The organism is Halococcus agarilyticus (assembly GCF_000334895.1).
In the GTDB taxonomy this organism is placed as follows: Archaea; Halobacteriota; Halobacteria; order Halobacteriales; family Halococcaceae; genus Halococcus; species Halococcus agarilyticus.
In genome coordinates this window covers 1-40786 of sequence record NZ_BAFM01000024.1, presented here as the reverse complement: position 1 = coordinate 40786, position 40786 = coordinate 1, and the positions used below count along the sequence as shown (strand labels likewise).

39 protein-coding genes and 1 pseudogene are annotated in these 40786 nt (G+C 67.3%); 20 read left to right on the top strand and 20 right to left on the bottom strand.

All coding sequences use genetic code 11. The features are described from left to right. Both TX76_RS17750 and TX76_RS15265 read right to left on the bottom strand, forming a co-directional pair. On the bottom strand, positions 1–511 hold a 511-nt coding region (locus TX76_RS17750), incomplete at its 3' end, for a hypothetical protein (RefSeq protein WP_154019104.1). Between the two features lie 322 nt (positions 512–833). After that, positions 834–1148 (bottom strand): annotated as a pseudogene (locus tag TX76_RS15265) (hypothetical protein); the annotation flags it as partial. A gap of 121 nt (positions 1149–1269) precedes the next feature. Here TX76_RS15265 and TX76_RS18190 point away from each other — a divergent pair. Continuing rightward, positions 1270–1446 carry a hypothetical protein gene (locus TX76_RS18190; protein WP_195156078.1) on the top strand — a complete coding sequence of 59 codons (177 nt, stop codon included), beginning with the start codon at positions 1270–1272 and terminating at the stop codon, positions 1444–1446. Between the two features lie 102 nt (positions 1447–1548). Beyond that, entirely contained in the window at positions 1549–2526 is a 978-nt protein-coding gene (locus TX76_RS15260; RefSeq protein WP_049903621.1) for an aldo/keto reductase, read from the top strand. A 33-nt stretch (positions 2527–2559) separates the two neighbouring features. Here the strand turns inward: TX76_RS15260 and TX76_RS15255 are convergent, their stop codons facing one another. Beyond that, a complete protein-coding gene (locus tag TX76_RS15255; RefSeq protein WP_049903619.1) occupies positions 2560–4836 on the bottom strand; it encodes an LUD domain-containing protein in 2277 nt (758 codons plus the stop codon). After that, positions 4833–5339, bottom strand: a complete 507-nt coding sequence (locus TX76_RS15250; RefSeq protein ID WP_049903617.1) for an LUD domain-containing protein — start codon at positions 5337–5339, stop codon at positions 4833–4835. The genes TX76_RS15255 and TX76_RS15250 overlap by 4 nt, the downstream gene beginning before the upstream one ends. Positions 5340–5481: 142 nt before the next feature. On the opposite strand from TX76_RS15250, the gene TX76_RS15245 reads away from it, so the two are divergent. The 7 genes from TX76_RS15245 (at position 5482) to TX76_RS15215 (ending at position 15875) form a co-directional block, all read left to right on the top strand. After that, entirely contained in the window at positions 5482–6510 is a 1029-nt protein-coding gene (locus tag TX76_RS15245; RefSeq protein ID WP_049903615.1) for an NADP-dependent oxidoreductase, read from the top strand. After that, positions 6507–6836, top strand: coding sequence for a cupin domain-containing protein (locus tag TX76_RS15240; protein ID WP_049903613.1), 330 nt, complete (start codon positions 6507–6509; stop codon positions 6834–6836). Before TX76_RS15245 ends, TX76_RS15240 begins: the two co-directional genes overlap by 4 nt. A gap of 210 nt (positions 6837–7046) precedes the next feature. Beyond that, positions 7047–8792: a urocanate hydratase gene (gene hutU / locus TX76_RS15235; protein WP_049903612.1), complete on the top strand. Its 1746-nt coding sequence runs from the start codon at positions 7047–7049 to the stop codon at positions 8790–8792. A gap of 36 nt (positions 8793–8828) precedes the next feature. Then, positions 8829–10064 (top strand): imidazolonepropionase, encoded by a 1236-nt coding sequence (hutI, locus tag TX76_RS15230; RefSeq protein WP_049903624.1) that lies wholly within the window; start codon positions 8829–8831, stop codon positions 10062–10064. Then, positions 10061–11635 (top strand): histidine ammonia-lyase, encoded by a 1575-nt coding sequence (gene hutH, locus TX76_RS15225; RefSeq protein WP_049903611.1) that lies wholly within the window; start codon positions 10061–10063, stop codon positions 11633–11635. The genes hutI and hutH overlap by 4 nt, the downstream gene beginning before the upstream one ends. Before the next feature lie 60 nt (positions 11636–11695). Continuing rightward, a complete protein-coding gene (locus tag TX76_RS15220) occupies positions 11696–12661 on the top strand; it encodes an AEC family transporter (protein ID WP_049903609.1) in 966 nt (321 codons plus the stop codon). Between the two features lie 133 nt (positions 12662–12794). Further along, positions 12795–15875 (top strand): FAD-binding and (Fe-S)-binding domain-containing protein, encoded by a 3081-nt coding sequence (locus TX76_RS15215; protein ID WP_049903607.1) that lies wholly within the window; start codon positions 12795–12797, stop codon positions 15873–15875. Positions 15876–15924: 49 nt separating this feature from the next. Here the strand turns inward: TX76_RS15215 and TX76_RS15210 are convergent, their stop codons facing one another. Next, complete coding sequence (locus TX76_RS15210) at positions 15925–16356, bottom strand: DUF5788 family protein (protein ID WP_049903606.1); 432 nt, start codon at positions 16354–16356, stop codon at positions 15925–15927. Between the two features lie 143 nt (positions 16357–16499). Between TX76_RS15210 and TX76_RS15205 the strand changes: the two genes are divergently transcribed. From TX76_RS15205 to TX76_RS15195, 3 genes are all read left to right on the top strand, one after another. Next, positions 16500–17441 (top strand): rhomboid family intramembrane serine protease, encoded by a 942-nt coding sequence (locus tag TX76_RS15205; RefSeq protein WP_049903605.1) that lies wholly within the window; start codon positions 16500–16502, stop codon positions 17439–17441. A 1-nt stretch (position 17442) separates the two neighbouring features. Further along, a complete protein-coding gene (locus tag TX76_RS15200) occupies positions 17443–18276 on the top strand; it encodes an endonuclease V (protein WP_049903603.1) in 834 nt (277 codons plus the stop codon). Between the two features lie 88 nt (positions 18277–18364). Further along, a complete protein-coding gene (locus TX76_RS15195; protein ID WP_049903602.1) occupies positions 18365–19189 on the top strand; it encodes an SDR family oxidoreductase in 825 nt (274 codons plus the stop codon). Between the two features lie 296 nt (positions 19190–19485). On the opposite strand, the gene TX76_RS15190 is transcribed toward TX76_RS15195, so the two are convergent. After that, positions 19486–20586: a pyridoxal phosphate-dependent aminotransferase gene (locus TX76_RS15190; protein WP_049903601.1), complete on the bottom strand. Its 1101-nt coding sequence runs from the start codon at positions 20584–20586 to the stop codon at positions 19486–19488. Positions 20587–20879: 293 nt separating this feature from the next. Here TX76_RS15190 and TX76_RS15185 point away from each other — a divergent pair, with 293 nt between their 5' ends. The 3 genes from TX76_RS15185 to TX76_RS15175 all read left to right on the top strand — a co-directional run bounded on the left by TX76_RS15185 (position 20880) and on the right by TX76_RS15175 (position 23225). After that, positions 20880–21422, top strand: coding sequence for a CinA family protein (locus tag TX76_RS15185; RefSeq protein ID WP_049903600.1), 543 nt, complete (start codon positions 20880–20882; stop codon positions 21420–21422). A gap of 74 nt (positions 21423–21496) precedes the next feature. Then, positions 21497–21985 carry a metal-dependent hydrolase gene (locus tag TX76_RS15180; RefSeq protein WP_049903599.1) on the top strand — a complete coding sequence of 163 codons (489 nt, stop codon included), beginning with the start codon at positions 21497–21499 and terminating at the stop codon, positions 21983–21985. A gap of 85 nt (positions 21986–22070) precedes the next feature. Beyond that, a complete protein-coding gene (locus TX76_RS15175; RefSeq protein WP_049903598.1) occupies positions 22071–23225 on the top strand; it encodes a PGF-CTERM sorting domain-containing protein in 1155 nt (384 codons plus the stop codon). Between the two features lie 124 nt (positions 23226–23349). Here TX76_RS15175 and TX76_RS15170 read toward each other — a convergent pair whose 3' ends face one another. After that, positions 23350–24105 (bottom strand): PHP-associated domain-containing protein, encoded by a 756-nt coding sequence (locus tag TX76_RS15170; protein WP_049903597.1) that lies wholly within the window; start codon positions 24103–24105, stop codon positions 23350–23352. Positions 24106–24274: 169 nt separating this feature from the next. Continuing rightward, positions 24275–24862 carry a type IV pilin N-terminal domain-containing protein gene (locus tag TX76_RS15165; protein WP_049903595.1) on the bottom strand — a complete coding sequence of 196 codons (588 nt, stop codon included), beginning with the start codon at positions 24860–24862 and terminating at the stop codon, positions 24275–24277. Positions 24863–25049: 187 nt separating this feature from the next. On the opposite strand from TX76_RS15165, the gene TX76_RS15160 reads away from it, so the two are divergent. Continuing rightward, positions 25050–25766 carry a hypothetical protein gene (locus TX76_RS15160; RefSeq protein ID WP_049903594.1) on the top strand — a complete coding sequence of 239 codons (717 nt, stop codon included), beginning with the start codon at positions 25050–25052 and terminating at the stop codon, positions 25764–25766. 127 nt (positions 25767–25893) lie between these two features. Here TX76_RS15160 and TX76_RS15155 read toward each other — a convergent pair whose 3' ends face one another. The 5 genes from TX76_RS15155 to TX76_RS15135 form a co-directional block, all read right to left on the bottom strand. Next, positions 25894–26331 carry a transcription elongation factor Spt5 gene (locus TX76_RS15155; protein ID WP_049903592.1) on the bottom strand — a complete coding sequence of 146 codons (438 nt, stop codon included), beginning with the start codon at positions 26329–26331 and terminating at the stop codon, positions 25894–25896. 1 nt (position 26332) lies between these two features. Beyond that, positions 26333–26506, bottom strand: coding sequence for a protein translocase SEC61 complex subunit gamma (locus TX76_RS15150; protein WP_049903590.1), 174 nt, complete (start codon positions 26504–26506; stop codon positions 26333–26335). Positions 26507–26608: 102 nt separating this feature from the next. Then, the gene (gene ftsZ / locus TX76_RS15145; RefSeq protein ID WP_049903588.1) at positions 26609–27739 is read right to left on the bottom strand and encodes a cell division protein FtsZ; all 1131 of its coding nucleotides are present in this window, start codon (positions 27737–27739) and stop codon (positions 26609–26611) included. Positions 27740–27767: 28 nt separating this feature from the next. After that, on the bottom strand, positions 27768–29156 hold the full coding sequence (locus TX76_RS15140; RefSeq protein WP_049903587.1) for a D-aminoacyl-tRNA deacylase: 1389 nt from the start codon (positions 29154–29156) through the stop codon (positions 27768–27770). Further along, complete coding sequence (locus TX76_RS15135) at positions 29156–30508, bottom strand: sodium:calcium antiporter (RefSeq protein WP_049903585.1); 1353 nt, start codon at positions 30506–30508, stop codon at positions 29156–29158. Before TX76_RS15135 ends, TX76_RS15140 begins: the two co-directional genes overlap by 1 nt. 318 nt (positions 30509–30826) lie before the next feature. On the opposite strand from TX76_RS15135, the gene TX76_RS15130 reads away from it, so the two are divergent. The 4 genes from TX76_RS15130 to TX76_RS15115 all read left to right on the top strand — a co-directional run bounded on the left by TX76_RS15130 (position 30827) and on the right by TX76_RS15115 (position 33754). Further along, a complete protein-coding gene (locus TX76_RS15130) occupies positions 30827–31624 on the top strand; it encodes a shikimate dehydrogenase (RefSeq protein WP_049903583.1) in 798 nt (265 codons plus the stop codon). Positions 31625–31648: 24 nt separating this feature from the next. Next, complete coding sequence (locus TX76_RS15125; RefSeq protein WP_049903582.1) at positions 31649–32365, top strand: helix-hairpin-helix domain-containing protein; 717 nt, start codon at positions 31649–31651, stop codon at positions 32363–32365. 67 nt (positions 32366–32432) lie between these two features. Further along, the gene (locus TX76_RS15120) at positions 32433–33308 is read left to right on the top strand and encodes an aminotransferase class IV (protein ID WP_049903581.1); all 876 of its coding nucleotides are present in this window, start codon (positions 32433–32435) and stop codon (positions 33306–33308) included. A gap of 29 nt (positions 33309–33337) precedes the next feature. Next, complete coding sequence (locus TX76_RS15115; RefSeq protein ID WP_049903579.1) at positions 33338–33754, top strand: Rieske (2Fe-2S) protein; 417 nt, start codon at positions 33338–33340, stop codon at positions 33752–33754. A 33-nt stretch (positions 33755–33787) separates the two neighbouring features. Here the strand turns inward: TX76_RS15115 and TX76_RS15110 are convergent, their stop codons facing one another. The 7 genes from TX76_RS15110 to TX76_RS15080 all read right to left on the bottom strand — a co-directional run bounded on the left by TX76_RS15110 (position 33788) and on the right by TX76_RS15080 (position 40699). Next, a complete protein-coding gene (locus tag TX76_RS15110) occupies positions 33788–34084 on the bottom strand; it encodes a transcriptional regulator (RefSeq protein WP_049903578.1) in 297 nt (98 codons plus the stop codon). Positions 34085–34426: 342 nt separating this feature from the next. After that, the gene (locus tag TX76_RS15105) at positions 34427–36229 is read right to left on the bottom strand and encodes a flippase-like domain-containing protein (RefSeq protein WP_049903577.1); all 1803 of its coding nucleotides are present in this window, start codon (positions 36227–36229) and stop codon (positions 34427–34429) included. A 121-nt stretch (positions 36230–36350) separates the two neighbouring features. Beyond that, a complete protein-coding gene (locus TX76_RS15100) occupies positions 36351–36620 on the bottom strand; it encodes a hypothetical protein (RefSeq protein ID WP_049903575.1) in 270 nt (89 codons plus the stop codon). Between the two features lie 427 nt (positions 36621–37047). Beyond that, positions 37048–37473, bottom strand: coding sequence for an arsenate-mycothiol transferase ArsC (locus TX76_RS15095; protein WP_049903573.1), 426 nt, complete (start codon positions 37471–37473; stop codon positions 37048–37050). Continuing rightward, a complete protein-coding gene (gene arsB, locus TX76_RS15090) occupies positions 37454–38503 on the bottom strand; it encodes an ACR3 family arsenite efflux transporter (protein WP_049903571.1) in 1050 nt (349 codons plus the stop codon). Before arsB ends, TX76_RS15095 begins: the two co-directional genes overlap by 20 nt. After that, a complete protein-coding gene (locus TX76_RS15085) occupies positions 38500–38895 on the bottom strand; it encodes a metalloregulator ArsR/SmtB family transcription factor (protein ID WP_049903570.1) in 396 nt (131 codons plus the stop codon). Before TX76_RS15085 ends, arsB begins: the two co-directional genes overlap by 4 nt. 70 nt (positions 38896–38965) lie before the next feature. Beyond that, a complete protein-coding gene (locus TX76_RS15080; protein WP_049903568.1) occupies positions 38966–40699 on the bottom strand; it encodes a radical SAM protein in 1734 nt (577 codons plus the stop codon). Positions 40700–40786 lie beyond the last annotated feature (87 nt).

Below are 40786 nucleotides of genomic sequence, written 5' to 3'. Positions count from 1 at the left end.
GTTTCGGTGTATCAGGCTCGGCAGCAGCAAATGCTTCCACAGATCCGTATTTTCCTCGGATGCCACCAATCCCCATCTCGTTTAATGGACTGAATCCCATGGGATAGTCAATATCGTAGCCAGCCAAATCGTGGACCATTGACGAATCGGCATTAATCTCGACAGGTTCCCCGAGGTAAATGATGCAAAGCCAAGGTTTGTCCTCTTCATAGTTTGACCAGGTTGCTTTACCCAGCTCTGCATTTTTCTCCGTTGCCAAGACCTCAGTAGCGTGAGTGTACGTTCCGTCGCGGTAAAATATGAGATAATCGCCAGAGTTGATTCCTTTCCATGAGCCCTCAACACTCTCTTTCGTCCCCCACAATCGGACGATATCACCACTAAGTGTTCGGTCCGTGTGCTCCGTGACCGCATTACTACTGACACCGTTCAGCACCGTCCGGCGAAAGTTCTCAAGCGCAGCGTTGTTTCCGTACGGAGCTAAGAATATGCTTGGACCGTCGTATGCCATCAACTTCGATGAATCACGCTCTCAGATAAATGTGAATGCTCTGGCCGAGGGTTCAAACCAGAAGCCACGACCATGGCCGCTTATGTTCATGCGACGGACGGAAATGGGTCGCTGTCCGTATTGCGGGTCCAGCCTTCAGTATGGCGTCAAGGAGGAACCAACAGCCTGGAAAGTGTTTTTCGAGTGTATCGATTCTGACTGTACTGGCGAATTCTCTGCTGGGCGGATACCCCGTTCCGAAGTCAACCATCTCGACGAAGTGTACGAGCACGCTGAACGACTTCACACACGCATCTGAGACGGAGATTTTTCATCAGAACATTCGGTGCTCGCTCGCCGACTCGAACAGCAGCCGATCGGTGTACCCGTTCCCGTCGGGCAGCGTCGTCTCCGAGAGCGTGTCGAACCCGATAATCGAGAGCACCTCGTCGATCCACGCGTCGAGGAGCTCGTCCTCCCCATACGACGCCACGAGCCCCTCTTCCCCGGTCCAGAGCTCCCGCAACTCCTCGAACGCCGCCCGCGCGTCCGCGTCGCAGTCCCACGCCTCCAGCCCGTCGACCCGTTCGTCGAGGTAGTACCCCGAGAACAGGTTCGCGTTGCGGTACGGTCCCGACGCGGCCATCGCCTGGCTCATTGCTGTTCCATACGGGTCGGGCGGACGGTATGAAAGTATGGACTCGATCGGACTCGTCGAACACCACAAGACCCGACCCGCCGGCCCCACAGTATATCCCTCCCCGAGGCGAACGTCCACCATGCCCGTTCCCGGTTACGACCCCGACGACCTGGATTCCGAACTCGAAGGCAAGCTCACCGACGGGGAGATCCGCGACCGGCTGAACGACGAGGAGTACGAGCGCTACGAGAACGGCGAGAGCCTCGTCGGGCTGCTCGACGACGACGAACTCGACGATCTCCTCGACGACGCGTAGCGCCCTCCCCGCCGCCACGGTGGAGCCGGATCGCCCGACGTGAGCCGTTCTGTGGACCGCCGCATCCCGAACGACTTTGTGCGCCACCCCCGACCACCGGTCATGGAGTACACCTCCCTCGGTTCCACCGGTACGAAGGTCTCACAGCTCTGTCTCGGCACGTGGCGCTTCGGCAAGCAGACCGGCGACGTGCTCGAAACCGATCGCGAGGAGGCCCACGAGCTCCTCGACGCCGCCGCCGACCGCGGGATCAACTTCATCGACACCGCGAACGGGTACGGTGGCGGCGACTCCGAGCGCTGGATCGGCGAGTGGCTCGACGACCGCGATCGCGAGGAGTACGTCCTCGCCTCGAAGGTGTACTGGAGCCAGGAGAGCCGCTTTTCGGAAAACCTCGGCCGGAAGAACATCCGTGCCGAGATCGAGGGCACCCTCGACCGACTCGGCACCGACTACCTCGATCTGTACTACATCCATCGCTTCGACGACGACACGCCGGTCGGGGAGACCCTCCGCACCCTGAACGAACTCGTCTACAAGGGGAAGGTCAACCACATCGGCGCGAGCACGATGGCCGCGTGGAAGCTCACGAAGGCGCTCTGGAAGTCCGACGTCGAGGACCTCGAACGCTTCGAGGTGACCCAGCCCCTCTACCACGCCGCCTACTACGAGGACGTCAGCGACTACCTCGACGTCTGCGCCGATCAGGAGCTCGCGGTCTGTCCGTACTCGCCGCTCGCGGGCGGCTTCCTCACCGGCAAGTACGAGCGTACCGACGAGGGCGGGGTCGAATCGCCCGACGGCTCCCGCGGGAGCTTCGACGAGTTCTTCGACGACTACTACGTCTCCGAGCGCGGCTGGGACGTGCTCGACGCCGTACGAGCGGTTGCCGACGAACTCGACGCGACGCCCGCCCAGGTCGCGCTCCGGTGGCTGATCGAGCGCGAGCAGTTCACCTGCGTCCCGATCGTGGGCGCGCGCACGGTCGACCAGCTCGACGAGAACCTCGGCGCGGTCGAGATCACGCTGTCGAGCGACCACCACGACCGCATCGACGCGGCGCGCGCCGGCGAGCAGTAACTAAGCTCGAACGATCACCGCACGACCGCTCGTCTACCTCTCCCGTGCCGGATCCAACAGCTGCACCGGATGCCGACTCGTCCGCTCCAGCAGCGCATCCAGCTGCTCGCAGCACGACGTCCCGCTCGCGACGACTGTGCGGTCACGCGCGTCGTCGGTCGTGAACTGGGCTTCGAGGTCACTTCCGACGTCCATGCTCAGTTCGTAGTACTCCTGTTTGTACCCGAACGAACCGGCCATCCCGCAACACTCGGTCTCGGAGGTGAGCACGTCGTAATCACACCCCTCCAGCACGGCCACGGTGTGGGCTTCGAGCCCCAGCGTCCGCTGCTGGCAGTGGCTGTGGTAGGCCACCCGCTCGCCGTCGCCTCGTCGCAGCGCCGCGCGCTCGGCCCCGTTTTCGAGCAGGCCGTAGACGTACTCGATGGCCTCGTAGCTGCTCTCTGCCAGCCGCTCGGCCGATTTCTCTGGCAGGAACTTCTCGTACTCGCCGGCGAACATCGCGAGGTCGGAGGGTTCGATCACCACCACGTCGCGGCCCGCGTCGATGTGTTCGGCGAGGTCGGCGTCGGCGTCGTGGGCGTGGCGCTCGGCGGTGGCGAACATCCCCTGGGAGAGCGGTGCGCGCCCGCTCGACGCAACGTCGGGAACCCGCACCGCGACGCCGAGCGCCTCCAGCACCCGCACCGCAGCCTTCCCACGCTCGGTGTGGACGTGGTTGGTGTAGACGTCGGGGTAGAGCACCGCCTCGCGGTCGGCGTCGGCCGCCGCAACGCGCGACCCACCCCGCGATTCGAACCACTCGACGAGGGTTTCGCGCTCGAATTGAGGAAGGTCGCGCCGGCGGTCGATCCCGAGGAACCGCTCCAGCAGCGCGCGGCTCGGCCCCGTGCCCGCGAGCCAGTTCGACACCGGTGCGGTGGCGCTCCCGAGTTTCGCGAAGGTCGGGAAGTTGCCGAAAAACCGTTTTCGGGGAGTGAGTCCGCCGGGCTCCTCGTCGGGCGTCAGCCCCTCGACGAGGAAGTCGAACTCGGGAGCGTCGCTCGCATCGCTGGCGTCACCCACCCCGCGATTGATCCGGTCGCGCACCACGGTGTTGATCCACGGGATGTCGATCTTCACGGGACAGGCGTTCACGCAGCGCGAGCAGCCGGTACAGAGGTCGTTGAACTCCGCGGCGCTGTCCTGTCCGTGGACGCCAGCCTCCCAGCCGGTGGCGATCCCGCCGGTGTAGGTCTCGCCGCCGAAGGCGTGGCCGCCGACGTGCTGGAAGTTGGCACACGAGTTCGCGCACGCGCCACACCGGATGCAGTAGAGCGTCTCCCGGAGCTGGTCGTCCTCGCGCATCGCCGACCGGCCGTTGTCCAGCAGCACGAGGTGGAACTCGCGGTCGTCGTTGCCGTCGCTACCACCTCCATCGCCTCCACCCCCGATCCCGGCCTCGCTCAACGGCGTGTCGGGATCGTCGAAGTCGAGCGCTGGCGTTTCGACCGGCGGCGAGAGCGTCGTGACGTACTGGGCGATCGACTGGCCGGTGGCCGCACGTGCGATCAGTTCCACGAACGGCTGGAGTTCCCGGATCGAGGGGACGAGCTTCTCGACGCCCGCGACCGCGACGTGGGTGTCGGGCGCGACCGCACACTTCCGGGCGTTGCCCTCGTTGGTCACGAGCACGATCGAGCCCGATTCCGCGAGCACGAAGTTCGCGCCGGTCATCCCGACGTCCGCATCCCGAATCCGTTCGCCGAGCCAGTCCCGGGCGAACGCGGTGAGTTCCTCGGCGGTTTCGAGGGGGTCGTCGGGATCGAACCGCTCGTTGAACAGCTCGGCGATCCCCTCGCGGGACTTGTGCATCGCCGGTCCGACGATGTGCGAGGGCGACTCGTCGGCGACCTGGAGCACCCACTCGCCGAGATCGGTCTCGTGGACGTCGACGCCCGCGGCTTCGAGCGAGTCGTTGACCTCGATCTCCTCGGTGGTCATCGACTTCGACTTCACGAGCGAGTCGGCGTCGCCGGCCACCTCCTCGATATACCGATTCGCGTCCGCGGCGTCGTCGGCGAGATAGACCTGCCCGCCGTTCGACTCGACGGCGTCGGTGACCTGATCGATCAGCTCGGGCAGTCGCTCGATCGCGTCCGCCTTGATCTCGCGGGCTTCGGTCCGGAGCTCCTCGTACGCCTCGAACTCCGCGGCCGCGTCGTAGCGCGCTTCGTTGATGTGCGTCGCGTCCGCGTGGACGTTCTCGCCCTCGGTGTCGAGGAGCTGGCGGATGTGTGCCGCCCTCTCCCGACGTGTCTCGGCACTCACGACTCGACCACCACCACGTGAACCGCGGTCGGACCGTGAACGCCCTCGACCATCGATCCCATGTCGGCGGTTGCACTCACGCCCGTCGCGAACACCACGCTGTCCCGGCCGGCGTCGAACGCCTCGTCGAGCCGCGCGAACGCCTCGTCCAACCCCCACACGATGTCTTCCTCGCGAACGACCGCGACGTGGCGCTCGGGAAAGAGACTCACCGGCTCGTCGCCCGCGGGGGATGACTCGATCGCGAGCGTACCGTAGGTCGCGACCGCCGTCCCGACCGGCGTCACGCCGGTCCGCGCCGCCCGGAGTTCGGCGAGCGTCGGATCGACCGTGACCGGCACGTCGTCGAGCGAGACGCCGTCGATCCGGAGCGGGACGCCGACCGCCGGTTCGTCGAGAATCGCCGCGAGCGCGTCGTCGAACCCCTCCGGGTCGGTGCGCGTCAGCCCGACCCCCAGCTCGTCGAGCGAGGACTCGAACGTCGCGACCGTCTCGGTTGCCATACATCACGATCGATCCAGCGAGGTATTCGTCTTTTGCCCCAAATGTCGGTGGTGCAGTCGGCACGTTTCAGGCCAGTGCCTATTCTGTCGATCGACTGCCGATACCCGAACACTCGTCCGATCACGGACCGACGAATCAGCCGTGACAGACACCAACCGCCAGTTCGTTCTGAGCAAGCGTCCCGACGGGAAACCCGATCGCGACACGTTCGAACTCGAAGAACGCGACGTTCCGGAGCCACGTCACGGCGAGGTGCTCGTCCGCACGCTGTACCTCTCGGTCGATCCGTACATGCGCGGACGGATGCGCGACCGCGAGTCCTACGCCGATCCGTGGGACGTCGGCGACCGGATGGCGGGCCACGTCGTCGGCGAGGTCGTCGAGTCCGCACACGACGACTGGGGCGCTGGAGAGTTCGTCTTCGGCGAAGGATTCTGGAGCGAGCATTCCCTTCTCGACGGCGACGACCTCACCTCGATCGACCCCGATCACGAGAACCTCACGCTCCCCACCTACCTCGGCGTGCTCGGGATGCCCGGCCGGACGGCGTACTTCGGCACGCTCGACGTGCTCGAACCCGATCCGGGCGACACGGTCGTCGTTTCGGGCGCGGCTGGTGCGGTCGGCTCGACCGTCGGCGGGATCGCCGGCCTCGGCGGTGCGCGCGTCGTCGGGTTCGCAGGCAGCGACGAGAAGGTGGACTACCTCGAAGACGATCTCGGGTTCGACGCCGGCATCAACTACAAGACGACCGACGACTACCGCGAGGCGCTCGGCGACGCCGCACCGAACGGCGTCGACGCCTACTTCGACAACGTCGGCGGCCCGATCTCGGACGCGGTGTTCACCCGGTTGAACGTCGACGCGCGGGTGGCGATCTGCGGCCAGATCGCGCTCTACAACGAGGAGGGGGTCCCGACAGGACCGCGAAAACTCCCGGGGCTCATCGCGCCGCGCGCCCGCGTCGAGGGCTTTCTCGTCGGTGATTACGCGACCAGATTCGAGCACGCGAACGACCGCCTCCACGAGTGGGTGACGAACGGCGACATCGCCCACCGCGAGTCGATCGTCGAGGGGTTCGAGAACGCTCCCGACGCCTTCCTCGGACTGTTCGAGGGCGACAACATCGGCAAGCAAGTCGTGAAAGTCGCGGAGCCGAGTGAATCGTGAACGTCGTCGAGACCGACGAGGCCGACGGCTTCTTCGACGTCGTCGCCGGCACCGAGCGCTCTCAGGCCGCGACGATGGTGCTCTCGCCGGGTCAGTCGACCGGCGGCCCCGAGAACCGCCATCCAGAGGCCGATCAGTGGTGCTACGTCGCCGACGGAACCGGCGTCGCCGTCGTCGACGGCGAGGAGTGCCGTCTCACATCTGGTACGCTCGTCTGCATCGAGGCCGGCGAAGCGCACGAGATCCGCAACGACGGCGATGAGAGGGACGGTGACGACGGAGGACCGCTCCGGACGGTCAGCGTCTACGCGCCACCGGTCTACTGACGGCTGGGTTCTCGTCGACGGTGGAAGCGGTTCGCGTGGTCGGGACACTACGGTGCGACCCCGAACACGTGCCATCGTCGCGGCGGCGGAGGCTTCGTCGCTCCGCTCCGATACGTCGGTCCGTTCGCAAGCCGGAACCGGCTGCTCTCATAAATCACCCTCCTCGTGGAGCCACAACTGACTCGTGAACCGTTCGCATAGGGAGAGAGGATGAGTGAACAGCAACCCGCCGGAACCGAGCCCGGTATCGGCGAGCCGTCCGACGAGTGGCGCGAGTATCGGGGCGCACCGACGGGCACCGAGATCGAGTGTGAGGGATGGCGTCAGGAGGCCGCCCTCCGGATGCTCAACAACAACCTCGATCCCGAAGTGGCCGAAAAGCCCGAGGATCTCGTGGTGTACGGCGGCACCGGCAGGGCCGCCCGATCGTGGGACGCCTACGACGCCATCCTCGACGAGCTCCGCGAACTGGAGGATACCGAGACCCTCCTCGTCCAGTCGGGCAAGCCCGTCGGCCGTTTCGAGACTCACGAGCGCGCTCCTCGGGTACTGATCGCGAACTCGAATCTCGTGGGGAAGTGGGACGACTGGGAGCAGTTCCACGAACTCGAAGCCGAGGGCAAAATCATGTACGGCCAGATGACCGCCGGCTCGTGGGCGTACATCGGCACCCAGGGAATCATCCAGGGAACCTACGAGACCCTCGCCGAACTGGGCCGGCAGGAATACGATAGCAACCTCGAAGGAAAAGTCGTCGCTACCGGCGGTTTGGGGGGTATGAGCGGCGCACAGCCGCTCGCGGTCACGATGAATCGAGGTGTGTGTATCGCCGCCGAAGTCGACGCGCGCCGGATCGAGCGCCGGCTCGATACGGACTACCTGATGGAGCGCGCCGACAGTCTCGACGAGGCGCTCGACAACGCTGAGGAAGCGGCCGAAGCGAACGAGCCGTACAGCGTCGCCGTCGAGATGAACGTCGCGGACATGCTCGAAACGATGCTGGAGCGCGGGTTCGTCCCCGACATCGTGACCGACCAGACCAGCGCCCACGACGAACTCGAAGGCTACTACCCGAGCGGCTACTCCGTCGCAGAGGCCGACGACCGCCGAGAATCGGATCCCGAGCGCTACCGCGAGGAGAGCCTCGATACGATGGAGCGCCACGTCGACGCCATCCTCGACCTCCAGGATCGCGGCGCAGTCGCCTTCGAGTACGGCAACAACCTCCGCGGCCAGGTCGAGGATCACCGCGGGCGCGAAGATGTCTTCGAGTTTCCGGGGTTCGTGCCGGCGTACATCCGGCCGATGTTCTGTCGCGGTCGCGGTCCCTTCCGATGGGCGGCGCTCTCCGGCGATCCCGCCGACATCCACCGCACCGACGAGGCGGTCACAGAATTGTTCCCCGACAACGAATCGCTCAACCGCTGGATCGAGCTCGCCCAGGAGCAGGTGTCCTTTCAGGGACTCCCCGCGCGGGTCTGCTGGCTCGGGTACGAAACCGACGAAGACGACCCCGACAGCCTGACCGAGCGGGCACGGTTCGCACTCCGGATCAACGAACTCGTCGCCGACGGCGAGATCGCCGCGCCGATCGTCGTCACCCGCGATCACCTCGACGCCGGCAGCGTCGCCAGCCCACACCGCGAGACCGAGGCCATGCGGGACGGCACCGACGCGGTCGCGGACTGGCCGATTCTGAACGCGCTGCTCAACTGTGCGGCGGGCGCGGACATCGTGAGCGTCCACGACGGCGGCGGCGTCGGCATCGGCAACGCGCTCCACGCCAACAACCACGTCGTGCTCGACGGCTCCGACCTCGCTGGGGAGAAAGCTCGCCGAGTCTTCACGACCGACCCCGGAATGGGCGTGATCCGCCACGCCGACGCGGGCTACGAGGACGCGCTCGACGAGGCCGATCGCTCGGACGTCTCGGTGCCGATGCGGGACCGGCGATGAGTTCGTGTCGCAGCGACTTCACGATGGGTGGAGACGATGACTGAGCTCACCACGGTGGTCCACGACGCGAGCGAGATCGTGGTCGGCCCCGACGAAAACGAGGCCATCGAGCGACACGAGAACGCCGCGCTCGCCGTCGTCGACGGTCGCGTGGCCGCGGTCGGGCCGACCGAGACGGTGACCGACGAGTACCCGCCAGGCAACGCGACGCACGCCATCGACGCCGACGGCCGGAGTGTGCTCCCCGGGTTCGTCGATTCGCACACCCACGGCCTGTTCGCGGGCGATCGCTCCGACGAGTTCGCGGCGAAGCTCCGCGGGAAGGAGTACCAGGAGATCCTGGCCGAGGGTGGCGGCATTCTTCGAACCGTGCGCGCCGTCCGGGAAGCGAGCGACGAGCAGCTCCGCTCGAACCTGCTCGGCCACCTCGACACGATGCTCGCTCACGGCACCACCACAGTGGAGATCAAATCCGGCTACGGTCTCGATACCGAAACCGAGCTCCGGATGCTCGACGTGATCCAGCGGGCCGACGAGATCCACCCCGTCGACGTAGTGGCGACGTTCATGGGTGCCCACGCGGTTCCCGAGGGGACCGACGCCGAGGCGTACACGGAGCGGGTGGTCGACGACCAGCTCCCCGCGGTCGCCGACCAGGGGATCGCCGAGTTCTGTGACGTGTTCTGCGAGGAGGGCGTGTTCTCGGTCGCACAGTCCAGACGGGTGCTCGAAGCCGGCATGGAGGCGGGTCTGACGCCGAAGGTCCACGCCGAGGAGTTCGTCCGGCTCGGTGGCGCGCAGCTCGCGGCCGATCTCGGTGCGGCGAGTGCCGACCATCTCCTCCACGCGAACGACGACGACCGCGTGGCGCTCGCCGAGGCTGGCGTCACGCCCGTCCTCCTTCCCGGGACGGCCTTCTCGCTCGGAGCGGAGTACGCCGACGCGCGGGCGTTTCTCGACGAGGGGGGATCGGTTGCGGTGGCGACCGATTTCAACCCGAACTGTCACTCCCAGAGCATGGGCTTCGCGATCGCGCTCGCCTGTGTCGGGATGGGGATGACGCCCGCCGAGGCGCTGCTGGCCGGCACCCACGGCGGCGCACGCGCGCTCGACCGCGCTGGCGAGAGTGGTTCGCTTCGCAAGGACGCTCCTGCGGACGTGGCGATCGTCGACGCACCATCGCACGTCCACGTGCCCTACAATTTCGGCGTGAACACCGTCAAAACGGTGCTCAAGAACGGCGAACCCGTCCACGGGGAGGGCGAGTCGTGAGCGAACCCGTAAGGCTCGACGGCGCATCGCTCACCCCCGAGGACGTGGCGCGGGTCGCCCGTGACGGCGCGAGGGTGACGATCACCGAGTCCGCGCGCGAGGCAGTGCGGGAGTCCCGAGAACGCGTTGAAGAGGTCATCGACAGCGACGAGGCAGTCTACGGGCTGAACACCGGGTTCGGTCAGCTCGTCACCGAACGCATCCCAGAGAGCGAGCGCGAGCGCCTCCAGACCAACCTCGTCCGGAGCCACGCCTCGGGCGTGGGTCGCGAACTCGATCGCGAGGCGGTCCGCGCGATGATGCTCACGCGAGTCAACGCCCTGGCGAAGGGGTACTCGGGGATCCGCGAGGTCGTCGTCGATCACCTCGTGACGATGCTCAATGGAGGGGTCCATCCGGTCGTCAGATCGAGGGGAAGTCTCGGCGCGAGCGGCGATCTCGCGCCGCTCGCCCACCTCGCGCTCGTTCTGTTGGGTGAAGGCGTCGCCGAAGTGGACGGTGAACGACTCGACGGCGAGGCGGCGCTCGAACTGGTGGCACTCGAACCGCTCTCGCTCGCCGCGAAGGAGGGGCTCGCGCTCATCAACGGGACACAACTGTCCGTCGGGCTGGCCGCGCTCTGTGTCGCCGACGCCGAGCGCGCGGTTCGTGGCGCGGACGTCGCCGGTGCGCTCACGACCGAGGTCTCGATGGGGACGACCGCCGCCTGTGATCCGGCGATCCAGGACGTCCGACCTCACGACGGCCAGGCGACGAGCGCACGGAACATCCGAGAACTCACCGCTGATTCGGAAATCGTCGAATCCCACCGCAACTGCGATCGGGTGCAGGACGCCTACTCACTCCGGTGTCTCCCGCAGGTCCACGGCGCGGTCCGCGACGCGATCGCCCACCTCCGCGGGACCGTCGAGACCGAGTTGAATAGCGCGACGGACAACCCGCTCGTGTTTCCGGGGCACGCGGTCGACGACCGCGCCAGCGGCACCGACGGGGTGGGCGTGCTCTCGGGCGGCAACTTTCATGGAGAGGTGCTCGCGCTCCAGCTGGATTACGTCACGAACGCGCTCACGGAACTCGCCGCGATCGCCGAGCGCCGGACCGACCGGCTGCTCAACCCGAACCACCAGGCCGATCACCTCCCGCCCTTCCTCACGCCCGAGAGCGGCGTGCGCTCGGGCTACATGATCGCGCAGTACAGCGCCGCCGCGCTCGTGAACGAGAGCCGATCGCTCGGCGCGCCCTCGACCGACAACACCCCTGTGAGCGGCGGTCAGGAGGATCACGTCAGCATGAGCGCCGAAAGCGCCTATCACGCCCGCACCGCCGTCGAGAACGCGCTCGCAACTGTGGGCATCGAACTCCTCTGTGGCGCGCAGGCGATGGAGTTCGTCGACGACGATCTCGATCCCGGGACCGGGACCGGCGCGGCGTACGACGCGATCCGCGAGGTGGTCCCGCCGCTCGACGCCGACCGGCCGCTCCACACCGAGATCGAGGTCGCGACGGAGCTGGTTGCTACGGGACGACTCGACGACGCGATCGAAGGTGCGCTCGACGAGTCGATCGAGTGAGTCGCACGGGAGTCCGACGCGGCTCGGAACGCTTGTAACCCGACGGGCGGTGGGAGGAGTGTGTCCCTCCTCTCGATCTTCGCGGGTTCGGTTCTCCCCATCGTCGCGATCGCGGCGGTCGGCTTCGTGCTCGGGCGGGTGCGCTCGATCGCGGTCGAGCCGCTCAACACCGTGACGATCTACGTGCTGACCCCGGCGCTCGTTCTCCACAGCGTCGCCACGTCCGATCTCGGTGGTGAGACCCTGCTGAAGGTCGTCGGCGGCGTCGTCGCGTTCGCCCTCGTCATGGCCGCGCTCGCGGAAGGCGTCGGGCGCGCGCTCGACGAGGACGAGCCGATCCGGAGCGCGCTCGTGCTCGTGAGCTCGTTCCCGAACTCGGGCAACTTCGGCATCCCGCTGTCGGCCTTTGCGTTCGGCGCGGTCGGCCGCGCGACCGCCGTGGTTTACCTCGTCGGCCAGAGCGTCGTGGTCTACACCGTCGGCGTCTATCTCGCCTCCCGCTCGGGCGGCACTCGGGGACTCGGCTCGATCAGACGGGTGTTCGAACTCCCCCTCGTCTACGCGGTCGTGCTCGCGGCGGGCGCGCGCTGGCTCGGGGTCGTTCCGCCGGCCGACGGCACCGCGATGAGCACCCTGAAGCTCGTCGGTGACGCAGCGATCCCCCTCATGTTGATACTCGTCGGGATCCAGCTCGCGAACACGAACTACGGCGCGGCGGTCGCGCGCGTCGGGACCGCGAACGCGCTCAAGCTCGTGGTCGCCCCCGTCGTCGGACTCGCGATCGCGGCCGGACTCGGTTTCGCCGACACGACGGTTGCCCGGGTGTTCGTCCTCGAATGTGCCGCGCCCGCCGCGATCACCCCGTTGATCCTCGTGATCGAGATGGGGGACGACCGCTCCGTGGGCGGCGTCACCGCCCCCGAATACGTCAGCGCCGCCGTCCTGACCACGACGCTCGCGAGCGTGCCCGTCCTCACGGGGGTGATCGCCGCGCTCGAAACCGATCTGGTGGGGTCGCTGCTCTGATCCCGCCTCCAATTCCGAAGAGTCGTCGCATCTGCCGTAGACACCGTTCAGCGCCGCCATCCGCTCCGAACCGGACCGAAACAAAACTTGGGACCATCCCAGTATTTAACATCATCTACCACCCGAAATACGCATGGCCGCCGAGGAGGCTTCCGATGCCACCGATCTCGCGACGTCGGTCGACGCGCTGGGACACGATCACGACGACGTCGCCGAGCATCGCGCGCTCGCCGCCGACTTGCGCGAGGCGGTGCGCGGCGAGGTCGATTTCGACGAGTACGCCCAGGTGCTCTACGCCACCGACGGCAGTATCTATCAGGCGCGGCCCGCGGGCGTAGTCTGTCCACGCGACATCGAGGACGTGCGAGCAACGGTCCGGATCGCCGCCGACCACGACACGCCCGTGCTCCCGCGCGGCGCGGGGTCGTCGCTCGCGGGGCAGACTGTTGGCCCCGGCTGCGTCGTGCTCGATTGTAGCCGTCATATGGACTCGATCCTCGATGTCGATCCCGAAGGACGGACCGCGACCGTCCAGCCGGGCGTCGTCCAGGACCACCTCGACGCCCACCTCGACGAGTGGGGACTCAAGTTCGCGCCCGATCCCGCCTCCTCGAACCGCGCGACGATCGGCGGCGGGATCGGGAACAACTCGACGGGCGCGCATTCGGTCCGGTACGGCATCACCGACGCCTACACCGAAGAACTCCGGGTGGTGCTCGCCGATGGCTCGCTGATCCACACCCGCGAGGTCGTGCTCGACAGTCCGGAGTGGGAGGCGCTCGTCGGCAAGGACGACCGCGAAGCAGCACTCTATCGCACAGTCCGGAGTCTCGTCGAGGAGAACCGAGAGGAGATCGCGGAGCGCTATCCGAGCCTGAAGCGCTCGGTATCGGGCTACAATCTCCACAAGGTGATTGACGAAAACGACGCTGGCGAGGAGGTCATCAACCTCTCGAAGCTGTTCGTGGGCGCGGAGGGGACTCTCGGCGTCGTGGTCGAGGCGACGCTCGGTCTCGTCACGAAACCCGACTCGACCGCGCTCGCGCTCTACTGTTTTGCCGACCTCGTCGACGCGATGGCCGCAGTCCCCGAAGCGCTCGACTTCGATGTGAGCGCAGTCGAGCTGATGGACGACGAGGTGTTCCGGCTCGCAGACGAGTCCACCGAGTTCGCCCAGTACGTCGATCCGATTCCCGAGGGCACGGCCGCGGCGCTGATGTTGGAGTTCGACGCCGAACTGTGCGAGGACTTCGAGGCCGCCATCGAGGGAACGAACGCCCACTTCGTGGAACAGGGAGCGGCGTTCGACGTGCTGGAGGCGTACTCGGCCGACGACCAATCGAAGCTCTGGAAACTCCGGAAGGCCGCGATCCCGCTGCTGATGAGTCTGGAGGGCGATCCCAAACCCTACCCGTTCATCGAGGACGCCACCGTTCCGCCCGAAGAGCTCGCGGAGTACGTCGTCGAGTTCGAAGACATCCTCGCTGACCACGATACGTCGGCGGCGTACTTCGCCCACGCCGGGTCGGGGACGCTCCACATCCGGCCGATCCTGAATCTCAAAGAGAGCGAGGGTATCGAGGCGATGCACTCGATCTCCGAGGACGTCACCTCGCTCGTCATGGAGCACGACGGAGCCTTCTCGGGCGAGCACGGCGACGGCCTCGCGCGCACCGAGTTCAACCCGAAGATGTACGGCCCCGATCTCTGGGGGGCGTTTCAGGAGCTCAAACTCGCCGCCGATCCCGACCGCCGGATGAACCCCGGAACCGTCGTCTACTGGGACGAAGACGGCGAGAGTGCGCCGGCGGATGGACGCGGCGTCGGCGCGGACATGCGCGAGAACCTCCGATACGGTGCAGCGTACTCGTCGCTCGAACCGCAGACCACGATGGCGTTCGACGAGAGGGGAAGCGACGAGGTCGGAAATGACGGGGCCGAAAGCGATGGAAGCGGAGACGGCGAGGGGTTCTCACACCTCGTCGAGCTCTGCAACGGCTGTGGGACCTGCCGACAGACCGAGAGCGAGACGATGTGTCCGACCTACCGCGCTTCGCGCGAGGAGATTCAGACCACCAGAGGTCGGGCAAATCTCCTCCGTGCAGCGATATCAGGGGAGCTTCCCGAGGAAGAACTCTATTCCGAGCGGTTCCAGGAGGAGGTGCTCGACCTCTGTGTCGGCTGCAAGGGCTGTGCGAGCGACTGTCCGACCGGCGTCGACATGGCAAAGCTCAAGACCGAGGTCAAACACCAGTACCACGAACGCGAGGGCGTCGGCCGCCGCGAGCGCCTCTTTGCGAACGTCGACCGACTCGCGGCGCTCGGGAGTCGGTTCGCGCCGCTCTCGAACTGGCTGCCGAAGCTTCCGGGGGCGCGAGCCGCGATGGAGAGGACGATGGGCATCGCCCGCGAGCGCGAACTCCCGCAGTTCGCGAGCGAGTCCCTCGAGGAGTGGTTCGACGCGCGCGGCGGTGCGGCGGTCCCACTCGCCGAGGCCGAAGCGAACGTCCTGCTCTTTCCCGACACGTACACCAACTACAGTCGTCCTCGGCCGGGGAAAGCAGCGGTGCTCGTGTTGGAGGCCGCTGGCGTTCACGTTGAAATCCCCGACGGCGTCGCGCCGAGCGGTCGCCCCGCCTACTCGAAAGGGCTGCTCGACGTCGCCAGCGAGCGCGCCCGGACGAACGTCGAAACGCTCGAGTCTCGCGTGCGGGACGGCTGGGCGGTCACGTTCGTCGAACCCTCCGACGCGGTGATGTTCCAGGACGAGTACCGCGATCTGCTTCCGGACCACGAGGCGACATCGCGGGTCGCCGAGAGCGCCTACGGCGTGCTCGAATACCTCGATCGACACCGTCTCGACGACGCGCTCGACGTCGCCACTCCCGACACGTCGCTCACCTATCACGGCCACTGCAACCAGAAGGCGCTCGCGAAGGACCACCACGCGGTCGGCGTCCTCCGGCGCGCGGGCTACGACGTCGATCCGCTGGATTCGGGCTGCTGTGGGATGGCGGGCTCCTTCGGGTACGAAACCGAACACTACGACCTCTCGCAGGCCATCGGACGCATCCTGTTCGATCAGGTCGACGCGAGCGACGGGGAGCGAGTCGTCGCCCCCGGAACGTCGTGTCGGACCCAGCTCGGCGACCGCCCAGGCGCGTCGCGGCCGCGTCACCCGATCGAAGCGGTCGCGGTGGCGCTCGATCGGTAGCGCGGTCGTCCGACCGCTCCGCAAGGGAGGGCGGCGGTCGCGTCGGGGCTCACCGCCTGGCGTTCGAGTCCTCGTTGCCGAGTGCCTGCTGGAGGAACGACATCCAGCGCTTCCGGTCTGCGGCCTCGTTCGCGTCGGCCTCCCGCTCGATGTCCGTCGTTCCGAGATCGCCGAGCGCGTTCAGCGCGCGATCGATCCCGACGATGCTCTCGACGAGCCGCTCGCCCTCCGCCCGCGGGATGTCGGCGTCTTCGAGGCGCTGCTTGCGCTGGAGGCGCTCGCGCCGGAGGTTCCGTTTCGCGCGCTCGACCCGGTCGCGCTCGCCCGCCGGCACCGACTCGCGCGATCGCGTCTCGAAGACGAACTCCCGGAGTGCGAGCCGCTCGCCCTGGACGTCGATCGACTCGGGGATCGACGCGCCCACGGTCGCACCCTCGCGCTCGATCCGCGCGAGGAGCTGCTTCCGTTCGTGCGATCGCATGGTTTCCTTTGCACCCAGCCCGGTTTCACTTCGTCGGGTTCGCCCTGTCGGCCTCGTTTTCCGCCCGCGACGCGCCCACCTGACGGTCGCCGCCACAGCCCGGAACCCAACCGATTTGAGCCGGCGGCACTGACACACGGCAAATGGCGACGTGCGACGAGTGTGGGCGAAACGAGAACATGCCGTATCACTGCCAGCACTGCGGTGGCACCTACTGTGGGGAGCACCGCCTGCCCGAGAACCACGGCTGTCCGGGGCTCGACGACTGGAACGATCCCTCGGGAATCTTCGACAGCGGCTTCGACGACGGCGTCGACAACCCAGGTGACCGATCGTCGTCCGGGCGTCTCTCCGGCGTCTTCGACACCGGCGTCGGCGGACCGCTCGGCTTCTTCCGGGGGAACATGACGTTCGTCTTCCTCGCGCTGATGTTCGTCACGTTCGCCCTCCAGTACGCTACTCAATTCATACTGGCTCCAGCGGGGTCGCTCTTCCTTACGCCATCTTCTCGTGAAATCTACCAGGCGCTGTTCACGATTTCGCCGGAACACCCGCTGTACGTCTGGACGTGGTTCACGTCGATCTTCGCTCACGGTGGACTCGTTCACCTGCTGTTCAACGCCATCGTGATCTACTTCTTCGGCCAACAGGTCGAGCGGTACGTCGGATCGCGCGACTTCGCGCTGCTGTTCCTCGGCAGCGGCGTCCTCGCCGGCCTTGGCCACGTCGCCGTCGAACTGCTCAGGGGCGGGGAACTGACCCCAGCGCTCGGTGCGAGCGGTGCGGCGCTCGCCATCCTGGGTGTTCTCACGGTTCTCAACCCCGATCTCCGGGTGTATCTCTACTTCCTGATCCCCGTCCCGATCTGGGCGATCACCGCGTTCTACGCGTTCGTCTCGGTCTCGGGCGTGCTCGGGGTGCAGATCCTTCCCGGTGTGGCCGATGCGGCCCACCTCGTCGGCCTCGTCGTCGGTCTCGCCTACGGCCAGCACGTCAAGGACCGGGTGAAAGCCCGCGACCGGCTCCAGTTCGGCGGCGGTCGTGGTGGCGGCGGAATGGGTGGCCGCGGGCGCGGCCCGTTCTGAGATGGAGCCCGCCCACCCAAAATTCGTTCCCGACCCGTCGGCCTCGCGCGAGACGATGGAACGCCTCCAGCGCGAGATTGCCGCCCACGCGACGTTCGAAGACGCGTTCGCCTTCGATCCGAGGGCGGTGTCGGCGACGGGGACGCACACCCTCGATTCGATCACGACCACCGACCAGGCGACCGATCGTTCGTCGGCCGACGAACCCGCCGACGCGGCCCACGAACCGCCGGTGGTCGTCGGCGTGGACCAAGCGTTTCTCGACGACCGCGCGGTGGGGGCGATCGTCGCCCTCCGCGGCGGCGAGGTGATCGAACGCGCGAGCGCCGTCGTCGACCTCGAATTCCCCTACGTCCCCGGACTCCTCTCCTTTCGGGAGGCGGGGGCGGTCCTCGCGGCGTTCGCGAACCTCGACGTCGAGCCCGATCTCGCGGTGTTCGACGGTAGCGGCCGGATCCACTACCGCGAGGCCGGTCTCGCGACTCACATGGGCGTCACGCTCGACCTGCCGAGCGTCGGGGTCGCGAAGGGATTGCTCTGTGGCACACCTCGGCGATCGCTCGACGACCTCCCCGAAGGAGCCCGCGTCGCCATCGCGGCCGACGAGAGCGTGGAGACCACGGGCGAGGGCGTCATCGGCTACGCACTCCAGACCCGCCAGTACGACTCTGGAGATCGCCACGTCAACCCGGTGTACGTGAGTTCGGGCCACCGTGTCGGGAGCGAGACGGCCGCAGACCTGATCGGGCGGCTGTGTGACGGCTACAAGCTCCCCGAGCCGACGCGGCTCGCCGACGGATACGCCGCCGAGGTGAAGCGTGAACGGGGCGGCTGAAGTTCGCGGCCTGGCGATCGAGCGTCGCGGCCCTGCGAGCGCGGCAACGAACGGCGGAAGTTAACTACCCGGCCCGAGAGAACCAGATATGACTACGAAGACCGTGTTGATCACCGGCTGCTCGTCCGGCATCGGCCGCGCGACCGCCGAGGCGTTCCGCGACGAGGAGTGGACGGTGTACGCGACCGCGCGCGACGCGGACGATCTGTCGGCGCTCGACGACGTGGGCTGTGAGACCGCGACGCTCGACGTCACCGACGACGAGGCAGTGACGAGCCTGATCGATCGGATCGTCGACGAGACCGGGCGGATCGACTGCCTCGTGAACAACGCGGGCTACGGGCAGTTCGGTCCGATCGAGGACGTTCCCACGGAGCGGGTTCGGAACCAGTTCGACGCCAACGTCTTCGGTCCGCACCGACTGACCCGCGCCGTTCTCCCACATATGCGCGACCGCGGCACGGGAACCATCGTGAACGTCTCCAGCACCGCCGGGCGGTTCGCCACGCCCGCCAAGGGTGTCTACGCGGGCTCGAAATCCGCGCTCGAAGCCATGACCGACGCACTCCGCACCGAGATCGCGGACTACGGCGTCGACGTCGTCGTCATCGCGCCGGGCCCGGTGAACACCGAGTTCGAGGACCGCGCCGCGGACGAACTCGTCGGCCTCGACCGCTCGGGCGCGTACGAGACGTTCTACGACGTCCTCGACGATTCGCGCACCGTCGTCGAAGGTGGCGTCGGCACCGTCTCGCCGACCCTGGTCGCCACCGCGATCGTCGACGCGGCGGTCTCGCCCGACCCGCCCACGCGCTACCCCGTCGGTCCGGTCGCGAGCCTCGCGGAGTACGCTCGCTTCCTCCCTGCCGGTGTCCGAAACCGGCTCTATGGCCTGGTTCGGCGCGTGGTCTGACGGAGTTCTCGGCGGTTCCGGAAGCGGCGAAACGAGTGGTCAGACGCTCGTGGTGCTGGTTCGAGTGGTGGATCCCATCCACCGGACACAACCGTCCGTCCACGAGCCGCGACGGCCACACACCTCCCCAGCCGATTCAACTCCCACTTTTTTGCTTCGTCGGGTTGACTCACTTCGTTCGCCAACCACTCTCTGCTCACGGGCGCTTCGCGCTCGTTCGCACGGCCAGTGGGACGGCAGACCGTCCCGCTCGGCGCAGCCGCACGCCACAGCACCGCAAAACTCGATCAGCACCGTCAGTCGAAAAACCCTGCCAGGCGCTCGGCCGCCGCCTCGACCTCGGGCGTGACGAGCGCGAACCGGAACCAGTCGACACGAGTCTCGCCGAAGGTTTCGCCTGGCATCCCGGCCACGCCGGCCTCGTCGATCAACCGCTGGGTGTTCGCCATCGTGCCCGGGAACCCCGAAAAGCGCGCCATGACGTAGAACGCGCCGTCGGGGGTGGTGTACTCCGCTCCGACGGCGTCGAGCGCGTCGGTGAACGTCGCGACCCGCTCTGTGAGCCGGTCGCGGTTCGCGGCGTAGTACTCGCGATCGGTCGAACGCAGCGCTTCGAGGACGGCGTACTGGGCCGGTCGACTCCCGGTGACGTTCGCGAGCATGTGCCGCGTGCGCGCCGCGTCGCGGAGTGCCGGCGGGAAGATCCCGTACCCCACCCGAAACCCCGTGATCGCCATCGACTTCGAGAAGGAGTTGGTGACGACGCGATGCGCCGAATCGACACCGAGTGCGCTCGCGAACGCGCCCGAGTAATCGAAGTGGTCGTACACCTCGTCGCTCACGAGCACTGCGCCACAGTCCTCCGCGATCGCGACGAGTTCGCCCATCGTGTCCTCGGGATAGACCGCACCGGTCGGGTTGTTCGGCGTGTTGACGACGATCGCGGCAGTATCGGACCCGGCGCGCTCGCGGACGGCGGCGGGATCGAGCTGCCCGTCGTCGGCGACCGGGACGTACCGCGGCGTGCCGCCGAGGAGTTTCGTCTTCCCGGGATAGTAGGGATAGACCGGATCGGTGAGGAGCACTTCCGAGCCAGCATCGCGATCGAGCGCGGCCGCCAGCGCGAGATGGTTCGCCTCGCCCGCGCCGTTCGTGACGACCACCGATTCGGGATCGACGTTTCGCCTGGCGGCGATTGCCTCGCGCAGTTCGGCCACCCCCTCGCTCGGCGGGTACTGGTAGTCAGAACCGCCGAGGTCGGCGTATGCGTGAAGTCCCTCGCCGATGCCAGCGGGGGCCTCCCAGTCGGGGCTGCCGCTCGCCATGTCGATCACGTCGCGGTCGGCGGCCGCCGCGTACTGCATCACCCGGAAGAACTGCGGCGTCTCGTAGTTCATACTCGTGTACTGGCCCGGCCCGTCCTCGGTCTTTCGCCTCGATGCTCCGCCACTCGAATCATTCGAAGACCGTTCGCAGTCTCCAACGTCAGTGCCGATTCGGCGGAGACGAATCACGACGCAGATGAGAGACCGCAGCCACATCCTCCCCAGCCGATTCGCTCCGTTCGCTTCACTCACTCCGCTCATCCCTCGCACGAGTCGCGCGTCTTCGACGCGCTCCCGTGCGCCACCGCCCCTCCAGACGGCACCCGACCACCGACCTCTTGTTCGAGAGGGACGACTGATCGCCCATGACCCAGGAGCCGGACGAACCACCGATCGAGGAACGGCTCGGCGACGCACTCCGGGAAACCGATGCGACGATCGCGGTCGCGGAGTCGTGTACCGGGGGCCTCGTCGGCTCACTGCTCACCGACGTCCCGGGATCGAGCGACTACTTCGATCGCTCGCTCGTGACCTACTCCTCGCGAGCCAAGCGCGCGCTGCTCGCCGTCCCGCGCGAGGAACTCGATGCTCATGGTGCGGTCAGCGCGCCAGTCGCCCGTGCGATGGCGCGTGGCGCACGGGACACGGCCGACACGACGTGGGGACTCAGTACGACCGGGATCGCGGGGCCCGACGGCGGCACCGACGAGAAACCCGTCGGCACGGTCCACATCGGCGTGGCCTATGCGGGCAAGTGGGGATCGGGCGACTCGGTCACGGCCACCGAGCACCACGTCTTCGAGAGATCGCGCCGCGAGGTCAAGCGGAAGATCGGCAGGCGCGCGCTCGCGGCGGTTCTCGAACGCCTCGACGAGCACCGGAGCCCGAACTCGAACGACACGGCTTAACCGACCCCGGTCGTCGCGCTACTCGATGAACGGAACGGGTCGTCGGCGACGATGAGTGAGGTAGTGTCGGAACGATGAACAAGCGAGAGCACGTCATCAACGCGGTCGCGCTGAGCGTCGGGCTCGCGTATCTCGCCCACCCGACGGGTGATGCCACCACCGCGCGCGCGATCGTCGGCTACGCGGTCCCGGTGGTGCTCGGCGCGCTGGCTCCCGACATCGACACCGCGTTCGGGAGCCACCGGAAGACGTTCCACAACCTCGCGACGCTCGGGGTGTTCGTCGGCTACCCGCTCTACTTCGACAACCTCGAACTGGTCTGGATCGGCGTGGCGACCCACTTCGTGCTCGACCTCCTCGGCTCGAAGCGTGGGCTCGCGCTGCTCTACCCCCTCGACAGCGCCGAGTTCGATTTCCCGGTCGGCGTTCGATCGGGGAGTCGGTACGCCACCGGCGTGACGCTTGCCGTCACGGCGGTCGAGCTCGCCATCGCCGCGGCGCTCGTCGCCGAGGCCCCGCGCCGACTGCTCGAAGACGGACTGCGTGCGGCCGGCGTGTTCTGATCGACTCGACGGCGCGCCGACCGGCGATCCGCTCGGCGGTGGAACAGAACAGGTATGGGCCACGCGCCAGTCCACCCCACAAGCGATGGGTTCACCGCAACACGGACACGCCGGAGCGATCGTGATCTGTCTCCTCCTCGCCGCGTCGGTCGCGACCGTCGCGATCGTCGGTCCCGCGAGCGGTCAGACGGACGACGGCCCGGTCCGGATCGACTCGTGCCGGACGATCGTGGACGACGGCCGGTACGTCCTCACCGAGAACATCACGAACAGTTCAAGCGACGTCTGCATCCAGATCATCTCGAGCGACGTGATCTTTGCCGGCAGAGGGCACGTCGTGGACGCTGGCCCGAACGGATCGGGAAGCGTCGGCATCCAGGTCGACAACTCGCTCACCACCCTCTCGAACGTCACGGTGTTCGACGTGAGCGTGACCGACTGGTCGAGCGGAGTGGTCTACCGCGACGCGAACGACGGGGTGATCCGGCGGGTCGACGCGAGCGCGAACGCGCGCCACGGGATCAGACTCCAGGGATCGAGCGACGTTCGCGTCAGGAACGTCACCGCGGTCGGTAACGGCCGATGGAGCCTCTTCGCCACCGGCAACGCCACCGGGATCAGGGGCACGAACCTCACGACCCGCTCGGGGACGGTGTCGTTCACCGCGAGCGACGTCGCACTCACCGGCGTCTCCAATCCGCCGCTCGGGACGGAAAACCGGACGAACGTCGGGCAGTTCGTCGGCGCGGTCGCCACCGGACCGAACGCCTCGCTTCGACTCGTCGTTCCCTACACGGACCGGGCCGTGACACAAGCGAACATCACCGAGGAGACCCTCCGGCTGTGGACGTACAACCGGACGTGGAGCCAGGTTCCCGACCCGAACGCCGTCAACACCAGCCGCAACCGCGTCGTGGCGACCGTTCCCCCCTCGGGGAACGCGTCGGTCCTCGGTCCCCTCGGCGAGACCGCGACGCCAACGCCGACACCCACACCGACGCCGACGCCAACCGCGACGGCAACGCAGACGCCGACCGCGACGACCGTGACCGACACCGCGACCGCCACCCCAACGGAGAGGGCGACGAGTACCGTCGATGAGGCGGACGGAACGAGTCTGACGAGCGGAACCACCACGGACTCCGGCGGCAATAGCGGCGCGTTCGGACCCGGTTTCGGCGTGAGCGTCGCCGTCGCCGCGCTGCTCGGGACCGCCGTCCTCGCGCTCCGGCGTCGGTGATACTGTCGGGGGGAAGTCTTTCGTCGATTTCGCCGACTCGGTCCGGTGAATCCGTTGTTTCGGTTCCCTCCGACAGTGTGACCGAACGGCTCGTTCCTCCCGTCACCACTCCGACGACCATCGATCAGTAGACGGACGACTCGTCGAACCGTCCCCCGTAGAGCGCGTGGCCTGGGTGCGTCGGCGTCTCGCCCGGCAACACGAGTCGGTCGAACTTCCCCCACGAGTTCTCGTAGCCGAGGTGGGCGAACTCCGCCCCTCGCTTCGTCCAGTGGAGCGCACCGTGCCGACGGCGGACGGCGCGCGGCGCACCCTCGGTGAACGCCGCGACGAGATCGGCCTCGGTCTCGATCGGGGCGTCGAACGCCGTCCAGACCTCGCCGACGCTCCCGGGGAGATGGGCGTACGACGAGCCGAATCCCAGGAGATCGAACTCCGTGGCGATCCCGCGCGCCCGGCGGGCGTGATGGGGCCAGAACTTCGCGTTGTCGGTCTCGACGGCGTCGATGGTCGCCTCGTGGCGGCGGATGGCCGCCCTGCCGAGCCCCACGTTCAGGAACTCCGGGTGAGGGATCAGCACGGCCGCTGCCTGGCGGTCGAGCTCGGCCATCGTCGCATCGAGCGCGAGGAAATCGGGTACTGGGTCGGTGAGGCCGAACGCGAGCACGTGCTGACGATTTCGCCACGATCCGGTGAACAGCTCGCGGCCAGGCACCACGAGGAAGTCGTCGTCGGAGAACGCCCTGGCCTTGGCGCGGATCTCGGGGAGTCGAGTGAAGTGCGGTGCGTACACCACGGCGTCGAGTCCGTAGCGCTTGGCCCGACGGACCACGCGCTCGTCGAGGACCTTGACGTGTGCGTCGATGCGGGACTCGCTCACGGCTGACCTACAATGTGGATTCTCGGAGACGGAGGTTAACTCGTTCGACCTGGGGACGCGATCGCGCAGTCGACAGCCGCGTGTCGAGCGAACGGCTCGTCTATCCCGAGCCGTCGTCGATTCCGGCGACGTCCGAGCGCCCGGCCTCGATGGGGGCCGGGGACGGCCGTCAGCCGCCGACCTCGTGCGTCGCGAGCGTCGCCGACCACCCCTCGGAATCGACGTAGACAACCGTGATCGTCGCGCCAGACTCCACGCCGGTCACGCGATACTGCGAGCCGGAGGTCACGGGCGTCGGCTGCCACGATCCCGTGGCGCGATCGCCGTCGACACGAACGGTGAGCGTCGCGGGATCGAGTCGGTCGCCGGCCTGGTGGGTGATCTCCACGGTAGTCGAGCCGGCCCGATCGAACGAGAAGGCGGCCTGCGGGGCGTCGGTGCCCGGGAGCTGGACGAACCCGAACGCGAACGCGCTCGCGATGCCGACGGCGAGGGTCACGGTGACCGCGAGCATCGCGAGGCGACCGATCATCGGATGGAGGCTCGTCCCCGTCCCCCCGCCCCGATCGGCGATCTCGATGGCGTCGGTCCGTCCGAGCTGGACCCCGACGAGAACGTAGCCGGTGAACAGAATCACCCCGACGACGATGACCGGCGACAGAACGACGTACACGACCGCAACCGCGAGGTTCCGCACTCGCTGCCGCGGCCGCATTCCCGGGAGGTAGTCCGCGGGCCCGAGCTCGGACTCGTCCATTCGTGACCGTCTCATCGGTTCGTTCCAACCCTCTCCACAAGAAAGCTTCTACGCCGATCCGGATCCCGTTTCGAGACCGTGACGCTCTCTCGGTGGCGACGTTTCGATGGTCACTGAACGGGATTCCCAACCGATCCACCGTTCGAGCGTCAGAAAGCTTATTCCTGGCTACTCTGTGTGCTGAGATATGAGCGGCAAACGTCCGGTGACCGGACGACGGGCGTTTCTCGTGCTCGGCGCGAGTGCGGTTCTCGCCGGCTGTACGCAAACGAGTAGCGGCGGGAATTCGAGCACCACGACAGCGATGCGGGACGAAGAACCAACATCGAGTTCGTCGGCACCGACGGCGATGCGGGACGAGGAACCGACGTCGAGTTCGCCAGCATCGACGACAACGCCGGATCGAACGTCGACGAGGAGTCCACAACCGACGGCGACCTCGAACGTCACGACACCGAACGCGACGCCGACGCGGGAGACGGAACGGGAGGGAACGGACGGCGGTTTCGTCGAAATCCGTTCGAACGACAGCTTCCCACAGACGACGGTGCGTGTTACCGGCAGCGACCCGTCGACCGATGGGTCCGCGACGATACTCGTCTGGAACGACGCCGAAACCGCTCGACGGATACGAGTTGCCGTCGCCAACCGGAACGCCGGGACGTCGCCACTCCAGAAGACGTATCGGATCGAAGCCGACGCCTACGTCGAAATCACGGTCACGAAGTCAGGCGCATACACGCTCGACGTCGGTGTCGACGGCGACGAACCCGCGACCATCGACTTTCCCGTCGACACCTGCAACAGCCGCAGGATCAACGTTGCCATCGGACGGGATGGAACGGTGGACTTGGCGTGGCTATCGACCGCGGTGGGCTGTCCGACGGTCACCACAACCGGGTAAGCGGGACGGTCCCTGGACGGCGAACGACAGAGCGAAGTTCAACACTACTCGCAAAATTTAGTACAAAACTACCTGCGACCTCGCTGTGCTCGGTCACAGTGAACCGCCTCGCTGCGCTCGGCGGATGCTATCGCTCTTCGGAGTCGAGCACTCGGATCTGATCGCCCCGAACCGTGACGGGGATCGGCACCGTCGCCTCGTAGAGTTCGACGGTCACCTGGTCCTTGCCCTCGTCGATACGCTGGACCTGAGCCTTCTCGCCCTTGAACGGGCCGGCGATGAGCTCGACGATGTCGCTTTCGGCGATCCCCTCGACGTCGGGTTTCGGCGAGAGGAAGTGTTCGACCTCCGCGATCGAGGACTCGCCCGGCACGAGGTTTCTGGCGTGGGGGATCTCGTCGAGCACGCGTTCGAGGATCGCGTGGTCGTCGGCCTCGACCATCACGTAGCTGGTGAGCGAGTCGGGCGCGAGCGCGGCGTGGATGTCGTTTTCCTCGCGGTTCATGATCATGTCCGCCACCGTGCGCTCCTGGCTTGCGGTGGTCTTCACGGCGTACATGCTCATCTCAGACCCCTCCCGGCAGGAAGCTCATCACGAGGAAGATCAGGAAGCCGAGCAGGCCGACGAGGAGGATCCCCGCGCCCGCGATCAGCGCGATCTGTGAGAACTCCTCCCAATCCGGGGTGCTGGCGAGCTTCAACACCCGTGTGTAGCTGCTGAGTTCGTATTTGACGTCCATTTGAGCGAGCGTAGCAACCCGAGGGGTTTCTATCTTGTGACACCGAACGGACGGTCGACCGTCGTCGAGGCCGCCGCCGGAACCGTGCCGCGGTCGTGGGACCTACTCCACGTAGTCGATGTCGTCGTCGACTCGGCCGGTCTCGTCGGCGAGGTCCGACTGGCCGTAGATCTGGGGCGACTCGACGCCCGTGACCACGATCATGGTCTCCATCGTGCCGCTGAAGCTCTCGTCGACCGACGCGCCCCAGATGATCCGCGCGTCGGGATCGATCCGGTCGTAAATCTCTTCGACGACGCCCTCGGCCTCCTCGATCGACATGTCGGGACCGCCGACCACGTTCACCAGGGCGGAGCTCGCGCCCTTGAACTCCACGTCCAGGAGGGGCGAGCGCAGCGCCGACTGGATCGAGTCGCGGGCCTTGTTCTCCGAGTCGGACTCGCCGAGCCCGATCATCGCGACGCCGCCGTTCTCCATCACGGTGCGAACGTCGGCGAAGTCGACGTTCACCAGTCCGGGTTTGGTGATGAGCTCGGTCATCCCCTTGACCGAGCGCATCAGCACTCGATCGCAGATCGTGAAGGCGTCCTGAAGCGGGAGGTTCGGCGCGTATTCGAGCAGCCGGTCGTTCGGGACGACGATCACGGTGTCCGACACCGCTCGCAGCCGTTCGAGCCCCGCGTCGGCGTTCGAGCGCCGGCGCTCGCCCTCCGCGGTGAACGGGATCGTGGCGATCGCGATGGTGAGCGCGCCGGCCTCTTGGGCGGCCTGGGCGACCACCGGGGCCGCACCGGTGCCGGTACCGCCGCCGAGTCCTGCGGTCACGAACACCATGTCCGAGCCGTCGATCGACTCCCGGATGTCGTCGATCGTCTCGCGCGCGGCCTCCTCACCGATTTTGGGTACTGAGCCCGCACCGCGCCCGCCGGTGCGCTCGCGGCCCATCAGGATCTTGGTGTCGGCATGGACCTGCTCGACGAGGTGCTGGGCGTCGGTGTTGGCGGCGACCAGCTTCGCGCCGTGGATGCCCTCCTCGTCCATCCGCGTGACGGTGTTCGACCCCGCGCCGCCACAGCCGACCACCGTGATCTGGGTCTTGAGATCGTCGACGACCCCGGCGAGCTCCTCGTTGGTCATCGTCCCCGCCTCTCGCTCGCCCGCTGGTGTCTCGCGACCGTCGCGCCCGTCGCTCGACTCGCTCTCGTCGATGGCATCCTCGATGATCGAATCCATTTACCACCGCATGACGCACGGCGGCTATTTATCTTTCCCCTTCTGTCCGACGCGTGTCACGCCCGTCGAGCGGAAATCGACGTTCCTGCTGTGTGTGGACCGTCGCGGGATCGACCGTCTCGCCGTCGACCCTGACCGCCTCCCCCGCCGCCAGGCGACCGAACGCCGGGCCCTCCGACACACCCGCGTCGCGTGCCGCCACGGGGTCGAACGCCGTCTCGCGTGCCACCAGCGCCCCCTCACGGCGTTCGACGGTCTCGTACTCCCCGTCGAGAACGTCGGCGAGCGCGTCGACGATCCCGGCGAGGTCGTCGGCGTCTCGAAGGGTGACCTCGCCGGCGAGCCGCGAGCCGCCGTGGTCGGTGTCGAACGCGACCGCGCGACGCTCGACCGCCGCCCGCGCCGTTTCGGGGTCGATCCCCTCGGCCTCGTCGAGGAGTGCCGCCGGCAGCGAGACGGTCACGATCTCGTCGCCCGCCTGGCCGGCCGCACGCGCACGGTCGCCGAACCGGAGCCCGGCATCGATCGGCCCGATCGCCTTCTCGACCCGCGAGACGAGGTCGAGCGGGACGCCCGCCGTCTCGCGGAGCCACGTTTCGGTCACGACCTCGTGGCCGAGGTCCTCGATCGCGTCCGTCAGCGCGGGCCGGTCGCCCTCGACGAGCGCGCGGGTCGCGCCGCTCCGCTCGAACGCACGCCGGAGCACGTCCACGCTGTCGACGGGATCGCCCATCGCGTCGAGCCCCCAGTCCGCACCGATGTGGCCGACCGCCCAGTCGGTCTCGCGGACCACGCGCTCGAACCGGGGGACGTAGTGGCCGCCGCCGAAGCCCACGATCCGGCGCTCGCGGTGCGGCGCGACGCCACGGAGGTCGAGGATCGCCCGGGCGACCGCTCGCGCCCCCTCGGGGTCGTCCCACTCGGCGGCCGAACTCCCCAGCTCGACGAACATCGAGGGCGCACCCACGTCGGTGGGGCCGTGGTGGGTACACTCCATCCCGACGTCGTACCCCGATGGGGCGTGCTCGGAGAGCGCGTCGAGCACGCGAGCCTGGGCGTTCGCACAGGTGGAAGCGAACGCGCCGTCCGCACCCCCATGATCGGCGGGGCCGAAGTTGCCGGTGTGGTGGGCGGTCAAGAGGGGACCAGTGTCGCCAGCGTGTTTCGAGGCGAACACCACGGAGGCGGGGTCGACGAAGGCGTCGGCGACACCTTCGAGGTCGAGATGGAGGCCGTCGAACTCGCGGAGTTCAAAGCCCGACGTTCGATAGACCGCCCCGCCGCCCGCGGCGTCGGAGCGAGTGTCGTCCACGGTGTGCTCCCAGTCGGCGAGATCGAGCAGTTGCTCGCCGATGTGGACCGATGCGGGGTCGGCACGACTGACGACGATCCCACAGGTCGCGTCGTCGTCCGCCATCAGTCCGCGCGCTCGGGCTGACTGGTGGTGTCACCGACCGCTTCACGGGCGTTGGAGGCCGTCCGATCGAAGAGTTCGCGGACGCTCTCGTGGCGCTTGACGAACAACCCAGCGCCGAGAACGAGATAGACGACGGTGTAGGCGTACAGGATGGTGATGCTGATGTTCGTCGCGGTCGGCTCGCCAACGGTCTGGATCACGTAGAACTCCGCGATGACCTGCGAGGCGAACAGGACGAGCAGCGCGACCGCCTCGCGGGCGCTGATCTCGAAGTTCGCCAGAATGGCGAGCGCGAAGAAGCTCTGGGCGGCGGTGATCCAGATCTCGGCGACCTGTTTCTCGTCGATCGGCAGTCCGCCGATGTGGCCGGCCGCGATCGAGTAGACCACCGCGAGCGTTCCGATGAGCAGCGTCCACTGGTTGAGCTTCGAGGAGATCAGCGCGTTGAACCCCGCGGTCGAGCGCGCCTTGTTCACGAGGTAGGCGACGACGATCAGCTCCGGACTCTCGCTCGCGAGCGGTGCGAGCCACTGGATCATGAAGAACTCGGGGATGCCGTACTGGAGGCCCAACTCCTCGAGGCCGACGGCGAACGGGTGGACCGCGATGTAGATGGCCACTCCCGAGAAGGCGAACAGGAAGAGCACGACCGCGATCCGGGGCACCTTCGGATACTCCTGGAAGTACGCGGGCACGCCGACGTTCTCCTCGGGTTCCTCGACGTCACCCCGGATGATGATGCCGATGTAGAGCACGTAGAGGCCGACGAGGACGAGCGTATCCGCGATCCCGATCGTGCCGCCGAGCGGGACGAAGAACGCGAACGCCGTGGCCGCGAGCAGGAAGGCGATCTCGAGCGCGATCTCGCGGTCGAGCGTGACCACGTCGGCGAGGAGCCCCGAGCGCTCCTCGACCGCCTCGTCGCCCGAGCGCTTCGCCCGGTAGATGGTGAACAGCGCGATGCCCGACCACCCGATCCCGATGAGGATCCGGTTCGCGCCGGTCATGTTCGCGATCGCGAGGCTCGCCGACCCGCTCTGGCCGGAGCCGGCCTGCCACGCGTAGAGGGCGTCGACGGCGTACTCGGGGGCGACCGCGAGCACCGCCAGCACCGCGATGGCGAAGGCGGTCGGGACGTCCTTTTCAGCCGTCTCGGCCCCCCAAGCGAGCAAAAACGCCGCACCGAGGATCGCGGCCCCACCGACGAGCACCGCCATCAGGGGTGTGATGTTCGCGCCCGGCGGAGCCGGGGTGAGATGGAACCCGTGCGTCACGAACAGCGCGATGAACGGCACCGTCAGCAACAGCGCCACGGCGACGGCGGCGAGTGGATGGCGAAGACGGTCGAGCATTGGTTCTGAAACCGCGAGGCACGTACCTATCTCTTTTGCTGTCGGTCGCCAGACGGTCGGTTCCAGCCAACTCTCTCCACCATTCAGTTCGTCATACCTACACTCTACTTTAGCCCGTGACTTCGGTTGGTGGCTCGCAGCTCTGGTCTGGCCCGACCTCGGTTCCAAGGGAGCGCTCGGGGTGTTCGGGTTCGGGGCCTTCTTCGGAATCTTGGGTCTCGTACTCGCCGGAGTGTGGTTCAGACGGCTCCGCTACGCCTGAACTGTTCCGAGCCTGTGCCCGGAGGGTTTTAACCACGTGTCGCCGTCGGCAGCGACATGCAGGTGTTCGGCCTGGTCGGCAACCCCGTCGGCCACTCGCTGTCGCCCCCGATGCACGAGGCGGCCTACGAGGAGTGCGGGATCGACGCACGGTACGTGGCGTTCGAGCCCGATCCCGACGATCTCGAAGCGGCCATCGAGGGCGCGCAAGCGCTCGGGATCGATGGGCTGAACGTCACAATCCCGTTCAAGCGAGATGTCCTCGATCTCGTCGCGCCCGACGATCTCGCGGCGCGGATCGGCGCGGTCAACACGGTCGATTTCGGTGGTCGGAAACCGACGGGCCACAACACCGACGCCGCCGGCGTGAAGCGGGCGTTTGCCCACCACGACGTGTCGCTCGACGGACGTGCGGTCGTCGTCGGTGCCGGCGGGGCGGGCCGGGCGGCGGCGTTCGCGCTCGCCGACGCCGGAGCGACGGTCGCGATCGCCAATCGCACCGTGGAGAGCGCACACGCCCTCGCCGACGAGATCGACGGCGCGGACGGACACGGACTCGACGCGCTCGGATCGCTCGTCCCCGACGCCGATCTGCTGGTGAACGCCACGAGCGTCGGAATGGATGGCGACGAGTCGCCAGTCCCTTCCGAAACTCTCCACACGGATCTCGCCGTGCTCGACGCGGTGTACTCGTCGATCGAGACGCGACTGCTGCGCGAGGCCGCGGTGGCGGGCGCGAGGACGATCGACGGCGGGTGGATGCTGCTGTACCAGGGCGTCGCGGCGTTCGAGCAGTGGACCGGTCGGGACGCGCCAGTGAACGCGATGAACGGAGCGCTTCGGGCACGTATTTAAGTCCCGGGGGAGATAGCATCACCCATGACGCTGCTGGATACCATCAAGTCGATGCTCGGTATCGACGATCGGGACTCGGGCGACGAGCGGTCGAACGACGACCGCGGCGGCGTGACGGTCGAACACGAGCCGGGCGACCACGATTCGGGGGCGAGCCCGGAGACGGGTTCCGAGGACGCGGTGAAGGGAACGGACACGAGTGGGGCGGGTCGCGAGGAGAGCGACGCCGAAACGGACGAACCGGCGGCCGCCGGGGCCGACGCCGCGGGCTCGACCGAATCGATGGTCGACGAGGACGCCGAGGGCGGCGCGGAGCCAGGCGAGGTGACGGGGCCGACAAGCGACGACGCCGAGCCGTCCGAACCCACGGACGACACCCCCTCGACCGATGTCGACGAGGAAACCGGTGTCGACGACGCCGACGAGAGCGCCGCGGCCGGCGGTGACGCGGCGGGATCGACCGGCTCGATCACCGAGGAGACGAACGACTCGATCTCGGCGGCCGAGGACGCCGAGGCCGCGGGTCCGACCGGGGCGGACCCGACCGGCGATACCGCAGAGCAGGACGTGGACGTGCTCAAGGGGATCGGACCCTCGTACGCCGAACAGCTCGAATCCGCTGGCGTCGAGACCGTCGCCGACCTCGCCGACGCCGATCCCGAGGAAGTGGCCGACGAAACCGACATCTCCGCAAGCCGGCTCGATCGCTGGACCGAACGCGCGAAGGCTCGCCGGCAGTAGTCGGCGTGCGAGCCGTCACGACGCGGCACTCCGGGCGGTACGGAGTACTCCGGCGAGGAGGCGACGGATGAAGTATCACGTCGACGGCGACCTCGTGCCCGTCGAGGAGGCGAGCGTGAGCGTCCGCGACCGAGGGTTTCGCTACGGCGACGCCGCGTTCGAGACGGTCCGCGCCTACGGTGGTTCGATCTTCGAGTGGGACGCCCACGAGGCACGGCTCCGCCGGACCGCCGAGCAGTTGGGGTTCGGCGACGTAGTGCCCGACGACCTTCGTGAGCGGGTTCGGGAAACGCTTGCCGCGAACGATTGCGGCGAGGCGTACGTCCGGCTGTCGGTGACTCGTGGGGCGGGGATGGGGCGACTCACGCCCGCGCCGGACGTCGATCCAACTGTAGTAATCATCGTCGAGGAACTCCCGCGGGGCGGTCTCACTGGCGAGTCGGTGTGGGACGGGCCGGCGACGGTGCAGACGGTGAAGACCCGCGCGGTGCCCGACGCGGCGGTGCCGAGCGACGCCAAGACCCACAACTACCTCGACGGGATCCTCGCGCGGCTCGAACTCCGGCGGGCGGCGAACGAGGCGTATCGAGCCGACGAGGCCTTAGTGCGCGACGCCGAGGGGAATCTCACGGAGGGCGCGACGAGCAACGTCTTCTTCGTCGACGACGGGACGCTCAAGACGCCCAGCACCGACGGGCCACTACTCGACGGGATCACCCGAGCAGTCGTGCTCGATCTCGCCGCCGACGAGGAGTTTCCCGTCGAAACAGGACAGTACACGACCGCCGCCGTTCGCGAGGCCGACGAGGCGTTTCTCACCAACACGACGTGGGAGCTCCGACCGATCGCGCGCGCCGACGGGGTCGCAGTCGGCGACGGACCGATCACGCGATTGCTCTCGCGGCTGTTCGACGAGCGCGTCGAGCGAGCGCATTACGAGTGATTCAAACCCGAAGCGGACGCACGGCCGGCATGGACGCTGCGAGCCGGATCGCCGCCCTCGACGAGGTTCCCGACGACGACACGCTCCTCTTCACGATCCGCGATGGGTTCGACCGTGAGGAAGCGATCCTGACGAAGCTCGCGGACGGCGTCGCGGCGTACCGGAACCACTGCCAGCACTGGACCGACGTCAGACTGGATTCGGGCGATGGCGCAGCGATGCGCGACGGCGAACTCCTCTGTCAGCGCCACGGCGCGCTGTTCGAGCAGGCGACGGGCTACTGCACGACCGGCCCCTGTGAAGGAGCGACACTCGAAACCGTCGGCGTCACCGTGGAGAACGGGACGATCTACCTCGACGAACCCGACTACGAGTTCGAGAAGCTCGGGCCGTCGGGCGAGCACGACCTCTCCTCGCGCGGGCGGATCGACTTCTCCGGGACCTGAAACCGCTTCTGGAACCCGTTCGCGGCACTCGCTTCACTCGATCCGGAAGAGCGGCTCCTCGATCGATTCGCTCCGGCACTCGGGACACCGCGAGGGGCGGTTCGCGTGGTCGTCGAACGCAGCAAACCCGCAGTCGCGGCACTCCGGCGGGGCGACGAGGAGCTGTTCGTCCTCGGTTTCGAGCGACTGGGCGATGTGCTCGACGTGTTCCAGCGCCGCCTCGGTCGTGATCGCGAACTCCTCGGCCAGCATGCCAGGCGGTGCCGTTTCGCCGCGGAGGAACTCCGCGATCCGTTGGCGCGTCGTCGCATCCTCGTCCGCTTCGCGCATGACCGTCCTCTGAACGCGATCGATAAAAACGATTCCCGGTTTCGGGCTGGTGTGACTCGCGGCTGGCGGCCGCGGTGCGGCGGTGCGGTCTTGGCGTCCTGCGGTCGTTCCGCGACCGCAGGGCTCAGGAGAGCAAAGCTCTCCTGGCGGATGAAGGGCGAGCGACCGAACGAAGTGAGGGAGCGAGGGCTTCGGCGGTGCTGTGCGGTTGCGGAAGGTGCAAGCTGTTGTACCGCGAGCGACCGAAGGGAGCGAGCGGGAGTTTTTAGTCCAGGTTTTTGGAAGGGGTTCGAGGGAGCGAGCGACGCGAGCGACCGAGGACCCCTTGTAAAAAAGTGGGTTTCATTCAGTCGGCGTCGTTTCGACGTCGCGACCCTCCTCGACGGCGGTGGTGAGCGAGACGTTGAGCACCAGCATGGCGGCCACCCCGCCGATGACGGTGACGACGTTTTTGACGGCGTGATCGACGATGGCCGCGCCGAGCGCGATCGGGGGAGCGACCGGTGTGAGTCCGACCACGAGCAGGCTGAACGCGCCCTCGTAGAGGCCGATGCCGCCGGGCGACAGCGGGAGCACCTTCGCGAGATTGCCGACGCTCACGGCGAAGAAGCCGACCGCGACGAGCGTCGTGAGCGGCAGCGAGACGTCGAACGCGGCGAACACGAGGAGTGCGGTCACGACGTCGAGCGTCCAGATCAGGAGGCTCGTCGTGCCGATGCGGGCGAACGCGCGTCGGTCGTTCGCGACCGACTGTACGTCGCCGACGAAGCGTTCGATGACGCCCGCGACCCGATCGGCGTACGCGTCGGTGCTGAAGCGGCGGATCCCGCGACGGACGAGGTTCCGATCGGAGCGCGCACTGGCGACGATCGCGGCCACCGCGACGATCGCCGCGAGGCCGACGCCGCTGGCGACGAGCACGGCGACCTGGCCACTCTGTGGCCCGTCGGCGACGGTCGCGCCGAGCCCCGAGAGGCTGGTGATCCCGGTGGCGGCGAGGCCCATCAGGACGACGCCGGCGAGCAGGGTGATGGTGAGGAGGTCAAACACGCGCTCGACCGCGAGCGAGGCGAAGCCCGTGGGGTAGGGCACGCGCCGGCGGGTCTTGACGACGTACGCCCGGACGGCGTCGCCCGCCCGTGCCGGGAAGACGAGGTTCCCCGTTTGAGAGATGAACACCGCGCCCGTGAGGAAGCCGACGCCCTCGGTGAACCCCAGCTCGTCTAAGATGTCGCGGTAGCGCGCGCCACGGACCGGCCACGAGAGCACGTAGACGAGCGCGGCCGCGGCGACGAGCATCGGGTCGGCCGCGCGCATCTCTTCGAGCACGGTCCCGACGTCGAGATACTGGGTCATCAGCCCGACCGCGAGGATCGTGAGGAGCGTGCCGGCGACGAGCGTCACGCGGCGCGTGATCCGGGGCGCGACGTCGAGCTGCCACCACGTCCGCAGAACGGCGCTTCCCATCCCGAGCACGTCCCGGACGAAGTCCACTTTCGTATCGCCCTTTGGCGTCCACGCCACCGGGAACTCCTCGACCCGGTAGCCCGCACGCTGGGCGCGCACGAGGAGTTCGGTGTCCCAGAACCAGTGCTCGTCCTCCACGTCGTCGAGCAGCGCTTCGAGGACCGCGCGATCGAACGCCTTGAATCCGCACTGGTGGTCGTGGACCGATGAGCGGAGGAAGAGCCGCACGAGCCCGTTGTAGGTGCGACTCGGCACGTCGCGTTTCGCGGGGCGGTCGGCCTCGCTCGCCGCGAGCAGCCGCGAGCCAGTGGCGATGTCCGTCTCTCCCGACCGGACGCTCTCGACGAGCTCCTCCAGATGGCGCATATCGGTCGCGAGGTCGGTGTCGAAGTAGACCAGGGTCTCGCCCGCCGCCGCGCGGAAAGCCCGTTCGAGCGCGCCGCCGCGGCCGAGCCGGTCGTCGCTGTGGACGTGTCGCACGCGATCGTCCTCACGGGCGAGCCGGGCGGCGATCTCGGGTGTGTGATCGGTGCAGCCGTCCTCGGCGACGAGCACCTCGAAGCTCCCCACCGGCAGGAACCCTCCGAGCGCATCGAGGGTCATCTCGACCGTGTTTTCGATCGTCGCGGCCTCGTCGTAGGCCGGCAGGACGACGCTCACCTCGACCCCACGACTCATTGGCTCGACTGCGCCAGCCACGGACAAAGCCCTTCTGGGTCGTGGTTCGGGCGTCAATCGCTCGTCGTGGATGTGGCCCGCACGAACGAAGCGATTGCCTGTGACGAACAGCGATTCCCCGTCAAGACTCCGTCCCCGTTGGGAAAGCGCATCCTGCGTTCGTGGAGGTGTACACCCGATATCGCTCGCCGTCTCTCGTCACGATACGCGACGTCCGCCCGTCCGAGTAGCTGAACTCGGGCGGTTTCTCCGATTCGTCGTAGATGAACAGTGTTCCGTCTCGCTTCCGCGCCTCATCGAACACTTCCTTACCCTCCGGAGAGAGTTCGCCGTAGCTCAGCGGTGGTTCCGTCGGAGAAACGGGCGTCGTGATCGCGACGACTTGGTGCATTAGCGGGCAGGACCCGATCGTCCGGGTAGCTGAGGCACCATCCCCTCGTTTCGTTGTAGTCTCGCTATCGGCAGCTGTAGTCTTTGTGATCGTTGCGTCCTCGGTGGAAGCTGTGGTGGTCGTTGCCGTCTCCGTGGGGGCCTGAGCACTGCTACCCGCAGTAGCCGCTGGTGTTTCCGTGCTTGCTGGCTCGGTAGTTCCGCTATCCGTCGGACCGGGCTCTGATCCGGATGTGTCGCTACCGACACAACCAGCAAGGAGGCTGAAACCGACGGTGCTCCCGGCAATAAAAGTACGCCGTTTCATGTATGGTAACACGACCGAGGAGGGGGGTGTAGTATATGTTTTGTGGTAGTACGGAAAGTCCGACGATCCGCAACGTTTCGCGGTCGGACAACAGTCGAATCGAGCGTCATAAAATCGGGACTCAGTCGTCGACCTCCTCAAACAGCGCCACGACCCGCCGTTCGATCTCGTCGCGGATGGCGCGCACCCCCTCAATGTCGGCCTCACCCGGATCGTCGAGTGCCCAGTCACGGACGTCGACTGACGACTCGGCTCCCTCGATGTCGAGCGTCGAACAGCCCATCGTGGCGACCACGTCACACGAGCGCAGTTCGTCGTTCGTGATCCGGCGCGGCGTGCGATCGGCGAGGTCGAAGCCCACCTCATCCATCGCCGCGACGACGGGCTCGTGAACCCGGTCTGCCGGGCGAGTGCCGCCCGTCACGATCTCGAAACCGTCGAGCCCGCGCCGCTCGCGTTCGGCGAATACGGTCGCCATCTGCGAGCGCCCGGCGTTCCGAACGCAGACGAACCCCAATCGGGTAGTCTCAGTCGGCGGCAACGCCACCCACCTCCCCCGCCTCGGGGAACAGCCGGTCCCTCGTCGCGAGCGCCACCCGGACGAGCGCGAGCATCACCGGGACCTCGATCAGCGGGCCGACCACAGTCGCGAGCGCGACGTTGCTCCCGATCCCGAAGACGGCGACCGCGACCGCGATCGCGAGTTCGAAGTTGTTCGACGAGGCAGTGAACGCCACGCTGATGCTCTCGGTGTAGTCGAACCCGAGCACCAAACTCGCGCCGTAGGCGAGCGCCCACATCCCCACGAAGAAGATCAGCAGTGGCGTCGCGATCAACACGATCTCCTCGGGGTTGTTCACGATGTACTCGCCCTTCAGCGCGAACATCACGACGACGGTGAAGAGTAGTCCGAGAAGTCCCAGAGGACTGATTCGTGGGACGAACCGCTCGTAGTAGGTGTCGCGGCCGACCGTCCGGAACGCGAGCTTCTGGACGAGGTAGCCGAGCAGGAGGGGAAGTCCGAGGAAGACCCCGACCATCTGGGCGACGAGCGCGATGTCGACGTCGATCCCCGTCCCCCGAAGCACGGTGAGAAAGAGGAAGGCATAGGGAACGAAGAGGGCGATCTGAAGCAGACTGTTGACCCCGACACAGACCGCACAGAGTTCCTGATTGCCGGCGGCGAGCTCGTTCCAGATGAGTACCATCGCGATGCAGGGCGCGATTCCGACGAGAACGAGACCGGTGACGAACTCGGGACGCCCACCCAGAACGGTCACCGCGAGTCCGTACATCACGAACGGGGCGATCAGCCAGTTGCACACGAGCGTGAGGCCGATCTCGCGCCGTGCGGTGCGTGTCACCCGCGGGATCCGTTCGTAGTCGATCTCGGCCATGATCGGGAAGATCATCACGAACAGGCCGACGGCGATCGGGAGGCTGGTGCCGTGCCACGTGATCGCGTTCAGCGCGTCGGCGACCCCAGGGACGAATCGGCCGAGCCCGACGCCGAGGACCATCGCCGCCCCGATCCAGAGGGTGAGGTAGCGATCGAGCGCGCCGAGGTCGTCGCTCATCGCTCCCTCGTAGCGTCGAGCGCGGCGAGCACCCGCTCGGCACGAGAGGTGCTCTCGTAGTACCGCCACTTCCCTCGCCGGTCGCGCGAGACGAGCCCAGCGTCGACGAGATCCGAGAGCGCGTGGCTGACCGCGCTCTCGCTCACGTCAACGAGGGGCTGGAGCTCACAGACACACAGCGCGCCGTCGGCGGTCGCGAGGAGGCGCGCGATCCGATGGCGAGTCTCGCTGCCGAGCGCCGCCATCGTTCTTCGATCCCTGTCGCGACGGTCGGTGCTCGCCCGCTCGGCGAGCGCATCGAGCTCGTCGAGCCGTCGTTCGACGTCTTCTTCACAGCACTCGCCGATCTCGTCGGCGATCAACCGTTGAAGTCGATCGGTGGTCGCGGCCATCGTACGAACGATTGCAAAGACGTTCAAGTAACTGTTTCGGGACGAGTCGTCCTCGGCAACCAGCAGAAAATCAGTCCGCGCCTTCGGGCGTACGCGCCGTCGTGAATCCTGGGAGGTCGATCCCGAGCGTCGCCGCGGCCTCGTCGGTCGATTCGTAGGGCCGGTTCACCACCAGACTGCCGGCGCGCTGGTCGCCGAGTCCCGGTAGTGCTGCGAGTTCGTCCATCGAGGCACGGTTGAGGTCGAGCGGCGCGGGCATCCCCGACACCGACCGGTAGCCGTGATCCGTGATCGCGATATCCACTACCCGCCCGAGTTCGCGCTCACCCGGAATGGCGACCAACAGCGGATACGTTCCGAGCTGTCGCCCGAACGTCCGGCCGTCCTGGTGGTATTCGAGGTGAACGTCCGGCAGCACGGTTCCTGAGGGTGCGACCCGCTTGAGCATCGGGTTGTCGATCTCCTCGCGCACCTCTTTTTTGTACTGTTTGAACAGCTTCTTGTGGTCGTCGGCGATCTGCGCGCCGGTGTCGCTCATTTCGGTTCCGTCGAAGGCCATCACCTGGCGGATGTTGATCCGGCGGAGTAGGAGGCCGGCGTCGTACACCCGCTGAAGGAACTGTTTATTGCGTTCGTACGTCTTCTCACGCTCGCCCTTCAGCCCGTGGAGCAGGTTGATCCCGGGGAGGAGCTTCGGGAGACGGTCGGCGGCGTCCGCCCCGTACGTCGGTGCAGCCGAGCGGTCCTCGCCCGGCCGCCAGCCTGCCTCCTCGTTGACGATCTCCACGGCGCGGAAACACTCGTCGGCGGTGACGTTGAGATCGTTCGCCTCCTGAACCTGGGGATCGGCGCTTTCGAGCCCGAACGCGGCGGTATCCCCCGGAGTGTTGTGCTCGGCGATGATCCTGAGGCCCTCCCGCGAGTCCTCGGGCCACCGCACGATCGTGACCGGGTTGATGTTGTCGAGGTGGAGGGTTTCGAGATTCGGTGCGACCTCGCGGATACCACCGTAGAGGTCGCGGAGCGCGTCGGGGTTCGGGGCCTCGCCGTCGCCGCCGTACGCGAGAATGTCCGCCTGGCGACCCAGCCGGAAGTGCCGCGCACCCCGATCGGCGAGCGCGTCGACCTCGCTCACGACCGACGGGGGCGGGCGGAAGGAGGGATTGCCGTAGAGCGGCTCGGTGCAGAACGAACACCGGTACGCACAGCCCCGGGAGGTTTCGAGCTCGCAGATCAAGTAGTTCGGATGGTTGGGGTGCTGTTCGACCACGAACGCGCCCTCGCGAGCCCACTGCGTGACCTCCTCGACATCGCGCATTCGGTCGCCGAACCCCTCTAACCCATTGACGACGAGATCGTGGGCCGCGGCCTCGACGTCGCCTTTCGCCACGAACTTGAAGTCCAGATCCGATCGCTCGGTCTCGGTCGCACCGGCGTTCTCCTCGCCGACGCCGAACTTCACCGGGCCGCCCATCAGGCTCGTGCCTTCGGCGGCCCACGCGATCTCCCGCACTTCGTCGGGTTCGGCCGGCGTCCCGCCGACGTAGCTCCCAGGAACGGTCATTCCGCCGAGGTAGATCATGAGGTCCGCGTCGGCCACGTCACGCCACTTGTTCCGTTCGTCACGGAGTTCGTCGATCGTGTGGTAGGTGATTCGCTCTTCGGGAACGCCCGCGTCCACGAGCGCGCCGGCGGTGAATCGGGGATAGGTGGAGATGTACGGCGGGACCCCGAAGTGGGCGGGTTCGTCGACGTACCCATCTACGAGGGTCACGTCGAGAGTGGCTGGATCGGGCGCAGTCATGGCCGTTCGTTCGGTCTCGGGGCGTAAAAACTCGGCTACACGTAGATGTGGCCTCGGGTGGACGTCTCTTCTATCGACGGTAGGTTC

Excerpts from the sequence above, each read along its gene's own strand:
- TX76_RS15185 (WP_049903600.1), top strand. The coding sequence starts at position 20,880 with ATGACCCAGGAGCCGGACGAACCACCGATCGAGGAACGGCTCGGCGAC.
- TX76_RS15130 (WP_049903583.1), top strand. The coding sequence starts at position 30,827 with ATGCAGGTGTTCGGCCTGGTCGGCAACCCCGTCGGCCACTCGCTGTCG.
- TX76_RS15165 (WP_049903595.1), bottom strand. The coding sequence starts at position 24,862 with ATGGACGAGTCCGAGCTCGGGCCCGCGGACTACCTCCCGGGAATGCGG.
- TX76_RS15110 (WP_049903578.1), bottom strand. The coding sequence starts at position 34,084 with ATGCGCGAAGCGGACGAGGATGCGACGACGCGCCAACGGATCGCGGAG.
- TX76_RS15115 (WP_049903579.1), top strand. The coding sequence starts at position 33,338 with ATGGACGCTGCGAGCCGGATCGCCGCCCTCGACGAGGTTCCCGACGAC.
- TX76_RS15175 (WP_049903598.1), top strand. The coding sequence starts at position 22,071 with ATGGGTTCACCGCAACACGGACACGCCGGAGCGATCGTGATCTGTCTC.
- TX76_RS15205 (WP_049903605.1), top strand. The coding sequence starts at position 16,500 with ATGGCGACGTGCGACGAGTGTGGGCGAAACGAGAACATGCCGTATCAC.
- TX76_RS15105 (WP_049903577.1), bottom strand. The coding sequence starts at position 36,229 with ATGAGTCGTGGGGTCGAGGTGAGCGTCGTCCTGCCGGCCTACGACGAG.
- TX76_RS15135 (WP_049903585.1), bottom strand. The coding sequence starts at position 30,508 with ATGCTCGACCGTCTTCGCCATCCACTCGCCGCCGTCGCCGTGGCGCTG.
- hutU (WP_049903612.1), top strand. The coding sequence starts at position 7,047 with ATGAGTGAACAGCAACCCGCCGGAACCGAGCCCGGTATCGGCGAGCCG.
- TX76_RS15120 (WP_049903581.1), top strand. The coding sequence starts at position 32,433 with ATGAAGTATCACGTCGACGGCGACCTCGTGCCCGTCGAGGAGGCGAGC.
- TX76_RS15125 (WP_049903582.1), top strand. The coding sequence starts at position 31,649 with ATGACGCTGCTGGATACCATCAAGTCGATGCTCGGTATCGACGATCGG.
- arsB (WP_049903571.1), bottom strand. The coding sequence starts at position 38,503 with ATGAGCGACGACCTCGGCGCGCTCGATCGCTACCTCACCCTCTGGATC.
- TX76_RS15195 (WP_049903602.1), top strand. The coding sequence starts at position 18,365 with ATGACTACGAAGACCGTGTTGATCACCGGCTGCTCGTCCGGCATCGGC.
- TX76_RS15250 (WP_049903617.1), bottom strand. The coding sequence starts at position 5,339 with ATGGCAACCGAGACGGTCGCGACGTTCGAGTCCTCGCTCGACGAGCTG.
- hutI (WP_049903624.1), top strand. The coding sequence starts at position 8,829 with ATGACTGAGCTCACCACGGTGGTCCACGACGCGAGCGAGATCGTGGTC.
- TX76_RS18190 (WP_195156078.1), top strand. The coding sequence starts at position 1,270 with ATGCCCGTTCCCGGTTACGACCCCGACGACCTGGATTCCGAACTCGAA.
- TX76_RS15155 (WP_049903592.1), bottom strand. The coding sequence starts at position 26,331 with ATGAGCATGTACGCCGTGAAGACCACCGCAAGCCAGGAGCGCACGGTG.
- TX76_RS15200 (WP_049903603.1), top strand. The coding sequence starts at position 17,443 with ATGGAGCCCGCCCACCCAAAATTCGTTCCCGACCCGTCGGCCTCGCGC.
- TX76_RS15100 (WP_049903575.1), bottom strand. The coding sequence starts at position 36,620 with ATGCACCAAGTCGTCGCGATCACGACGCCCGTTTCTCCGACGGAACCA.
- TX76_RS15160 (WP_049903594.1), top strand. The coding sequence starts at position 25,050 with ATGAGCGGCAAACGTCCGGTGACCGGACGACGGGCGTTTCTCGTGCTC.
- TX76_RS15085 (WP_049903570.1), bottom strand. The coding sequence starts at position 38,895 with ATGGCCGCGACCACCGATCGACTTCAACGGTTGATCGCCGACGAGATC.
- TX76_RS15140 (WP_049903587.1), bottom strand. The coding sequence starts at position 29,156 with ATGGCGGACGACGACGCGACCTGTGGGATCGTCGTCAGTCGTGCCGAC.
- TX76_RS15215 (WP_049903607.1), top strand. The coding sequence starts at position 12,795 with ATGGCCGCCGAGGAGGCTTCCGATGCCACCGATCTCGCGACGTCGGTC.
- TX76_RS15190 (WP_049903601.1), bottom strand. The coding sequence starts at position 20,586 with ATGAACTACGAGACGCCGCAGTTCTTCCGGGTGATGCAGTACGCGGCG.
- TX76_RS15180 (WP_049903599.1), top strand. The coding sequence starts at position 21,497 with ATGAACAAGCGAGAGCACGTCATCAACGCGGTCGCGCTGAGCGTCGGG.
- ftsZ (WP_049903588.1), bottom strand. The coding sequence starts at position 27,739 with ATGGATTCGATCATCGAGGATGCCATCGACGAGAGCGAGTCGAGCGAC.
- TX76_RS15210 (WP_049903606.1), bottom strand. The coding sequence starts at position 16,356 with ATGCGATCGCACGAACGGAAGCAGCTCCTCGCGCGGATCGAGCGCGAG.
- TX76_RS15150 (WP_049903590.1), bottom strand. The coding sequence starts at position 26,506 with ATGGACGTCAAATACGAACTCAGCAGCTACACACGGGTGTTGAAGCTC.
- TX76_RS15080 (WP_049903568.1), bottom strand. The coding sequence starts at position 40,699 with ATGACTGCGCCCGATCCAGCCACTCTCGACGTGACCCTCGTAGATGGG.
- TX76_RS15260 (WP_049903621.1), top strand. The coding sequence starts at position 1,549 with ATGGAGTACACCTCCCTCGGTTCCACCGGTACGAAGGTCTCACAGCTC.